This window comes from Ruegeria sp. YTSA135 (assembly GCF_059610165.1).
The window spans coordinates 1-54,186 of record NZ_JBXWNC010000017.1 but is presented as its reverse complement, the minus strand read 5'-3'; the positions used below and the strand labels follow the sequence as shown (position 1 = coordinate 54,186).

At 56.8% G+C, this 54,186-nt stretch carries 67 protein-coding genes, 1 tRNA gene and 1 pseudogene (1 of these 69 only partly in view); 14 read left to right on the top strand and 55 right to left on the bottom strand.

From position 1 onward, the window contains the following. From AC2FIT_RS18955 to AC2FIT_RS18940, 4 genes are all read right to left on the bottom strand, one after another. Positions 1 to 379 carry the start of a cellulase family glycosylhydrolase gene (locus tag AC2FIT_RS18955; RefSeq protein ID WP_496831554.1) on the bottom strand. Its footprint begins 725 nt before the window's first position, so the window shows 379 of its 1,104 coding nt (coding positions 1–379); its start codon is at positions 377 to 379; its stop codon lies off the left edge, out of view. A 61-nt stretch (positions 380 to 440) separates the two neighbouring features. Continuing rightward, positions 441 to 1,715 (bottom strand): extracellular solute-binding protein, encoded by a 1,275-nt coding sequence (locus AC2FIT_RS18950; protein WP_496831553.1) that lies wholly within the window; start codon positions 1,713 to 1,715, stop codon positions 441 to 443. 22 nt (positions 1,716 to 1,737) lie between these two features. Next, the gene (locus AC2FIT_RS18945) at positions 1,738 to 2,571 is read right to left on the bottom strand and encodes a carbohydrate ABC transporter permease (RefSeq protein WP_496831552.1); all 834 of its coding nucleotides are present in this window, start codon (positions 2,569 to 2,571) and stop codon (positions 1,738 to 1,740) included. Further along, positions 2,571 to 3,653: a carbohydrate ABC transporter permease gene (locus AC2FIT_RS18940; RefSeq protein WP_496831551.1), complete on the bottom strand. Its 1,083-nt coding sequence runs from the start codon at positions 3,651 to 3,653 to the stop codon at positions 2,571 to 2,573. Before AC2FIT_RS18940 ends, AC2FIT_RS18945 begins: the two co-directional genes overlap by 1 nt. A gap of 87 nt (positions 3,654 to 3,740) precedes the next feature. Here AC2FIT_RS18940 and AC2FIT_RS18935 point away from each other — a divergent pair, with 87 nt between their 5' ends. Beyond that, a complete protein-coding gene (locus tag AC2FIT_RS18935) occupies positions 3,741 to 4,766 on the top strand; it encodes a LacI family DNA-binding transcriptional regulator (RefSeq protein ID WP_496831550.1) in 1,026 nt (341 codons plus the stop codon). A gap of 199 nt (positions 4,767 to 4,965) precedes the next feature. Here AC2FIT_RS18935 and AC2FIT_RS18930 read toward each other — a convergent pair whose 3' ends face one another. The 6 genes from AC2FIT_RS18930 to AC2FIT_RS18905 all read right to left on the bottom strand — a co-directional run bounded on the left by AC2FIT_RS18930 (position 4,966) and on the right by AC2FIT_RS18905 (position 10,573). Beyond that, positions 4,966 to 5,322 carry a hypothetical protein gene (locus AC2FIT_RS18930; RefSeq protein WP_496831549.1) on the bottom strand — a complete coding sequence of 119 codons (357 nt, stop codon included), beginning with the start codon at positions 5,320 to 5,322 and terminating at the stop codon, positions 4,966 to 4,968. Positions 5,323 to 5,910: 588 nt separating this feature from the next. Beyond that, a complete protein-coding gene (locus AC2FIT_RS18925) occupies positions 5,911 to 6,447 on the bottom strand; it encodes a hypothetical protein (RefSeq protein WP_496831548.1) in 537 nt (178 codons plus the stop codon). A 429-nt stretch (positions 6,448 to 6,876) separates the two neighbouring features. Then, positions 6,877 to 6,953, bottom strand: a tRNA-Arg gene (locus AC2FIT_RS18920). A gap of 64 nt (positions 6,954 to 7,017) precedes the next feature. After that, on the bottom strand, positions 7,018 to 8,400 hold the full coding sequence (locus tag AC2FIT_RS18915; RefSeq protein WP_496831547.1) for a sensor histidine kinase: 1,383 nt from the start codon (positions 8,398 to 8,400) through the stop codon (positions 7,018 to 7,020). 18 nt (positions 8,401 to 8,418) lie between these two features. After that, positions 8,419 to 9,837: a dihydrolipoyl dehydrogenase family protein gene (locus AC2FIT_RS18910; RefSeq protein WP_496831546.1), complete on the bottom strand. Its 1,419-nt coding sequence runs from the start codon at positions 9,835 to 9,837 to the stop codon at positions 8,419 to 8,421. A gap of 4 nt (positions 9,838 to 9,841) precedes the next feature. Then, positions 9,842 to 10,573: a TVP38/TMEM64 family protein gene (locus AC2FIT_RS18905; RefSeq protein WP_496831545.1), complete on the bottom strand. Its 732-nt coding sequence runs from the start codon at positions 10,571 to 10,573 to the stop codon at positions 9,842 to 9,844. 295 nt (positions 10,574 to 10,868) lie between these two features. On the opposite strand from AC2FIT_RS18905, the gene rpmH reads away from it, so the two are divergent. From rpmH to AC2FIT_RS18845, 12 genes are all read left to right on the top strand, one after another. Further along, positions 10,869 to 11,003 (top strand): 50S ribosomal protein L34, encoded by a 135-nt coding sequence (gene rpmH / locus AC2FIT_RS18900; protein ID WP_005980833.1) that lies wholly within the window; start codon positions 10,869 to 10,871, stop codon positions 11,001 to 11,003. Positions 11,004 to 11,028: 25 nt separating this feature from the next. Beyond that, positions 11,029 to 11,454 (top strand): ribonuclease P protein component, encoded by a 426-nt coding sequence (gene rnpA, locus AC2FIT_RS18895; protein WP_496831544.1) that lies wholly within the window; start codon positions 11,029 to 11,031, stop codon positions 11,452 to 11,454. Further along, a complete protein-coding gene (yidD, locus tag AC2FIT_RS18890; protein ID WP_496831543.1) occupies positions 11,451 to 11,690 on the top strand; it encodes a membrane protein insertion efficiency factor YidD in 240 nt (79 codons plus the stop codon). The genes rnpA and yidD overlap by 4 nt, the downstream gene beginning before the upstream one ends. Before the next feature lie 67 nt (positions 11,691 to 11,757). Further along, positions 11,758 to 13,374 (top strand): acyl-CoA dehydrogenase family protein, encoded by a 1,617-nt coding sequence (locus tag AC2FIT_RS18885; RefSeq protein WP_496831542.1) that lies wholly within the window; start codon positions 11,758 to 11,760, stop codon positions 13,372 to 13,374. 43 nt (positions 13,375 to 13,417) lie between these two features. Next, positions 13,418 to 14,311: a tRNA 2-thiocytidine(32) synthetase TtcA gene (ttcA, locus tag AC2FIT_RS18880; RefSeq protein WP_496831541.1), complete on the top strand. Its 894-nt coding sequence runs from the start codon at positions 13,418 to 13,420 to the stop codon at positions 14,309 to 14,311. Positions 14,312 to 14,382: 71 nt separating this feature from the next. Then, a complete protein-coding gene (locus AC2FIT_RS18875; RefSeq protein WP_496831540.1) occupies positions 14,383 to 15,927 on the top strand; it encodes a putative bifunctional diguanylate cyclase/phosphodiesterase in 1,545 nt (514 codons plus the stop codon). Positions 15,928 to 16,050: 123 nt separating this feature from the next. Then, positions 16,051 to 17,880 carry a membrane protein insertase YidC gene (gene yidC / locus AC2FIT_RS18870; protein ID WP_496831539.1) on the top strand — a complete coding sequence of 610 codons (1,830 nt, stop codon included), beginning with the start codon at positions 16,051 to 16,053 and terminating at the stop codon, positions 17,878 to 17,880. Next, on the top strand, positions 17,877 to 18,614 hold the full coding sequence (locus AC2FIT_RS18865) for an MOSC domain-containing protein (protein WP_496831538.1): 738 nt from the start codon (positions 17,877 to 17,879) through the stop codon (positions 18,612 to 18,614). The genes yidC and AC2FIT_RS18865 overlap by 4 nt, the downstream gene beginning before the upstream one ends. Beyond that, the gene (gene yihA, locus AC2FIT_RS18860) at positions 18,611 to 19,264 is read left to right on the top strand and encodes a ribosome biogenesis GTP-binding protein YihA/YsxC (RefSeq protein WP_496831537.1); all 654 of its coding nucleotides are present in this window, start codon (positions 18,611 to 18,613) and stop codon (positions 19,262 to 19,264) included. Before AC2FIT_RS18865 ends, yihA begins: the two co-directional genes overlap by 4 nt. A gap of 247 nt (positions 19,265 to 19,511) precedes the next feature. Then, positions 19,512 to 20,375: an acetylglutamate kinase gene (argB, locus tag AC2FIT_RS18855; protein WP_496831536.1), complete on the top strand. Its 864-nt coding sequence runs from the start codon at positions 19,512 to 19,514 to the stop codon at positions 20,373 to 20,375. A 19-nt stretch (positions 20,376 to 20,394) separates the two neighbouring features. After that, positions 20,395 to 21,072 carry a ferredoxin gene (locus AC2FIT_RS18850; RefSeq protein ID WP_496831535.1) on the top strand — a complete coding sequence of 226 codons (678 nt, stop codon included), beginning with the start codon at positions 20,395 to 20,397 and terminating at the stop codon, positions 21,070 to 21,072. After that, positions 21,069 to 21,566, top strand: coding sequence for a SixA phosphatase family protein (locus AC2FIT_RS18845; protein ID WP_496831534.1), 498 nt, complete (start codon positions 21,069 to 21,071; stop codon positions 21,564 to 21,566). The genes AC2FIT_RS18850 and AC2FIT_RS18845 overlap by 4 nt, the downstream gene beginning before the upstream one ends. A 46-nt stretch (positions 21,567 to 21,612) precedes the next feature. On the opposite strand, the gene AC2FIT_RS18840 is transcribed toward AC2FIT_RS18845, so the two are convergent. From AC2FIT_RS18840 to rpsJ, 44 genes and pseudogenes are all read right to left on the bottom strand, one after another. Further along, a complete protein-coding gene (locus tag AC2FIT_RS18840) occupies positions 21,613 to 22,404 on the bottom strand; it encodes an amino acid ABC transporter ATP-binding protein (protein WP_068340703.1) in 792 nt (263 codons plus the stop codon). Between the two features lie 12 nt (positions 22,405 to 22,416). Continuing rightward, positions 22,417 to 23,715, bottom strand: a complete 1,299-nt coding sequence (locus AC2FIT_RS18835; protein ID WP_475190043.1) for an amino acid ABC transporter permease — start codon at positions 23,713 to 23,715, stop codon at positions 22,417 to 22,419. A gap of 3 nt (positions 23,716 to 23,718) precedes the next feature. Further along, positions 23,719 to 24,951 carry an amino acid ABC transporter permease gene (locus AC2FIT_RS18830; RefSeq protein WP_496831533.1) on the bottom strand — a complete coding sequence of 411 codons (1,233 nt, stop codon included), beginning with the start codon at positions 24,949 to 24,951 and terminating at the stop codon, positions 23,719 to 23,721. Between the two features lie 124 nt (positions 24,952 to 25,075). Then, on the bottom strand, positions 25,076 to 26,092 hold the full coding sequence (locus AC2FIT_RS18825; protein WP_496831532.1) for an amino acid ABC transporter substrate-binding protein: 1,017 nt from the start codon (positions 26,090 to 26,092) through the stop codon (positions 25,076 to 25,078). Between the two features lie 208 nt (positions 26,093 to 26,300). Beyond that, entirely contained in the window at positions 26,301 to 27,008 is a 708-nt protein-coding gene (locus AC2FIT_RS18820; RefSeq protein ID WP_496831531.1) for an ATP12 family chaperone protein, read from the bottom strand. A 4-nt stretch (positions 27,009 to 27,012) separates the two neighbouring features. After that, positions 27,013 to 27,684, bottom strand: coding sequence for an HAD-IA family hydrolase (locus AC2FIT_RS18815; protein ID WP_496831530.1), 672 nt, complete (start codon positions 27,682 to 27,684; stop codon positions 27,013 to 27,015). Beyond that, entirely contained in the window at positions 27,681 to 28,724 is a 1,044-nt protein-coding gene (locus tag AC2FIT_RS18810) for an RluA family pseudouridine synthase (protein WP_496831529.1), read from the bottom strand. The genes AC2FIT_RS18815 and AC2FIT_RS18810 overlap by 4 nt, the downstream gene beginning before the upstream one ends. Before the next feature lie 106 nt (positions 28,725 to 28,830). Beyond that, complete coding sequence (locus AC2FIT_RS18805; protein ID WP_496831528.1) at positions 28,831 to 29,637, bottom strand: crotonase/enoyl-CoA hydratase family protein; 807 nt, start codon at positions 29,635 to 29,637, stop codon at positions 28,831 to 28,833. Between the two features lie 75 nt (positions 29,638 to 29,712). Next, entirely contained in the window at positions 29,713 to 31,023 is a 1,311-nt protein-coding gene (locus AC2FIT_RS18800; RefSeq protein WP_496831527.1) for a replication-associated recombination protein A, read from the bottom strand. Between the two features lie 4 nt (positions 31,024 to 31,027). After that, positions 31,028 to 32,413: a trypsin-like peptidase domain-containing protein gene (locus AC2FIT_RS18795; protein ID WP_496831526.1), complete on the bottom strand. Its 1,386-nt coding sequence runs from the start codon at positions 32,411 to 32,413 to the stop codon at positions 31,028 to 31,030. 298 nt (positions 32,414 to 32,711) lie between these two features. Beyond that, complete coding sequence (gene rplQ / locus AC2FIT_RS18790; RefSeq protein WP_039538314.1) at positions 32,712 to 33,134, bottom strand: 50S ribosomal protein L17; 423 nt, start codon at positions 33,132 to 33,134, stop codon at positions 32,712 to 32,714. Between the two features lie 118 nt (positions 33,135 to 33,252). Beyond that, positions 33,253 to 34,269: a DNA-directed RNA polymerase subunit alpha gene (locus AC2FIT_RS18785; RefSeq protein ID WP_068340717.1), complete on the bottom strand. Its 1,017-nt coding sequence runs from the start codon at positions 34,267 to 34,269 to the stop codon at positions 33,253 to 33,255. Positions 34,270 to 34,383: 114 nt separating this feature from the next. Next, complete coding sequence (gene rpsK, locus AC2FIT_RS18780) at positions 34,384 to 34,773, bottom strand: 30S ribosomal protein S11 (RefSeq protein WP_496831525.1); 390 nt, start codon at positions 34,771 to 34,773, stop codon at positions 34,384 to 34,386. 15 nt (positions 34,774 to 34,788) lie between these two features. After that, positions 34,789 to 35,157, bottom strand: a complete 369-nt coding sequence (gene rpsM / locus AC2FIT_RS18775; protein ID WP_008757392.1) for a 30S ribosomal protein S13 — start codon at positions 35,155 to 35,157, stop codon at positions 34,789 to 34,791. 201 nt (positions 35,158 to 35,358) lie between these two features. After that, complete coding sequence (locus AC2FIT_RS18770) at positions 35,359 to 36,003, bottom strand: adenylate kinase (protein WP_496831524.1); 645 nt, start codon at positions 36,001 to 36,003, stop codon at positions 35,359 to 35,361. Then, the gene (gene secY / locus AC2FIT_RS18765; protein WP_496831523.1) at positions 36,000 to 37,364 is read right to left on the bottom strand and encodes a preprotein translocase subunit SecY; all 1,365 of its coding nucleotides are present in this window, start codon (positions 37,362 to 37,364) and stop codon (positions 36,000 to 36,002) included. The genes AC2FIT_RS18770 and secY overlap by 4 nt, the downstream gene beginning before the upstream one ends. Before the next feature lie 109 nt (positions 37,365 to 37,473). Beyond that, positions 37,474 to 37,947, bottom strand: a complete 474-nt coding sequence (gene rplO / locus AC2FIT_RS18760) for a 50S ribosomal protein L15 (protein WP_496831522.1) — start codon at positions 37,945 to 37,947, stop codon at positions 37,474 to 37,476. 145 nt (positions 37,948 to 38,092) lie between these two features. Then, positions 38,093 to 38,953, bottom strand: coding sequence for a hypothetical protein (locus tag AC2FIT_RS18755; RefSeq protein WP_496831521.1), 861 nt, complete (start codon positions 38,951 to 38,953; stop codon positions 38,093 to 38,095). Positions 38,954 to 39,124: 171 nt separating this feature from the next. Next, positions 39,125 to 39,340, bottom strand: coding sequence for a DUF1127 domain-containing protein (locus AC2FIT_RS18750; RefSeq protein ID WP_068340734.1), 216 nt, complete (start codon positions 39,338 to 39,340; stop codon positions 39,125 to 39,127). Between the two features lie 303 nt (positions 39,341 to 39,643). Further along, on the bottom strand, positions 39,644 to 39,832 hold the full coding sequence (gene rpmD / locus AC2FIT_RS18745) for a 50S ribosomal protein L30 (protein ID WP_496831520.1): 189 nt from the start codon (positions 39,830 to 39,832) through the stop codon (positions 39,644 to 39,646). A gap of 12 nt (positions 39,833 to 39,844) precedes the next feature. After that, a complete protein-coding gene (gene rpsE / locus AC2FIT_RS18740) occupies positions 39,845 to 40,423 on the bottom strand; it encodes a 30S ribosomal protein S5 (protein ID WP_496831519.1) in 579 nt (192 codons plus the stop codon). 115 nt (positions 40,424 to 40,538) lie between these two features. After that, positions 40,539 to 40,898 (bottom strand): 50S ribosomal protein L18, encoded by a 360-nt coding sequence (gene rplR / locus AC2FIT_RS18735; protein WP_068340737.1) that lies wholly within the window; start codon positions 40,896 to 40,898, stop codon positions 40,539 to 40,541. An 11-nt stretch (positions 40,899 to 40,909) separates the two neighbouring features. Beyond that, positions 40,910 to 41,443, bottom strand: a complete 534-nt coding sequence (gene rplF, locus AC2FIT_RS18730; RefSeq protein ID WP_068340739.1) for a 50S ribosomal protein L6 — start codon at positions 41,441 to 41,443, stop codon at positions 40,910 to 40,912. Between the two features lie 11 nt (positions 41,444 to 41,454). Continuing rightward, positions 41,455 to 41,847, bottom strand: coding sequence for a 30S ribosomal protein S8 (gene rpsH / locus AC2FIT_RS18725; RefSeq protein WP_068340741.1), 393 nt, complete (start codon positions 41,845 to 41,847; stop codon positions 41,455 to 41,457). 13 nt (positions 41,848 to 41,860) lie between these two features. After that, a complete protein-coding gene (gene rpsN / locus AC2FIT_RS18720; RefSeq protein WP_068340744.1) occupies positions 41,861 to 42,166 on the bottom strand; it encodes a 30S ribosomal protein S14 in 306 nt (101 codons plus the stop codon). 19 nt (positions 42,167 to 42,185) lie between these two features. Beyond that, positions 42,186 to 42,746: a 50S ribosomal protein L5 gene (gene rplE / locus AC2FIT_RS18715; RefSeq protein WP_224892099.1), complete on the bottom strand. Its 561-nt coding sequence runs from the start codon at positions 42,744 to 42,746 to the stop codon at positions 42,186 to 42,188. Next, positions 42,739 to 43,050, bottom strand: a complete 312-nt coding sequence (gene rplX / locus AC2FIT_RS18710; protein ID WP_496831518.1) for a 50S ribosomal protein L24 — start codon at positions 43,048 to 43,050, stop codon at positions 42,739 to 42,741. Before rplX ends, rplE begins: the two co-directional genes overlap by 8 nt. A 2-nt stretch (positions 43,051 to 43,052) precedes the next feature. Next, positions 43,053 to 43,421: a 50S ribosomal protein L14 gene (rplN, locus tag AC2FIT_RS18705; RefSeq protein WP_068340767.1), complete on the bottom strand. Its 369-nt coding sequence runs from the start codon at positions 43,419 to 43,421 to the stop codon at positions 43,053 to 43,055. 75 nt (positions 43,422 to 43,496) lie between these two features. Next, on the bottom strand, positions 43,497 to 43,727 hold the full coding sequence (rpsQ, locus tag AC2FIT_RS18700; RefSeq protein WP_068340771.1) for a 30S ribosomal protein S17: 231 nt from the start codon (positions 43,725 to 43,727) through the stop codon (positions 43,497 to 43,499). A gap of 4 nt (positions 43,728 to 43,731) precedes the next feature. After that, positions 43,732 to 43,938 carry a 50S ribosomal protein L29 gene (rpmC, locus tag AC2FIT_RS18695; RefSeq protein WP_010437082.1) on the bottom strand — a complete coding sequence of 69 codons (207 nt, stop codon included), beginning with the start codon at positions 43,936 to 43,938 and terminating at the stop codon, positions 43,732 to 43,734. A gap of 225 nt (positions 43,939 to 44,163) precedes the next feature. Next, positions 44,164 to 44,556 carry a hypothetical protein gene (locus AC2FIT_RS18690; RefSeq protein ID WP_496831517.1) on the bottom strand — a complete coding sequence of 131 codons (393 nt, stop codon included), beginning with the start codon at positions 44,554 to 44,556 and terminating at the stop codon, positions 44,164 to 44,166. Between the two features lie 65 nt (positions 44,557 to 44,621). Then, positions 44,622 to 45,242 carry a 2OG-Fe(II) oxygenase family protein gene (locus AC2FIT_RS18685; RefSeq protein WP_496831516.1) on the bottom strand — a complete coding sequence of 207 codons (621 nt, stop codon included), beginning with the start codon at positions 45,240 to 45,242 and terminating at the stop codon, positions 44,622 to 44,624. Between the two features lie 236 nt (positions 45,243 to 45,478). Then, on the bottom strand, positions 45,479 to 45,892 hold the full coding sequence (rplP, locus tag AC2FIT_RS18680; RefSeq protein WP_058283513.1) for a 50S ribosomal protein L16: 414 nt from the start codon (positions 45,890 to 45,892) through the stop codon (positions 45,479 to 45,481). 12 nt (positions 45,893 to 45,904) lie between these two features. Next, on the bottom strand, positions 45,905 to 46,615 hold the full coding sequence (gene rpsC, locus AC2FIT_RS18675) for a 30S ribosomal protein S3 (protein ID WP_008758042.1): 711 nt from the start codon (positions 46,613 to 46,615) through the stop codon (positions 45,905 to 45,907). Next, complete coding sequence (gene rplV, locus AC2FIT_RS18670; RefSeq protein WP_496831515.1) at positions 46,615 to 46,995, bottom strand: 50S ribosomal protein L22; 381 nt, start codon at positions 46,993 to 46,995, stop codon at positions 46,615 to 46,617. Before rplV ends, rpsC begins: the two co-directional genes overlap by 1 nt. A gap of 3 nt (positions 46,996 to 46,998) precedes the next feature. After that, positions 46,999 to 47,277, bottom strand: coding sequence for a 30S ribosomal protein S19 (gene rpsS, locus AC2FIT_RS18665; protein WP_005980699.1), 279 nt, complete (start codon positions 47,275 to 47,277; stop codon positions 46,999 to 47,001). 3 nt (positions 47,278 to 47,280) lie between these two features. Continuing rightward, positions 47,281 to 48,123 carry a 50S ribosomal protein L2 gene (gene rplB / locus AC2FIT_RS18660; RefSeq protein WP_008757664.1) on the bottom strand — a complete coding sequence of 281 codons (843 nt, stop codon included), beginning with the start codon at positions 48,121 to 48,123 and terminating at the stop codon, positions 47,281 to 47,283. A 223-nt stretch (positions 48,124 to 48,346) separates the two neighbouring features. Continuing rightward, the gene (locus AC2FIT_RS18655) at positions 48,347 to 50,077 is read right to left on the bottom strand and encodes an ATP-dependent nuclease (protein WP_496831514.1); all 1,731 of its coding nucleotides are present in this window, start codon (positions 50,075 to 50,077) and stop codon (positions 48,347 to 48,349) included. A gap of 105 nt (positions 50,078 to 50,182) precedes the next feature. Next, positions 50,183 to 50,269: pseudogene (locus AC2FIT_RS18650) on the bottom strand (50S ribosomal protein L23); the annotation flags it as partial. A 2-nt stretch (positions 50,270 to 50,271) separates the two neighbouring features. After that, entirely contained in the window at positions 50,272 to 50,904 is a 633-nt protein-coding gene (locus tag AC2FIT_RS18645; protein WP_496831513.1) for a hypothetical protein, read from the bottom strand. Then, positions 50,901 to 51,197 (bottom strand): 50S ribosomal protein L23, encoded by a 297-nt coding sequence (locus AC2FIT_RS18640; protein ID WP_496831512.1) that lies wholly within the window; start codon positions 51,195 to 51,197, stop codon positions 50,901 to 50,903. Before AC2FIT_RS18640 ends, AC2FIT_RS18645 begins: the two co-directional genes overlap by 4 nt. Next, a complete protein-coding gene (gene rplD / locus AC2FIT_RS18635) occupies positions 51,194 to 51,811 on the bottom strand; it encodes a 50S ribosomal protein L4 (protein ID WP_170694153.1) in 618 nt (205 codons plus the stop codon). The genes AC2FIT_RS18640 and rplD overlap by 4 nt, the downstream gene beginning before the upstream one ends. Next, entirely contained in the window at positions 51,808 to 52,542 is a 735-nt protein-coding gene (rplC, locus tag AC2FIT_RS18630) for a 50S ribosomal protein L3 (protein WP_068340789.1), read from the bottom strand. Before rplC ends, rplD begins: the two co-directional genes overlap by 4 nt. A gap of 18 nt (positions 52,543 to 52,560) precedes the next feature. Further along, the gene (gene rpsJ / locus AC2FIT_RS18625) at positions 52,561 to 52,875 is read right to left on the bottom strand and encodes a 30S ribosomal protein S10 (protein ID WP_008756422.1); all 315 of its coding nucleotides are present in this window, start codon (positions 52,873 to 52,875) and stop codon (positions 52,561 to 52,563) included. 291 nt (positions 52,876 to 53,166) lie between these two features. Here rpsJ and AC2FIT_RS18620 point away from each other — a divergent pair, with 291 nt between their 5' ends. Continuing rightward, positions 53,167 to 53,844, top strand: coding sequence for a DUF3800 domain-containing protein (locus AC2FIT_RS18620; protein ID WP_496831511.1), 678 nt, complete (start codon positions 53,167 to 53,169; stop codon positions 53,842 to 53,844). Positions 53,845 to 54,100: 256 nt separating this feature from the next. Here the strand turns inward: AC2FIT_RS18620 and AC2FIT_RS18615 are convergent. After that, a partial coding sequence (locus AC2FIT_RS18615) for an EF-Tu C-terminal domain-related protein (protein ID WP_496831580.1) occupies positions 54,101 to 54,186 on the bottom strand: 86 nt, incomplete at its 5' end.

Genomic DNA, 54,186 nt, shown 5'->3' with positions numbered 1-54,186 from the left:
CGCGGCTGTTATGAACCCCCGGAACTGGGTCCGGCTGTGGCCCCCAGACGGGTTCCTCTCCGCCAAAGCCGCAATCGTCGAACAGGCAGGGAATGGTATCAATGCCAAGGTCATGGGCCACCTGCATCACCTGATCAAGCCGGTTCAACAGCCCCTCGGCGTCATGCACCCAGCCGAGGTAGGGCAGATTGATGCGGATGGCGTTAAAGCCAATATCCGCAGCCCAGCCCAATTCCCGCGAGATCGTGGGCATGTCGAAGGTGTCCGGATGCCACATTTCAATAAAGTTGACAGCCGTTGAGGGGAGAAAGTTGAAGCCACAGACCCAAGGGCGACCTTGCCACCAGTCTTTGGCATGTTTGTTTGTCCAACGGTCCATGCTTGCACCCGATACGTAAGTTAGGGGCCGCCCCGCCGAAATCAGCGGGGCGGCAGGTTTCTTAGCGGTCCAGAAGGTCCTGAACTTCGATCTCGGCATCGCCCAGGGCGGCCTCGACGGTCTTGCCGGTCAGCCAGATTGCCTGCAGTTCACGGTTCAGCACATCCTGGATCGCGCCGTAACGCTCGGACGGTGGGGTGTCCTTGGCGATAGCGGCGGTGCCGGTGTATTCATCGCGGTGCGGCAAGCCCTGATACTCAGCGCTTTCGATCACAGAGGTGCGCACAGACATGTGGCCGGTGCGGGCCCAGTCGATGTTGTGGTCGTTGATGAAGGCCAGAACCTTCAATGCTGCGGCACGCTGTTCACCTTCCAGCGAAGCGGGGACCGTCCACATGTGGCTGTCGGCCCATGTTGCGCCGGTTTCGAACAGAGTCGGGAAGTCCGCGACATAGTAGTTATCGAGGCCGACTTCTTCTTTCGCCGCTTCAGCGGTGTAGAAGTCCACAACCCAGGTGCCATTGACCAGAATGCCGGCCTCACCGTTGAGGAACGCCTGCTGGCTGTCTGCGTAGTTCAGCTGTGGGTTGGACAGCTCGGCATCAAAGAGCTGCGTGATAGCTGTCACCGCATTTGCAGCCTCGGGCGTATTGATTGTCGCTGTGCCGTCATCGGTGAAGATGTTGGCGTTTTGCTGCCACAGAAGGGCCAGAACCGTCCGCACGCCCAGGGGGAACTGTGCGAAATCAGCGGCGAGGTAGTTTTGCCCGGTCGCGTCCTTGAACTGCTGTGCATGGGCCAGCAATTCCTCGGGCGAGGATGGCAGCATTGGCTTGCCGTCTTCGACCAGACCGGCCTGCGCCATCAGGTCCATGTTGACGTGCCAAAGGTTGGCGTGGAAGTCCATCGGAACACCGTAGATGCCGCCGTTGAAGCTGACCGCGTCGAGTGCCGCAGGCGACCAGTCGGAGGCGTCGATGCCTGCGGCTTCCAGCTCACCGGAAATCTCGGCGATTGCGCCAAGGCCTGCAAACTCGGGTACGCGGTGGCGGTGCATGACATGCACATCCGGCGGCGTGCCGCCCGCATAGGCCGCTTTGACCTGATCGTAATAGTTGCCCCAATCTGTTGGCAGCGTGGTGATGCTGATCCCGTCAAGCTCGGCATCCGCCGCATTGATGATCGACTGGATGATGCACGCCTCTCCTGCGGACGTTGTGGTGTCCGTGCCTGCGTCTTCACATGCGCCGAAGAACCGGCCCAGTGTGATCTCTTGTGCGGGAGCCGTTGTGGCAATCCCTGCGGCCATCGCCGCTGTCAGAAGCACATATTTCATAAGTTTCCTCCCTTAATGTGCGTTAGCCCTTTGATCCGCCCAAGGTCATGGCTTGCACCACGTACCGCTGGAAAATCAGGAACAAGATGACAACCGGAAGGGAGGCGATAACGCCCGAGGCCATGACACGGCCAAGTCCTTCGGATTGCGCAAAGTTCGATTGGATGGACGCGAGGCCCAAGGTGATGGTGAAGTATTCCCTTTGCTGGGCGCTGACGAGCGGCCAGAGATAATCGTTCCAGGCGTAAAGGAACGTCAGGATTGCCAGCGTCATCATCGCAGGGCGCGCCAGCGGCAGCATGACGTGCCAGAAGATCTTAAGCCATGTGACACCATCCAGTCGCGCGGCTTCTTCGATATCCTTTGGGATCGCCTTGAAGAACTGCATCATCAGGAACACGCCAATCGGCACAGCCATACGCGGCAGGATCAGCGCGTGATAGCTGTTGTGCCAGCCAAAGTCGGCGAACATCGTGTATAGCGGAATGAACACAGCTTGTTCAGGCACCATGAGGCCGATCAGGCAGATCACCATGATCGTGCGCTTGAAGGGAAATTCCATCCGCGCCAGCACATAGCCCGCAGTTGTTGAGACAAAAAGAACGCCCAATGTCATGCCAACGGCCACGATGATCGAGTTCATGAACCACCACGGCGTTTGCCCGAATGAAAACAGCGCCGCATAGTTTTCCGCTGTAAAGGGAAGCGGGATCAGGCCGAAGAACGTCGAAGACGTCGTGCGGGCTAGAACTTCGTTTGGCTGAAATGAAAGCGAGACCATCCAAAGCGTTGGCACCAGCCACAAGAACGCGGGGATCGAAAGCCCTAGGACAAGCCAGTAGTAACTGCGAGACATCAGTCTTTCTCCCGTCCGACAATGAATTGAATGATCGAAAACGACCCCATGATGATGAACAGGAACACCGCCATGGCGCTTGCGCGGCCCAGTTCACTGTCCCGGAAGCCGGTTTGGTAGATATACCGCACGAGCACTTGCGTTGAATCGTTCGGACCGCCCTGGGTCATGAGGTGCGGTTGGCCAAAGACCTGAAAGTGCAGGATGATTTGCAGGATCACGACAACCGAAATCGTTCGTGTCAGGTTGGGCAGAGTGATGAACCAGAACGCTTTCCAGCCGCGGGCATTGTCGAGCGCCGCCGCCTCGTAGATGTCTTTCGAGATATCCTGAAGCCCCGCCAGAAAAAGGATCATTGCGATGCCAAGCGACCACCAGACGGTCGCAATCACGATGGCTGCCATGGCGAATTGCTGATCCGTCAGCCAGTTGATCGGCGTGCCGCCGAATGTCTCGGTGATGTTGGCAATCAGGCCCTGACGCGGCGAGAACATGATCTGCCATATCAGCGTCACAACCGTGACCGAAAGGACCTGGCTGAGGAAAAACAGCGTGCGCAGAATGCCCATGGCCCGCGTTTCGCAGTTGAGTGCCGCTGCCAGCAAAAGCGCAGAGATCGTCACGCCTGGCACCGCAAAGCCGACAAACACCAGCGTGTTGCCCACCGTGGGCCAGAACCGCCGGTCATACCACCGTCCCCCCTCTCCCGGATGAAAGCCGGGGAGGACAACCAAGAGCACGGACACGACGCCAAGGGCGATCGCGTTAAAGCGGCTCAAACGGCCCATCCGGGAAAGGAAGATCGAAAGAACGACGCCTATCAGGCCAAGCATCTGCAAGATCGGGGCGTTAAGGACCGACCAAGTGATGTTCTTGCCCCACATCACGCGTTCGTAGTTGCGCATCCCGATGAATTCTTTTGCGTCCGGGTTGAATGCCACCGCCAGCAGGTTCCAGTCATGGAACGATATCCAGACACCGCGAAAGAACGGATAAATCAGGAACAACGCGTAGGTGACAAGGAACGGCGCGAGCAAAATCCAGGCTGTTTGCGTCTGCGAAAGTTTTGACCGTGAAGCCATCGGACGCCTCCTCCCAAAGTGCGTTGATTCTTCTTGTAATAATATTATTAGCAATATTTATTAGCGCACAGCAAGGGATTTGAAGATTTGGCCAGAAAACCCAATGAAAAGCGCGCATCACGCGTCACGATGAAAGATGTCGCCTCGCATGCAGGCGTGTCTCAATCCACTGTATCCTTTGTGCTGAATGGTCTTGAGGACATGCGCATCAGCCGCGAGACCCGCAAACGCGTGAAGGACTCTGTTGACGCTTTGGGCTATCGGCCGCGCGGTGCGGGCCGCCCGCCGAAATCGGCTGGCCTGCGCGTTATCGGTCTGATGCTTGATGAAATCGCAACCAGCCCTTTTGCGGCCATTTCGATCGAAGGCGCACAGGAAGAGGCCTGGAAAAACGACATCCTCGTCGAGGTTGTGATGACGGGGGGCGACGCGCAATACGAGGCCAACGTTCTTAAAAAATGGGCGCAGGATGGCGTTGTCGGAGTGATCTATGGCTCAATTCTAACCCGCGAAGTGACCCCGCCCGATGGTTTGGCGCGTCACCGGACAGCACTGCTCAATTGTTATGACGCGAGCGGGCAACTGACATCCATCGTTCCGGCCGAACGGCGTGGCGGCGAAGAGGCGACAAAGGCCCTTATCGCTACCGGGCATCGCCGCATCGCGTTTATTTCCGGGGAAAGCTGGATGGAAGCATCGGACCAGCGCATGGAAGGATACGAACGCGCCCTTCGCGCGGCCCGGATCCCCGTCGATCCGACCCTCATCGCCGAAGGAAATTTCCTGCCCAGCGGGGGTCGTAACGCAACGCTGAAGCTGATGTCCGGCGAGACCCGCCCCGACGCCATCTTTTGCGCCAACGATCTTATGGCCGTCGGATGTTACGAGGCTCTCAAGGAACTGGGCGAGACCATTGGCAAGACAATCGCCGTCATGGGATACGACGATCAGGAAATCGCGCAACATCTTTCACCCGGTCTGAGCACGGTCTTGCTGCCGCATCGCGAAATGGGCCAGTGGTGCGTCAAGGAACTCCTCAAGTCAAATTTGGAACCAAAAATCGATCGGTTGGAGTGCCCAGTCGTCATTCGAGAGTCTCATAAATCGAGCTAGAAATGGCCCTGTCTTGAATTGATGTGGTTCCAAAGCGGCCCTTGGTGAAACCGCAGCGAATTCGCGCAAAGTCCGCATTGCGATCTTCGTCGATCCGGATCTCGAATGGCAAGTTTCGCGACCACCGCATGAATTGCAGCGTCATTACAAACCACGAACGTCGCTGTATGGGTGTTATGTGAAGCGATCTCTGGTTGTATCATCGCCCATCTGAGTTCTCATCACTCCAGTGTCCCAATTCATAAATACCCTGTTTTTTCATACGACGTATAAAAGCAAGGTAGCCTATCACCTGATCGACCTCATCCATGTCTCTGGTGGCATAGGCGACTGCAATCATCTTGAACTGAGCCTCAGGATCCTCCGCTACTTTTTCGTCACACCGATCCGGAGTATTTTCAGTCCCCAATGAAGCGGTCCGTGCTTTTTCTACTTCGCCCCTCATCTCATTGAGATAGGCCTTCATACTGAGTTCGGGGGCGTTCTCGCCCAAATTAACAGCGGCCTCCCAAATTGGTTTGAGCTGTTCAAAAAGGTCATTTCGACCATCATTCATGTCTCTTCACCTCGCAGTTTAACAATTGCTTGTAGTTGGCCTTTAGGAAAAACTGACAGCGGCCTACGCTCATTAAATACTTGTAACGATCCGTTGCCTGGAGACTGCCCTAGCTAAAGGGCCTCTCCGGTTGCCAGAGCCGATGCACAAATTCTTATGAAAGCCGTCCTATTTCCTTCGATTGATTTTTGAGACCCAATCCGATATCCAGTCCGGCTGCGTGTTCAGTGTCAAAGCAGAGCCCAGCCCAAGACCAGAAAACCAAACGATGGAGGGTGCCATGTAGTTCTGAAACTGCATGAAAGGCCGCAGACATGGCCCACTACAAACGCAAACGTCCCCGCACCGTGCCTGGGAACGGGTACTCGCGCCTGGGTCTGAGCCAACGCCTCGGAAAAGACCCGGATGATGTCCGGTGGCTCGGCAATTGCCGCGCGGTCACGACATCATCTTTCACACACGTCCAACAAGACGCAAATCCAAGGCCCTTGCGCTTGGCATCCTGAGAGGCGCTGATCCTGATGACATTGCTTGACCGGATAGCCGCAAACCCCATCACTACTACTGGTGAGTATGCACGGCGGAGCATCAGCTTGGCTCCGCCACTTGCTTTTCTTGGTTCAGACAGTCGTTGGTATTTTCGGGTTGGCCTGACGTGTTACCCCTCATCATCAATTCCCGAACAATATCTCGTATCTCTTTCGGATACGCGCGAACAAACCCGGCGTCACAGGGGATCGTCTCAATTTCTCTCCGGTCTAACGTCCGAGCCAGATGGATCGCGGCAAATTCAAACTGCTCAGCCATTTGACCCAGTGTTACATAACGCGCCTCAAACGCTTGCAGGCTTTGGGCCGTGATATAGCACCGGTTGTGCTGCGTATCCGGGTTCCGCGCCGTGACCTGACTCAGAAAGTCACCATCCCGCAACCGTCGGATCGATATCACATTCATTTTCAAGCGTGCCGCCGCATCCAAGAGCGGCAGGTCGCCAGAAAATGCATGCTCCTGCTTTTCTAAGGCTTCAGCTTGATCGATCAGCATACCCGCCAACCCTTCGACTTCTGGACCCCGCGACACGCCGGTCAATCGACCTGCCGTCCAATCGGCGACAACGCGTGCCAAAGGAACCCGGCTCTTTCGGCTGAACTCCTTGAGTGGCACCCCTGGCCGTCAGGGTGAGGGCGCAGCCCTCCCCCTCGGGCAACCCCATTAGACAGGGCCGTGTCCTCGGCTGTGCCTGCGGGCCGCACCACCCCTGTCGAATAGCATTGCCTCGCCCCCTCCCGCGTTCGCCACGTGGCAGATCAGCAGGAACAGGCAGCTTCTCTGTCTGATCTGCAAATCAGCCCTGATTTTCCAAAAGGGAAGCCAGGTCAAACAAAGTCTTTGCGGGAGTATCAAAATGGGGATTCTGGATCAATTTAAGACGCAAAGGTCAAATTCAACTGATGGCCAACATCGGGGGGTGCCTTCCGATGTCGAACGCTCACCCGTTTCTGGTCCAACTGTGACGGTTGGGTCAGGTTCGTGTGACGTTCAACAGATACCAAGTGGCGGACCGAGGAGGATTCGAACCCCCGACCCCTTGATTCGTAGTCAAGTACTCTATCCAGCTGAGCTATCGGTCCGCGTTGGTGAGGCGGTGTTTAGACCCAGCTCTGGGGAGGTGCAAGGCGATTCTTCAAAAAAAGTCTAAAAAGTCACGTCACCCCGAGGCAGCCGAAATTCAAATGTGGTTCCCTCAGGGCCTGTCTCTTTCAAAACCAGATCGCCGCCATGTCCGCGCACCAGCTCTTGCGAGATGGCAAGACCAAGACCCGATCCTCCTTTGCGCACCCCACCCTGAAATGGTGTAAACAGGTTTTCACGCGCTTTGGGTGGCAAGCCGGGGCCATTATCCTTGATTTCGATGCACCAGTCATTTTCACCCGCATAGCCGGTAATCGTGATTTTTCCCGGTTTTCCAGACGCAGCCAGCGCTTGAAAGGCGTTTCTCACCAAATTCATCATGACGCGGAAAATCTGCTCCGGGTCCGCACGCGCCACAAGGTCCTTTGGCACGTCGTTGACAATCTCGACGCAGGCATCGCCGATGGCGAGCTTTTCGCTGGACACCACGTCTTCGGCCACATCGCGCAGAGGCACCATTGTCAGGGTGGGTGCGGGTTCTTCGGCGCGGCCAAAGGCCAGCGTACTTTCGCACAGGGACACAGCCCGCGTGATCGAGTTCACCAGTTTCGGTGCCATTCGCCGCACCAAGGGGTCGTCACTGGTTTCGATCCGATCAGTGAACAACTGTGCCGAGGTCAGGATATTGCGCAGATCATGGCTGACCTTCGCTACCGCGCCACCCAACTGCGCCAGACGTTCACGCTGTTTCAGGGCTTGGGTCAGCTCTGTCTGAAGTTTCTGCAGAGCCTCTTCAGCCTCACGCAGTTCGGTCACCTTTGAATTGGGCGAGATGATACCGCGCGCGTCCTCAGGCGCGCCCGCGTATCGCTGCATATAGCCCACGACGCTTTTGATTGGTTTCACCAAAACCACGCGGACGGCAAGAAACAGGAAAAACGCAGTGATAATCGAGATGACAAAGGACAGGCCCAGAATGCGTAGCCCATAGTCGGTCATCGCGGCACGCAGCGGCATGCTGTCTATGGTGACCTCAATCAACAGACCTGCATCTTTTACCGGCTCCCCAATAACCCGAATGACTTCGTTTTCCGGGGTGAACAAGCGCGACAGAGCATCCTTGATCAGAATCCACGGCCCGGCATCGCGCAGGTCGTAGGTATGGGCGATTGGCTCGGGAATGGGTGAGGACAGCATCAGCTGACGCACCTCGTCGCGCCGCAACACGACATTGTAGACACCGGCATTGGCCAAAAGCTCAGCCTCAAGGTCTTGTGCCAGCATGTCGTCGGCCAGCAAGGCCAATGAAGCGATCTGGGCGCGCTCAAGCCGATTGAGCAGGAAATCTTCGCGAAACCGCGCAATTGAGGGTACAAAAATCAGGACTTCGGCCAACATTACGAAGACCGTGGTCAGGATCAGAAATCGGCCCGACAGCGAGTTCAAATTGCGCCCCCTTTCCGATCAGGGTATCCAGCGTTGGATAAACCCGACCACTCGTTTAACTGTCTGATTCTCAAACAGCCTTGGCGTGAAATAGGCTCCCGCGACGCGTTTGTTAAGCTCTCCGATCGTGGGATAGGGCGAAACCATTGCGGCGATCTGCCCCATTTTGAGGTTATTTGCCAAAGCCAACGACCACAAGTTGATCAACTCTCCGGCCTGATGGCCGACAATCGTGGCACCTACCGGGCGGCCCTTTACAACCATGACCTTGATGAAGCCTTTAGTCTTCCGCTCCGAGATCGCCCGGTCGTTGTGGTGATAGTCAAAGCGCGCAATCTCGACCTTGTCGCCATATTGGTCACGGGCCTGCGCTTCGGTCAGCCCGACCTGCGCCAGTTCCGGGTCGGTATAGGTGGCCCATGGAATATGCGCCGTTTTGACCTTTGACGGTAAACCAAACAGGGCCGAACGGATGATGACCCCGGCGTGATAGCCAGCTACATGGGTAAATTGCATCCCACCAGCGACATCTCCGATAGCATAGACGTTACGGTTCGTGGTGCGCAGAGACGCATCCACCTTTATCCCGGTGTGGGTCGGCTCGATCCCTGCGACCTCAAGATTCAAGCTGTCGGTATTGGCCTTGCGCCCTGCAGCCAGCAACAAATGTGAACCCGAGAATACTTCTCCGTTCTCGGTCACAACTTCAATCACGCCCTTATTTTCGCGGATCTGTGCGACCGTCGCATTTTCATGAATGGCCACGCCCTCGGCACGAAGCGTATCCAGCACAACAGCCGCCGCCTCGGGGTCGTCCTTGCCCAGCGGTTGCTGGCCTTCAATCACCGTCACGTCACATCCAAGACGGATATGAGCCTGCGCCATTTCCATACCGATTGGACCACCACCGATTATCAGAAGGTGCTCAGGCCTCTCTCGCAGATCGAAGATCGTCTCATTGGTAAAGTATGGAACCTGTTCCAGCCCCGGAATCGGCGGCACCAAAGGCGACGAGCCCGTGGCAATGACAATCCTGCGCGCCGTAATCAGCTGATCACCAGCCTGTACCTGGGCCCGAGAGACGAAGCTGCCATATTCACGGATCACCGTGACACCGAACCCCTCAAACCGTTCCTGGCTGTCCATTGGCTCGATCTGGGCGATCACGTCATGAACGTGATCCTTAGCGGCCGCGTAATCCACCTGCGGGACAACATCTGCAACGCCAAGTGCAGAGGCGTTTGCCTGACCATGGGCCGCTTTGCCACTGGCGATCAATGCCTTGGACGGCACACAGCCGAAATTCAAACAATCGCCGCCCATTTTGTGACCTTCCAGCAGGACGACCTTCGCGCCCATCTGGCTGGCACCTGCGGCCACGGACAAACCGCCCGACCCAGCCCCGATCACCAGGATATCCGTTTTCAGGTCTTTCATGAAATCAGACGCCCTTTTTGCCGCGCAGAGCTTTGATGACAATCGGTAACGCGGCCAGCGCGCACAGACCCAGAATGGGGCCAATTACAAACGGCTCCCACAACAGCGAGACATCCGGTGTTTCACCCCGGTCGAACACGCCACCCAACCCCACACCGATCCAGGTGTAGACGATGCCACCAGGAATAATGCCCAGCGCCGTAGTGATCAGAAAGTTGCGGAACTTCACGCCAACCAGCGCCGGCACAAGGTTGGCTACGAAAAACGGCACAACGGGAACAAGGCGCAACAGGAACAGAACCGGAATTTCGTTCTCACGCAGGCCGTCCTTGAGTTTCTTGATCGTACCTTCCGAGGATTCCAGACGGGCTGTCAGAGCCTCACCCAAGCCCCAACGCGCCGCCAAAAAGATTGCAGACGCACCTATCGTGGCGGCGAAAACGTTGAAGATGGTCCCCGAAAACAAGCCGAACAGGAACCCGCCGGTCATCGAGGCCACGGCCGCGCCTGGCAGCGAAAAGGCGACAATCAGGATGTAAACAGAGACGAAACCAGCGGCCAGCAACCAGAAATGCGTATCACGCCAAACCAACAGCGCCTCGCGGTTGTCGCGCAGCGTCTCAAAGGTCAGGTAATCGCCAAGCGTGAAAAAGCCCACCGTGGCAACGGTGAGAATCACCAGCAAAGGAATGTGTCGCGCAAGCCCGCTGCGTCGGGCCTGGGTAATATCGCTCATGGAACTGTCCGGTTTCTTGCGTTTCATTAGAACACAACATGCGACGTTCGTGGGCCAAGCAACAGGGGCTTCACGCCGCCTTGATGTCTGCGACCCTTAAAGTGACGGTATTGGGCCCTAAACCCCACGTTTTGAAACCTTTTGCGGGGTGTGGTTACAGAATTGTTGCAAAAGGCGTCAAAACCCCCACCTAGGGGTTTGACTTAGCCCCCGCTACCCAGTAGAGGACGGACTTCGAACACCCCGGGCAGGCGAATCCGCGCCGCACCCGACCGCATAGATTGGAGACGGAGCGATGAAACGCACCTATCAGCCTTCGAACCTGGTTCGCAAACGCCGCCACGGTTTCCGTGCACGCATGGCCACCAAGGCCGGCCGCAAAATCCTGAACGCACGCCGCGCCCGCGGTCGTAAATCGCTGAGCGCGTAAACCGCTCACCGATCAGGTTATGAACATGACGCCGCCGGAGGCCCCTGTGGATGGTAAGAACCACCCCGGGGATATGCCCCCGGCGGCCTCCGTTTGCACGCCCGAAACCTTGACTGTGCTCAGGAAACGGTCTGATTTCCTGAAAGCCGCGCGCGCGAAAAGACAGGGCACATCCTCGATGATGGTACAGGCCTGCAAACGTGCGCCCGATGAGGCGAACGGAATTCGCGTTGGCTTTACCTGCTCCAAAAAGGTTGGAAATGCAGTCGCCCGCAACCGCGCTAAGCGCAGGCTGCGCGAGGCGGCGCGGGCAGTTCTGCCCGTCAACGGCCAGGACGGGTGGGATTACGTACTGATTGGCCGAGCTGAGGTGACTGCCGCTCGTCCGTTCGACCTGATGCTTGCAGATTTGCGATATGCCCTGCGTAAAATCCACGGGGCCGGGACATGACTCTGCTTGCACGTGTTTTTGCCCTGCCGGTGCGGGCTTATCGGTTGGTGTTCAGCCCTTGGGTCGGCTTCAATTGCCGGTATCAGCCCACATGCTCAGCCTATGCACTGGAAGCGTTGGAGAAGCACGGCGCCATAAAAGGCGCGTGGCTGGCCGCCCGGCGGATCGGGCGCTGCCATCCTTGGGGTGGTGATGGGTACGATCCGGTTCCCGACCGCAAAGACGATCCTGCGTGACCCCTAGTCAGGCTTGACCGGCGGCACCCTCCGCTGAACACTTGGACCCGAACTGCCCGAGGTCCTGATGACATCTGACGCGCGCCACTCTCTGCCCACCCATGACGTTCTGAACCAACCACCTGCACGCGGGGATCAGGACCTGTGGGCGACAGACCCGGTGCTGCAAGCGAATGTTGGATTGACCGGGGGACGCACCGACCCGCTGATTTCATACGCACAAACCATTGGCCAAGCTGAGGTGCGAGAGCTTGGCCGCGAAGCCAACCGCCATCCGCCAGAGCTGAAACAATTCGATCCCGGTGGACGGCGATTGGACGAGGTGCGGTTTCACCCCGCCTATCATCGCCTGATGCGCCTGTCCCGATCTGCGGGCTACGTCACTCTGCCGTGGGACGGAGAGCCGGGCGGCCATGCGACCCACGCGGCCATGGTCTATATGGCCAGCCAAATCGAACCCGGCCATTGTTGCCCGCTAACCATGACCTACGCCGCGATCCCGACAATTTCTGCCCATGGTGACATAGCTTCGGTTTGGCGCACCAAGCTGATGTTCCCCCAATATGACCCCGCGACAAAGCCTATTGCCAAAAAGACCAGTGCTACGCTGGGCATGGCAATGACCGAGAAACAGGGCGGGTCGGACGTGCGCGCGAACACAACGCTCGCCCTACGGGACGGCGATCACTGGAGGTTGCGCGGGCATAAGTGGTTCTGTTCGGCCCCGATGTCGGACGGCTTCCTGACATTGGCGCAGGCTCCGGGGGGATTGACCTGTTTCCTCGTCCCCCGGTGGTTGGAGGGTGAGCGCAACGCGATCCATCTGATGCGCCTGAAAGACAAGCTGGGCAATAAATCCAACGCTTCGGCGGAAATCGAATATCACGACGCATTGGCTTACCAAATGGGCGAGGAAGGCTCCGGGGTCCGTACCATCCTAGAAATGGTGCATCACACACGGCTTGACACGGCAATGGCCCCGGCTGGCTTGATGCGCGCCGCTCTGTCCGAGGCGTATCACTGGGTGATGCATCGGACCGCCTTCCAACGTCGGTTGCTGGACCAGCCCCTTATGCGTGCGGTTCTGGCTGACTTGGTGCTGGATTGGGAGGGTGCCCTGACGCTGGGGATGCGCGTGGCGCGGTCTTTCGATGGTCATACCGCCGAAGACCGAGCTTTCGCCCGGATCAGTGTTGCGCTGGCTAAGTTCCTGAACACAAAACGCTGCCCCGTGGTTGTAGCAGAAGCTTTGGAGGTTTTGGGCGGCATGGGGTATGTCGAGGACACGCCCCTACCCCTCCTATACCGAGAGGCTCCGCTAAACGGCATTTGGGAAGGGTCAGGCAACGTGATCTGCCTTGATATCCTTCGAACCCTGTCGCGCGAGCCTTTGGCCGCGGAAGTGCTGGGGGCCGAGCTGGATGCCGCAAAGGGCGCAGTTCGCGCATATGACGCCGCGCTGAGGGCGCATCGTGAGCGCTGGCCTGCCCTTCCGGCTGAGGCCGAGGCGCGCTGGTTCGCTGAACGCACTGCTTTGTTGCTGACCGCCTCTCAACTTTTGCAAAACGGCCCTGACGCGGTAGCAGATAGTTTCATCGCCACCCGCCTTTCAGGCCACAGCGGGCGAGTTCCCGGATCGGTTGCCGGGCTGGACACGGACGCTCTGCTAGGGCGGTTGGGCTAACGCCGCACTTGCCCGGTCGCACCAACTGCTGTAGGGGCTGCGCATGTTTGACGACGCTGACGATATCCACCCGCTTTTTGCTGGCGCGCCCTCGACCACCGAGTTCAAGAAGCTGCGCAAACGCATCATACGCCAGGCTCGCGAAGCCATCGAGCATTACGGCATGGTGGACCCGTCCGCCCACGAAAAAGATGGCAAACCGCCCCGCTGGCTGGTTTGCCTGTCAGGTGGCAAAGACAGCTATACCCTGCTTGCGGTTCTCTACGAACTGAAGTGGCGCGGACTGCTGCCTGTTGACCTGCTGGCCTGCAATCTGGATCAGGGCCAGCCCGGATTTCCGGCAACCGTCCTGCCCGAGTTCCTGGAACGCATGGGAGTGCCGCACCGGATCGAATACCAGGACACCTATTCCGTAGTCGTTGACAAGGTTCCGCAGGGCCGCACCTATTGCGCGCTGTGCTCACGTCTGCGCCGAGGCAATCTGTACCGTGTCGCACGAGAAGAGGGGTGCTCGGCCGTGGTACTTGGTCATCATCGGGATGACATCCTAGAGACCTTTTTCATGAACCTGTTCCATGGCGGGCGTCTGGCAACGATGCCGCCAAAACTGGTGAACGAAGAAGGCGATCTGTTCGTGTTCCGCCCACTGGCCCATGTAGCCGAGGCCGATTGCGAGAAATTCGCCACCTCGATGAATTATCCGATCATCCCTTGCGATCTTTGCGGCAGCCAGGATGGGCTGCAACGCCAGCAGGTCAAACAGATACTGGATCAGTGGGAAAAGAACAGCCCCGGTCGGCGGCAGGTGATGTTCCGGGCGCTCACCAACGCCCGACCCTCGCACCTGCTGGATCCGAAACTGTTCGACTTTGCCAATCTGGCGCTAAACCCGTGCAAAAGAGACGAAAATTCGGGCGAAATTCCACAGCTGCGTTAACGTCTCGCTCAGATTGGTTTTCTACGGTGGCTACAGACGTGCTATGCCCAACGTAAAGGCCCGGAAAACCGATGTGGAAACATATCAAGCTCGAACGCTATATCACTGCGCTTGCTTCCATGCTTAACAGCCCCGCCGCGCTGGCGTTTCTGCCCGCCATAAGCCTTGCGGCGTTTTGGCTGGGGGGCGAACGGGCGCTGGTGGTCGTTGCGCTTGGCCTACCACTGATTTGTATTGGTGCCGCTGCGTTTGACTCTAGGACCAGCAAGCAGAAAAAGCGCCCCCGCCTTCTGGGTGGATTGTTGGCCATCGACAGTTTTGCCGCCGAGTTGGAAGTTTTTTTTGATACCGCAACGTCCAGCGGATCAGAGTCAGCCTGCGTCCTTGTTGCGCTGGACGATTATTCTGACTTTCTGGACCACCACGGAAATTCAGCGGCAAATCACCTGGCCGATCAATTCAGTAGCCGCATTCTTACCGTTATCCGCTCGCAAGACGTAGCAACCAGGTTGGAGCCCAACAAGATTGCAATCGGTTTGCACCCCTCTCACAGCTTGGACCTTGAAGCCTGCATCCAGATGGCGGGGCGCATTCAGGCCGTTGTGGAAGAGCCCTTTGCGCTAAACGGCGCTGGAGTTTACGCATCTTGTTCGATCGGATTTTGCCTTGTGTCCAGCGTGGCCGGGGACCGGTACGAAGAATGGATCGACGCTGCCTCAGCCGCTTTAAGCGAGGCACAACGCAACGGGCCTTCGACCATTCGTGCGTTTTCAAGCGAAACGCAGCGTAGGTCGCGTCTGCGGGCCAATCTGCGCAGAGAGTTTGAGGCGGCACTGGACAATGGTGAAATCCGTCCCTGGTTTCAACCTCAGGTCTCAACCGATACCGGGCAAGTCTCGGGGTTTGAGGCGCTGGCCCGCTGGGAACACCCGCAAAAGGGAATTTTAGGGCCTCAGGTTTTCCTGCCTTTTGCTGAGCAGGCCGAACTTATGGGGAAATTCGGCCAGACGATGCGGCGCCATGCCTTTGCCGCCATGCGCGATTGGGACCGTGCCGGGGTTGCAATACCAAGAATTGGCGTGAATTTTTCATCAGACGAATTGCGCGATCCTGCGCTGATGGATCGTCTGAAATGGGAATTGGACCAGAATGACCTAACGCCGGACCGGCTGGCTGCTGAGATCTTGGAAACCGTTTTTTCCCGCAGGCCAGACGATGTAATTACGCGTAATGTGACTGGTATGGCCAAGCTTGGGTGCTGCATTGATCTGGACGACTTTGGCACAGGGCATGCGTCGATCGCGTCGATCAAGCGCTTTGACGTTAGGCGCATCAAAATTGACCGATCCTTTGTCGCAAAAGCAGATCGCGACGCAAGCCAGCAACAACTTGTCAGCGCGATCCTGACGATGGCTGAGCGATTAAACGTAGAAACGCTGGCCGAAGGGGTCGAGACCCGCGGTGAGCACGCCTTGATGGCGCAATTGGGCTGCAACCATGTCCAGGGCTTCGGTATTGGCAAGCCAATGCCGTTCGAGAACACATTTGGCTGGATTGCGGAGTATCAAAGCAAGATCACCGCAATGCCAAGGATTGAGCGAAAGACTGGCCATTAATCGTGAATTTAAGGCATAGAAACGCAAACCGTGACGAAATGTCGGGCGAATTCGCTTGACCTTTGGGCCTGCACTCTGTTGAACCCACCGAGTGTGTTTCACTGCTTAAGGTGGCTGTCCCCGATGGACGATCAGAACAAGAATCTTATCCTTGCAACCGCGCTCAGCTTTCTCGTGATCCTTGTTTGGTTCGTGCTGTTCCCTCCTCCGGAACCAACACCCACACCCAACGAGACCGAGATTGCCACTGTTGAGGGCAATGAGGTTCAAACACCCAGCGCCGCGGGCACTGGCACCGTTGGTGAGGCGACGACTGCCACCGAAGAGACCCTGCCCGATGAGCAGGCCCCGCGCGTTGAGATCGACACCCCCCGTCTGAAGGGCAGCCTGTCGCTGTCGGGCGGCCGGATAGATGAGCTGTTCCTGAAAGACTACAAGGTTTCCATCGACGATGGTGCACCAATTGTTGAGTTGCTGTATCCGGTCGGTTCAGAATCGGCTTATTACGCCCTTTACGGTTGGGCTCCTGGTGCTGGTGTTGGTGGCGCGGATGTACCCGGCCCAAACACGCTGTGGACCGTGGAAGAGGGTGAAGCGCTGAGCGTCGACACACCAATCACTCTCAAATGGGACAACGAAAACGGTTTGACCTTCCGCCGCATGATCTCGGTAGATGAAGACTATATGTTTACGGTCACTCAATCGGTCGAAAACAACTTGGCGACCGAGGTCGGCATGGCACCTTACGGCATCCTCGCCCGTCACGGCATCGGTGAGGATGGGGACCTGCCCGGTCTGAAAAACTTCTTCATTCTGCATGAAGGCGTGATCGGCATGGCGGATGGCACCTTGACCGAGATCGACTATGGCGATGTACGAGATTTCGATATCGACCCGAATGAACGTGCGCAGGCCGAGGTGTTCCAGATCAAAGAGGATGGGTGGATCGGTTTCACCGACCACTTCTGGATGACCACGCTGATCCCCGAGCCGGGAACCGCATTCAAGGCAGCCGCAAAGTTTGACCCGCGTCGGAATATCTATCAGACCGAAACCGTTCTGCCGACCCTGACCGTCGCCCCTGGTGCCACGGAAGAGGTCACTACGCAGCTTTTCGCCGGTGCCAAGGAATGGCAAACCATCCGCGAATATCAGGCACAAGGTGTGTACAAGTTCATCGACAGCATCGACTGGGGCTGGTTCTTCTTCCTGACCAAGCCGATCTTCTGGCTGCTGCACAACATCAATGTTCTGATCGGCAATATGGGGTGGTCCATCATCGGCCTGACACTGATCATCAAGGCGATCCTGTTCCCGCTGGCGTTCAAATCCTACGTTTCGATGGCAAAGATGAAAGAGCTCCAGCCACAGATGGAAGCCCTGAAAGAGGCCGCTGGCGATGATCGTCAGAAGATGCAACAGGGCATGATGGAACTGTACAAGAAAGAAAAGGTGAACCCCGCTGCGGGTTGCCTTCCGATCCTGATGCAGATTCCGATCTTCTTCTCACTGTACAAGGTGATCTTTGTTACTATCGAACTGCGTCAGGCGCCGTGGTTCGGGCCATTCCAGGACCTGAGCGCACCTGACCCGACCTCGATCATGAATTTCTTTGGGCTGCTACCTTGGGCTGGTCCGCAACCTGAAAGCCTGATGGCGCTGATCTTCATTGGTATCCTGCCACTGTTGCTGGGCATTTCGATGTGGCTTCAGCAAAAGCTGAACCCGGCACCAACCGACGCGACGCAGGCAATGATCTTTGCGTGGATGCCATGGGTGTTCATGTTCATGCTGGGCGGCTTTGCCAGCGGACTGGTGGTGTACTGGATCGCGAACAACACAATAACGTTCACCCAGCAATACCTGATCATGCGCAGCCAGGGCTACAAGCCGGACGTGTTTGGCAACATCAAGTCCAGCTTCAAGCGGTCGTCAAAAGCGGATGATAAATGACGGGTGAGGTAACCCAGATTTGGCGGCACCCGATTAAAAGCCATGGTCGCGAGGCCGTGAAAACCGTAAACATGATTTCCGGGCAAACGATGCCCGGAGATCGTGTTTGGGCCGTCGCGCATGAGGCATCCACGGCAGACGATTCGGACTGGGCCCCGTGCGCCAATTTCAGTCGTTGCGCGAAGGCACCGCAGTTGATGGCGATTTCTGCAAGCGTGGAAGGAGAACTAGTGACATTGTCTCACCCGGATCGTCCGGATTTGACGTTTGCCCCTGACAGTCAGCCACAAGTTTTTTTGGAGTGGGTCAGACCCTTGATGCCGACAGACCGGGCAGCCTCGGCCCGGATTATCCGGGTGCCGGGACGCGGGATGACGGACAGCGATTTCCCTTCGATCAGCCTATGCAATATGGCGTCTCACCGGGCGGTTGGACAAAAACTGGAACAGGACCTATCGATCCATCGCTGGCGCGGCAATATCTGGATTGACGGAATGCCCCTGTGGGAAGAGTTCGACTGGCTAGGGCGCGACATTCGGATCGGAAAGGCAGTATTCCGAGTGCGCGAACGCATCACCCGCTGCCTTGCAACAACAGCCAACCCGGATACCGGCCAGCGCGATGCCGACACCTTGGGCGCTCTTGAAACGTGGGGGCATCAGGATTTCGGCGTCTATGCCGAAGTTGTCGAAGGCGGTGAAATTTCGGTTGGTGACAAGGTACAGATTATATGAGCACCCTACCCTTCCCGCTGGCATCTGAGCCCGACGACATCGCGTTGGAACGCGGGCGCAAATTGTTTGCGGGCCCGTCCGAGTTCATCAAAGGCGTGGTCGCAATGGACGGCCTGCCTGCGCCAGACAGATTAGAGGTGTGTTTTGCAGGCCGGTCAAACGTGGGTAAATCCAGCCTGATCAACGCACTGACGGGCACAAAGGGGTTGGCGCGTGCCTCGAACACACCGGGCCGCACGCAGGAGATCAACTTTTTCACCCAAGGCCCCGAGCTCTATCTGGTTGACCTGCCCGGCTATGGTTATGCCAATGCGCCGGTGAAGGTGGTGGAGAAATGGCAGCGGTTGCTGAAACAGTACCTGAGCGGCCGTCAGACCTTGCGCCGGGCTTTTGTCCTGATCGACTCGCGCCACGGGGTTAAGCCGGTCGATGCCGAAATCATGAAACTACTGGATACCAGCGCTGTTACTTTCCAATGCGTGATGACCAAGGCCGACAAGGTCAAGGCCAAGGAGCGTGAAAAGGTACTAGACCAGGTGCGTGGTGCGCTGTCGAAACACCCCGCCGCTTTTCCGGAAATCGTGCTTACCTCATCCGAAAAAGGTGACGGAATACCGATCCTTCGTTCGATCATCGCACATCTGGAATAACCCTGCCGTTTTACCTATTGCCCCTGTTAGCGTTGCGGGCCTGCCCGCTGGTAGGTTTGATCTTGCTGGCGGAAGGGGTGATTGACCTAATACCGCTCAGCGATATCCCGGTCGTGAAACGCACGAAAAGCTGACCGAGCCCCGGCTGCGCCAGCAAAGCGGCCCGTTCTCTGCCGTTGTTTCCGCTATCCGGTCTTGGCACGACCCCGCAAAGGCCCTAACACGGGAAGCCAAAGGGACAGCAGCCATGAAGACAAGAGAAATGCACCGGGACTGGATCGCCACCGCCGCTACCTTGAACAGCGCATTACCGTATCTCCAACGCTATGATGGGGCGATTGTCGTCATCAAGCTGGGCGGTCACGCCATGGGCAGCGACGAAGCGATGGAAAGCTTTGCTCGTGACGTCGTTCTGATGCGCCAGGTGGGCGTCAACCCGGTGATCGTGCATGGCGGCGGACCGATGATCAACGCGATGCTGAGCCAGTTGAATATCCAGTCCGAATTTGTAAACGGTAAACGTGTCACCGACAGGGCCACTGTCGAAGTGGTTGAGATGGTGCTGTCCGGCCTTGTCAACAAACGCATCGTTCAGGCAATCAACAGGCAGGGCGGCACGGCTGTGGGCCTGTCGGGCAAGGACGCCAACCTGATCACCTGCGATCAGGCTGATCCGTCCCTGGGATTTGTCGGCGCACCGTCCGAGATGAACCCGAAGATTCTGCAAGATCTGTTCGCGCATGATGTGATCCCGGTAATCGCCCCCCTCGGCGCAGGTAAGAATGGTGAGACCTTCAACATCAACGGCGATACCGCTGCTGGTGCCATCGCGTCCGCGCTCAAAGCAGACCGGCTGCTTTTGCTGACGGACGTTTCGGGCGTGAAGAACGCAGGTGGCGAGGTCGTGACCGAGCTCAAAGCGGGTCAGATTCGTGAAATGACGATGGACGGCACGATCGCAGGTGGCATGATCCCAAAGACGGAAACGGCACTGGACGCGCTGCACAGCGGCGTTCGCGCTGTGGTCATTCTGGACGGGCGCGCACCAAACGCCGTACTGTTAGAGCTGTTTACCGAACACGGCGCCGGTTCGCTGATCCGGCCAGACTGAGTAGCGCAGCGGAGGAGACATGACCGGACATAACACAACCTCCTCTACCACCACCTACGACCGTGTGGAACAGGCCGCACAGAAGGTTGGCCTAATCGTTATGGGCGCGCTGCATCCGCGCCTGACAGGGGCAAAACAACTGCAAGACGGAACCTTGATTCTGCTGGGTGCGGGGCGGGCGTTTTGGCCAAAGCTGAAATCCGCGCCTGAGTGGTTGAGCGAACACCCTGTAGACAGCTGGTCGTCGCGTATCATCGGCGAATTGGCGCGTGATCTCGGGGCTGAGGCGCATTTTCCGTTCGGCGGCCCACCCTACGCCCCGTTTATCGATTGGGCGCTGAAATCTGGCCGTACATTTAGTAGCCCCGTAGGCGCATTGGTGCACGACACGGTAGGTATGATGATTTCCTTCCGGGGCGCGCTGCATTTTGCCGAGGAGCTTTCAATTCCCCAAGTGACCGGTATTTCTCCGTGTGTGACCTGCGCGGCTCCATGCGCCCAAGCCTGTCCGGTGGGCGCACTGAACAACCACAGTTTTTATGACGTCGACGTTTGCCACAGTCATTTGAGCACGATCGAAGGCCAGACCTGCATGACCGGCGGTTGCCTGGCGCGGCTGTCCTGCCCGCTAAGCAAGAATGCAGGGCGCGATCCGGAACAATCCGCCCACCACATGAGAGCTTTCCACTCGTCATGACCCGCGTGCTGATCCTGACCCGTCACGCAAAATCCAGCTGGGGTGATCTGTCTCTGGACGATCACGACCGCCCGCTGAACAAACGGGGGCGCAAGTCGGCCCCGGCGATTGCCGCGTGGCTGCGTGAAAACAACTGGTTGCCGGACGAGGTGCTCAGCTCGACTTCGGCCCGCACACGCGAAACTTGGGATCTGATGCAACTGCGGGCGGAAAAGTTAAGCTTTCACCGCACACTCTATCACGCCGATCCCGAAGACATTTTACACGAGCTGTCCGGTGCCACAGGGCGAACCGTGCTTTTGCTCGGGCATAATCCGGGTATCGGTGCCTTTGCAAACCGTATCGTCCGGCAAGCGCCTGATCATCCCCGGTTTCTTGACTACCCGACTTGCGCAACAACCGTGATCCAATTCGACACAACCGACTGGGCCCAAGTGCGCTGGCACAGCGGCACCGTGCAGGGATTCGTCATTCCGCGCGAGCTTTTGGGATGAAAAAAGGCGGGGTAAAACCCCGCCTTCTTTTCTAATTTTACCGGGATTAGTGGCCCAAAATCTGGCTCAGGAACAGCTTGGTCCGTTCGCTTTGCGGGTTGTTGAAGAACTCTTCCGGTTCATTCTGCTCTACGATCTGGCCCGCGTCCATGAAGATCACGCGGTTGGCGACCTGACGGGCAAAACCCATCTCATGCGTCACACAGAGCATGGTCATGCCTTCCTCGGCCAGCTCGATCATAGTGTCGAGCACCTCTTTGATCATCTCTGGGTCAAGCGCCGATGTGGGTTCATCGAACAGCATGATCCGCGGCATCATGCAGAGCGAGCGGGCAATCGCCACACGTTGCTGCTGACCGCCCGAAAGCTGGCCGGGATATTTGTCCGCCTGTTCAGGGATTTTTACCTTTTCCAGGAAATGCATCGCACGCTCTTCCGCCTCCTTCTTGGGCGTCTTACGCACCCAAATCGGGGCCAGCGTGCAGTTCTCCAGAATGGTCAGGTGCGGGAAGAGGTTGAAGTGCTGGAATACCATGCCAACCTCGGACCGGATCTTGTCGATGTTTTTCAGGTCATTCGACAACTCGGTCCCATCCACAACGATTCTACCCTGCTGGTGTTCCTCCAGCGCGTTTAAGCAGCGGATCAGGGTGGATTTGCCCGAACCCGACGGCCCGGCAATAACAATCCGCTCGCCTTGGTTCACGGTCAGATTGATGTCGCGCAGCACGTGGAAAGACCCGTACCACTTGTTCATGCCGTTGATTTCGATGGCGACCTCGTCGCTCACCTGCATCTTCGAGCGGTCGATTTCGCGGTCAATTGCAAGTTCAGACATGTGTTGAACTCCTTAACGATGATCTGTGGCAAGGCGACGCTCGAGCCACTGAGAATATTGAGAGATGCCGTAGCAGACGACGAAGAACAGAAGCGCGGCAAAGCCCAGAAGCTCCCAATAGACGCCGTTCCATTGGGTCGATGCCAGGATCGGCCCGCGGATCATACCCACGAGGTCAAACATCGAGATAACCGAAACCAGCGTGGTGTCCTTAAACAGGCCCACGGCCACGTTCACGATACCGGGGATCGAAATCTTCAACGCCTGCGGCAGAATGATCAGTTGCATAGCCTGCGGGTAATCAAGACCCAGACTGTCTGCTGCCTCGTACTGCCCGCGCGGGAGGGCTGCCAAACCGCCACGGATCACCTCGGCGATATAGGCGGCCGAGAACATTGTGATCATGATCACAACCCGCAGGAACAGGTCGACCGTACTGTCAGGCGGGAAGAAATACGCCAGCATCACCGAGGCCACGAACAACAACGTGATAAGAGGCACGCCACGTATAAACTCGATGAAGATGACGCAGACCCACTTGATCAGCGGCATGTTTGATTGGCGACCCAAAGCAAGGGCGATCCCAAGCGGCACCGACAACGATACACAGGTCACACCAAGCATCATGTTCAGCATGAAACCGCCAAGATCGCGGCTGGGAACCGCCGTGAGCCAGGCGTTGTCCGACGCACCTTCCGGTATCAGGGCTCCGCCGACGTTCCAGATGACCAGCGCAGTCACGATAGCCCCAAAAAACCCGGCGGCAAAGCTGTTGCTGCCCAGTTTCCGGAAAACCAACGAGGCCCCCACACAGCCGATCAGCGCGACCAGCGGCACAAGAATGGTGCCACCCCATATCAGCCAGAAAGCCAAGAAGGGATAGACTGCCGTGAACAGAAGCATCTTACGCGGCAGATCAAAGAAAAGCACCGGCGCAAATGCCACCAACATCAGCACAAAAGCCAGATTTGGCCGCCAGTAGGCCTCCTCGGGGTATTTGAACCCGTAGATCAGTTGCGGCCACCGCTCGGTCAGAACCGCAAAACACGCACCAGTCTTACCGGCGAGAATCTCGCGGCATTCGGACAGAGAGTTTGCTTGCCACACACCGTTGAAAATCCATGGCATTGTGTTCTTTACGAGCACATAGATCAGCAGCAGAGACAAAACCGTCAGAACAGTATTGGTAACGCCCGAGAACAGATTCTCGCGCAACCACTTGACGATACCCGTTTCATTTGCAGGCGGTGGCGCTGGTGGGATGGTACCCTCGGCCACGAAAGCGATTGGGTTGGTTGTTTGGTCACTCATGGCTCAGCGCTCCTTCAACTTAACGGAGGCATTGTAGATGTTCATACCCATCGAAATCAGCAGCGACGCCGTAAGGTAGAACAACATCAACAACAGAACGCATTCGATCGCGCGGCCCGTCTGGTTCAGCGTGATACCGCCCAACGTTGCGGTGATATCGGCATATCCAACGGCAATCGCCAGCGACGAATTCTTGGTAATGTTCAGGTACTGCGAGATCAGCGGTGGGATGATCACCCGCAAGGCTTGGGGCAGGATCACAAGGTTCATGATGCGTCCCTGACGCAAGCCCAGCGCGGCCGCAGCTTCGGTTTGTCCCTTGCTGATTGCCTGAATACCGGCCCGAACGTTTTCGGCGATGAAAGCACCGGTATAGATCGACAAAGCGAACCAAAGCGCAATCAGCGGACCACCGACCTTGATACCGCCGCTGAAGTTGAAGCCTTTCAGTTCGGGAACATTCCAAGTCAGGCCCATCAGAAACATCAGGATGCCAAACGGCGCTAGCCAAACCGCAAGCTTCACGAGCATGGTCTTGGGCCGTTCACCGGTTACTTCCTGTGTTTTCGTCGCACGCTTCTCGATCTCTCGGGACACAAACCACGAACCGGCCAAAACCACCAGAACCAAAAGCCAGTTCAGGAAGGTTACGCCGAACAGTCCGCTGGTGAACTCCGGACGCGGAATGTACACGCCGCGGTTGGTGAACGCGAACAAATCCAGCACCATGCTGGACGCCGGATCCTCGCCCCGAAAGGCGCGCGGGCTGGGCAAAACGGCCGTCATGATGAAGAAGATGATGAGGATCCAGATCAACACCGGGATGTTCCGGAAAATCTCGACATAGATCGCCATCAATTTGGATACGAGCCAGTTGTTCGACAGGCGCAGAACACCCGCGATAACACCGAAAATCGTGGCTGTGATACAGGCAAGAAACGCAACCAAAAGCGTATTTAGCAAACCGACGATAGCAGCGCGCGCGTGCGAGGACTGGCTGTCGTATTCGACCAGACGCTGGTTGATGTCATACCCGGCTGAATCGCCAAGAAATTCGTAAGAGATGTTGAGCCCGGCGGCCCGAAGGTTCTGGATCAGGTTGTTCCCAAGATACCAGATGGAAAGCGCGATAACGATTGCTGCGATCACTTGAAAGGTAAGAGACCGATAGCGGGTATCGTTTATAAGCATCGACAACCGAAAATCGGCTTTCGGCGGGTCAGTCATGGTCGACATATTGTGGAATCCCCGTGCATTTCGGGTGCTTTATGTCCGGCGAGGTTTTCCCCGCTCTTGCGACACCCGTAGCATTCTGATTTGAAAAAGGGCGCAGGTTACCCAGCGCCCTTTTCCGTGGATTTTAGCGGAACGGTGGCGAGTACAGCAGGCCGCCGTCAGTCCACTGAGCGTTCAGGCCGCGTGCCAGACCGATCGGAGTTTCCTCACCGATGTTCTTGGCAAACACCTCACCGTAGTTACCACCGGCTTTGATCGCGCGCTGCGCCCATGTTGCGTCCAGTCCCAGCATCTCACCCAGGGTGCCTTCGGAACCCAGCAGGCGGTTTACTTCGGGGTTGTCAGTGCCGGTTGCCATCTCGTCGATATTCGCCGAGGTCACGCCCAGCTCTTCCGCTGCGATCAGTGCGTTCAAGGTCCAGCGAACCACATCGCCCCACTCGTTGTCGCCGTGACGGACCAGCGGGCCCAGCGGCTCTTTCGAGATGATTTCAGGCAGAATTACGTGATCACCCGCGTTTTCAAAGGTTGCACGCGTGGCCGCAAGGCCGGATGCGTCGGTCGTGTAAACGTCACAGGCACCAGCCAGATACTGCTGCTGCGCTTCAGCGTTGGTTTCGATCGGAACCGGTTCGTAGCTCATGTTGTTGATGCGGAAGAAATCCGCCAGGTTGAGCTCGGTCGTGGTGCCGGTCTGGATGCAGACGGTCGCACCGTCCAGTTCCTTGGCCGAGCTTACGCCCAGTGCTTTGGGAACCATGAAACCCTGACCATCATAGTAGTTGATGCCGACGAATTCGAATTTCAGATCGACGTCACGGCTGAAAGTCCAGGTGGTGTTACGGGCCAGCATGTCAATCTCACCCGAAGCCAGCGCGGTAAAGCGTGTTTTACCGGTGGTTGGAATGAACTCAACAGCCATCGGATCGTCCAGAACGGCGGCTGCGACTGCGCGGCAGACAGCCACGTCAAAGCCTTGCCACTCGCCGTTGGCATCAGGGCTGGCAAAGCCGGGTACACCGGTTGCAACGCCGCAGTTCAACTTGCCGCGTGCTTTGACATCGTCGGCGGTCCCTGCCGCAGCTGCGCCAGCAGCCAAGCCGGCGATCGTTGCCACGCCCAAGATTACGGATTTTTTCATTTTTACCTCTTCCTGATTTGCCGTCCCGGTCCAGGGACGGTTCTGTCCAGCACCTTTGGCGCCGGAAAGGTTTCCCCAAAGGTGTCTCCCCTTTAGTGGGCATGAGTTTGGGCGTAATCATAAACAAACGTCAAGGGCCGGATCAGGGAAAACGATGAGTCATCTCAAAGATGACTCGCCCGACGTTGGAAAATTGTGCTTTGTGGGATCAAACCGAGATGTCAAAGAACTTTTTGGCGTGCAAAAACGCAGTCCTTTTTGTTTCTGAAACAGCGCGTGCCTCGTCATCATGGCCCCATTGTTCAATCTGCCAAAGCTCGTCGAGCCGGGAAATTTGCCAGATTTCTTCCGCGGTACGCCAGTTTTGGGCCGCAGCGAACCCAAGGATCAGCGACCCCGATAGGCTGACAAGATCGTGAAAGGCAGCCAGCTGGAAATCGTTAAGTTCATGAACACGCTGCCTTAGCGGGGTCAGCGCCGTTTTGGATTGCGGCTGATGCAGCACACCGTTCACCGGCTGCAACCGTGCCGAAAGTATGTCAGCGGCCCAGTCAAGGACCGGGCCCCACTGTTCGGCCTGACGCTCTTGCAACTCTTGCGGGTGCGTTGCGCGGTAGCACAGCAAATCCGAATCGCCATAGTCGGCAAGCATATCCGCAACTTCGGCGTGTTGGTGGCGCACCTTGTCGATCGCGGCATTCGCCGACCGTGTGAACGGCATCGCTGTCGGGTCAATCACATCTTGCTGAGCGTCCCATTCCGCAGCGACCTCTTCCGCCATGGAACGCGTCGGCAGGATCAAGGCAGCCTTGGCCGGGGTTTTGACACGGCGACCGTCCAGCTCAACGGTGTAGCCTCCTTCGGCGTCGACCACCGCACTCTCGGTCCAAAATCGTTTCGGCTTCCAGTCGCTCATGTCTTCAGGTCCAAATTGCTTCCAGCGTCCCTTGCAGCTGGTCAAAAGTTTCAATTAAGCAGGTTGCCCCGTCCAGCGCTGACCTGTCGTGGTAGCCCCAGGTCACGCCGACGCTCGGGACACCCGCCGCGCGCGCCATGTCCATGTCGAACCGGGTGTCGCCGACCATCACCGTATTGGACGCGCTCACCCCGGTTTCGCCGCGCGCCGTCTCGATCATCGAAGGATGCGGCTTGGACGGATGGTGGTCCGCAACCTGCCGGGTCACGAAATAGCGTTCCAAGCCATGCGCTTCAATCAGGGCATCCAGCCCGCGCTGCGATTTTCCAGTCGCCACACCCAACAGAATTTCGGGCACGGCATGCAATGCCTCAATGGTATCGCGCGCACCGGGGTAGAGCGGTGAACTGGCGGTGCCCTGTTCAAGCCGCTGCGCGTGATAGGCCTGTTTATAACCCTCTACAAGCCGCCGCCGATCGGCATCCGTACACTCGGGCACCAAGCGCGCCATGGCGTTGGGCAAGGACAGTCCCACGATGGACAAAATCGCCTCTCGTTCAGGGACCGGCAGCGACAGGGCATCAAAACTGGCCGTCATCGCCGCCACGATACTGCCCTGACTATCAACCAGCGTGCCATCGACATCGAACAGAACCAAACGCAAAGGTGCGCTCATTGCAGATCCTCAAACGGATCGTCGGCCGCTAGATCCTCAGTCCATCCGAAGGTGTCCCAGCTTTGTTTCATATGGTCCGGCAGCGGTGCCGTGACGGTGATGGTCTTGCAGGTAACCGGATGCTGGAACGACACTTGCCGGGCGTGCAGATGCAGCTTTTTGCTGATGATCCCGCCAAGTTGCGCGCCCCAGCCATCGCCCAGGTTCTCTTGCCCCGATCCACCGTATTTCCCATCACCGATGATCGGATGTCCGATCGCTGCCATATGCGCCCGCAACTGATGAGTACGGCCCGTGATCGGCTCCATCGCCACCCATGAGGCGCGCCCTGCCACCCGATACAGTGTTGCATAGAGTGTATGCGCCCGTTTCGCGCCCGGCGTGTCGTTGATTTCGTTCAGATGCACGGCGATCATCTTTTCGCCCTCACCCTGCTTGCCGTGACCCGAGGCCTTGACCAACCCGGTCTTGATCTCACCCAGATATGGGGTCGGCACCCCTGCCACCAGCGCCCAGTAGATCTTGCGCGTGTCGCGGTGGCGGAAAGCTGCAGTCAGCCCCTTGGCGGCATCGCGCGTACGCGCCATCAGCAGAACGCCCGAGGTGTCCTTATCCAGCCGATGCACGAGGCGGGGATTCTCGTCATATCCAAAGCGCAGAGCCTCGGACAGGCTGTCCACATGGCGCGTCTGACCACTTCCGCCCTGCACCGGCAGACCATGCGGTTTATTCAGCGCCAACACATGATCATCGCGGTAGATCACGCAGGACTGGATCATTTTGGCATCGGCCTCTGACACAGCCTTTTTGACCTCGGCAGGCGTGTGATCGGCGTCAGGCAATGGCGGTACGCGTACGACCTGACCAGCCTCAAGCCGGGTCGAAGCCTTGACGCGACTACCTTCAACCCGCAACTCGCCCTTGCGGCACATCTTTTCGATGCGACCCTGACTGACATGGGGAAACAGACGGCGCAGCCAGCGGTCAACCCGCTGGTCGCCATCACCTTCTTCCACGGTGATCATCTGTACGCCGCTCATGCCGATAACTCCTGCGTCGCGCGGATCATCCGCACGACAAACCAGTCTGTAAGTGCCCTAGAAAACATGCGCGTCTGTGGCGCGCAAAGGGCTGAGAGTCAAGCAGTCAGATGTTTGTGAAATTCCCGTGCCGACCAGCCCCGTCGCGGAAACGACCCGCCCCGGCCGTGCCTTCGCGGCGGATCGCCTCAAGACCATTGGCCCATTCGACCTTGAGCGCATCCCGCACCGGCATACCGCGTGTCTCAATGATTGAACGGCGATCGGCCCGTACAGCCGCTTGCGGGAAACGGGCAATTTCACGGGCCATAGACTCGGCAACCGCCCGAGCCTCGCCATGCGGTACAACCTTTTCAGCCAGACCGATCCGATAGCATTCCTCTGCCTCGACCTTGCGCCCGGTCAGGGCAATCTCAAGCGCTTTGCCTTGCCCGACAAGCCGCGGCAGGCGGACCGTGCCACCATCCATCAGCGTAATCCCCCGGCGGCGGCAATAAACGCCCAGATACGCCGTTGCCGCCATCACATGGATATCACACCACAGGGCAAGCTCCATACCGCCCGCCACAGCGGCACCTTCAATTGCCCCGATCACCGGTTTGGACAACTCCAAACGAGACGGTCCCATGGGGCCAAGCGTCGAGGGCGCAGACCCAATCGGGAAGGCATGTTTTTCAAAATAGGCCTCGCCCAGCTCTCTGTCTGCAAGAGTGGCCGCCAGTTTCAAGTCCCAACCGGCGCAAAAATTACCACCCTTGCCCCAGAATACGGCAACCTTGGCCGGGCTATGTTCAAACTCCAGAAATGCGGCGACCAGTGCTTTGGCGTGTTCTGTGTCTACAGCGTTGCGGGCTTGCGGACGGTCATGGATGATGGTCCAGACATCTTCGGTTTTTTCGATTGAGACAGTCATGCGGTTCCTCCCTCGGACCTCAGGCCCCAAAGGAAACGCGTTTTGCCTCACCTGTCGCCCCTTACGCGGCGGAACTTAGTTGCTACGCTGCGCGCGCAGCTTGGCAAAGTAGTCCAGTCGTTTTTTCAACTCACGCTCAAATCCGCGTTCGACCGGTTGGTAGAGCTCGGGCCGCTCCATCCCGTCCGGAAAATAGTTCTGACCCGAAAACCCATCTTCGGCATCATGATCATACGCGTAGCCCGCGCCATATCCCTGATCCTTCATCAACGAGGTCGGAGCATTCAGTATATGCTTTGGCGGCGGCTCGCTGCCCGACTGCTTAGCCAGCCGCATTGCTGCCTTGTACCCCACGTACCCACCGTTCGATTTTGGGGCTAGCGCCAGATAAACAAGCGCCTGCGCCAGAGCAAGCTCACCTTCGGGGCTGCCAAGCCGCTCATAGGTTTGCCAGGACTGCAAGCAGATCGCCTGTGCTTGGGGATCGGCCAGACCTATATCCTCAACCGCCATCCGGGTGATACGGCGCGCCAAATACCTTGGGTCCTCGCCCCCCGTTAGCATTCTTGCAAACCAGTACAGGGCTGCATCCGGATCGGACCCCCGCACTGATTTGTGAAGGGCTGAGATAAGGTTATAATGCTCATCGCCTGATTTGTCGTATTTCGCCGCCCTACGCATCAGTCGTGTCGACAGCGCGTCCGGGTCGAGGGCCGCATCGACCTTCCAGGCCGCGATCTGTTCAATCAGGTTCAAAAGCGCCCGCCCGTCGCCATCCGCCATTTCCTGCAGTGCCTCGCGCGCGGGGCCAGTCAATGGCAATGCGCGATCGAGTTCTTTCTCTGCCCGCTGCGTCAGACGTTCCAGATCAGCAAGGCTAAGACGTTCCAGCACCAGAACCTGCGCCCGGCTGAGCAGCGCGGCGTTCAGTTCAAAAGACGGGTTTTCCGTCGTTGCCCCAACCAGCAGGATCGTCCCATCCTCCATATGCGGCAAGAACCCATCCTGCTGAGCTTTGTTGAAGCGGTGGATTTCATCCACGAACAACAGCGTGCCCTGCCCGTTCTGCCGCCGGATCCTGGCCGCCTCGAACACTTTCTTCAGGTCGGGTACACCAGTGAAAATGGCGCTGATCTGGACGAAATGCAGATCGGTTTCCTGCGCCAGCAGCCGCGCGATAGTTGTTTTGCCCACGCCTGGCGGCCCCCAGAACACCAAGCTGGACAAACTGCCCGAAGCCAGCATCACCCCCAGCGGCGCGTCTGGCCCCAATACCTGCTCTTGTCCGATTACCTCGGACAGCGACTGGGGTCGCAACCGATCCGCCAGCGGGCGATGGGCGGAAGATGTAGGCTCGGTTGCCCCGGTATCGAACAGATCGCCCAAGGTCCTACAGCCGGAACCGCAGGGAAACGGAACGGCCCCCGCGTAGAAGATCAAAGACCAACCGACGACCGGGGTTGGTCAGCGCATCCACCACATCACTGGTGCTTTCGACTTGAACACCGTTAATACCGTTGATCACATCACCCACACGCAGACCCGACCGGCCGCCATAGCGGCCAGCATCCACCACAACAACGCCGGTCTGCGACAAAAGCAGCCCCATCTGGGCAATCACCGCCGGGTTGATGCGCGCGACCGTCAGGCCCGGCATTACTGTCCGATCATCCAGCGCGGTTTCCTCAGCTGGTGGAGTCTCAGGTGCTTTGATCAAGGCAACTTCAACATCGGCTTGTTCATCACCGCGCAGACGGGTCACGACCGAGGTGCCACCAACCCCTGCCACGGACATTCGAAACTTCATCTCGGCGGGCGAGTTCACCTCATCCCCGTCTACATGGGTCACTACGTCACCCACTTGTAGACCCGCGTCAGCCAAAGGGCTAAGCGGATGAAGGTCGGAAATCACCACGCCCTGCGGCATAACCAGACCTAATGATTCCGCGATATCGGCACTCATGTGCTGGCCGGCCATCCCAGCCCATGGGCTGACGAAACTGTCATTGCCCTGCTGTGCTTGTCGTAGAAACTCTGCCACCAGGTTGGCCGGAATGGCAAAACCGATCCCGTTAGAGCCACCGGACCGGGTCAGGATAGCGGTGTTGATTCCAATCAGGTCGCCGTTCACGTCGATCAAGGCCCCGCCGGAGTTTCCCGGGTTAATGGCCGCATCAGTCTGAATAAAGTAGCCGCGCGCATTCCCCGTGGCTGCGCCTGTTCGGGCAAGTCCTGAAATTATACCTGACGATACAGTCTGCCCAACTCCGAACGGGTTGCCAATGGCCAGCGCCAGTTCACCCACCTCAACATGGTCCGAGTCGCGCAAGTCCAGGAATGGCAGGTCTTTGGCCCCGTCCAACCGAAGAATGGCGATATCGCTTTCTTTATCTCCCAGCACCACTTGCGCCGAATACTCTCTGCGATCTGTCGTCACCACGCGAATCTCGGTGGCCGATCCTACCACGTGGTAATTGGACACCACGTAGCCATCGGCGGACAGGATCACACCCGATCCAAGCGAGTTTTGAACCCGCGGGCGCGGCTCGCCAAACCCCCCGCCAAAGAAATCTTCAAAAAACGGGTCCGAGAAGAAGGGGTTCGCCCGGCCCCTCCTCACAATCTTGGCATAGATGTTGACGACCGCCGGCGATGCCTGTTTGACCACCGGCGCAAATCCTATGCTGATTTCGGCCTGCGATCGCGGAACGCGGGTGTCAGCGGACGCCATAGAAGCGCAGGCAAACAAGAAAGCAATAAGTGTCGCGCGGAACATAGTGACCTCAACCTACAGAGTTGTGATGGATATGCGCGCCCGCGAAAGGTAATGCAAGCATGGGGAGGGGGTTCGACACAGCGACAATGCTGGCCGCAAGTGTTTTTTTTCAGCATCGCCAGACAATCACGTTTGATGGCGTCAGGAGTCCGGTCGACATATCATTTGAAAGACGACGCTAGTCCACAACACAATCACTTACGATGGGATGCAGCGATCAAATATAAATCTTTGTCCGTGGAAAAGAAAAAGCCCCGCGTTGGGAACGCGGGGCCTGATCTGGAAAGCTTGAGCTTTCTTATTCTTCGTCTGCGGCCTCTTCGGCGGCAACGCGGGCTTTGTCAGCCGCGCCTTTGGCGTCGACGTCACGATCAACAAATTCGATGATCGCCATCGGAGCCATGTCGCCATAGCGGAAGCCAGCCTTCAGGATGCGGACGTAACCACCCTGACGCTCGGCATAGCGAGGACCCAGAACTTCGAACAGCTTGGCGACGTCTTTGTCTTCCTTAAGCTGTGCTGCGGCCTGACGGCGGGCGTGCAGGTCGCCGCGCTTGCCAAGAGTGACCAGCTTTTCGATGATCGGGCGCAGTTCTTTTGCCTTGGGCAGAGTTGTTTTGATTTGCTCATGCTCGATGAGCGAGCCAGCCATGTTCGCAAACAGAGCCTTGCGATGCTCATGAGTACGGTTCAGGCGGCGATAACCACGTGCGTGACGCATTTTCTAATTCCTTCTTTCGCGTTTTGCTTTGTCTGGCCGGCGATGCGTGTCACCGGCTCTCCTTGGGGCGGAAGTGCCCATACAGTCCCCGGAGGCCCGGGCATTGGGGAAGACGCCCTTAAAACGCGTCTTCGAATTTCTTCGCCAGATCTTCGATGTTGTCGGGCGGCCAATCCTCGACATCCATGCCAAGGTGCAGACCCATGCCGGACAGCACTTCTTTGATCTCGTTCAGCGACTTGCGGCCAAAGTTCGGGGTGCGCAGCATCTCGGCTTCGGTCTTCTGGATCAGGTCGCCGATGTAGACGATGTTGTCGTTCTTCAGGCAGTTTGCCGAACGGACCGACAGTTCCAGTTCGTCCACTTTCTTCAGCAGCAGCGGGTTGAATTCCAGACCATCGTCTTCGTCCTGGCGACCAGCCGATTCCGGTTCGTCGAAGTTGACGAAAATCGACAGCTGGTCCTGCAGGATGCGAGCGGCAAACGCCAGCGCGTCCTCAGGCGTGATCGACCCATCGGTATCAATCTTCAAGGTCAGCTTGTCATAGTCCAGAACCTGACCTTCACGGGTCGGCTGAACGTCATAAGCAACCTTTTTGACCGGCGAATAGATCGCGTCGATCGGGATCAGGCCGATGGGCGCATCTTCGGGCTTGTTCTTCTCGGCCGAGACATAACCCTTGCCAGTATTGACGGTCAGCTCCATGAACAGATCAGCGCCATCGTCCAGATGGCAGATGACGTGATCGCGGTTCAGAACCTCGATACCGGCGCTTTCGCTGATGTCGCCCGCGGTGACAACTGCGGGACCCTTGGCATTGATCGACAGGCGCTTGGGGCCTTCGACTTCCATGCGCAGCGCAACCTGCTTGAGGTTCAGGATGATGTCGGTGACGTCTTCACGAACGCCTGCGACCGACGAGAACTCGTGCAATACGTTATCGATCTGAACGCTGGTGATGGCCGCACCCTGCAGCGAGCTCATCAGAACACGGCGCAGCGCGTTGCCCAGAGTCAGACCAAAGCCACGCTCCAGCGGTTCGGCAACCAAGGTTGCCTGGCGCGCAGGATCGTTGCCCGGCTTGCCTTCCAGCTGGGTCGGCTTGATCAATTCTGCCCAATTCTTGTGGATCATGTAATCCCTCCATTCCTGTCCGCGCCCCATGACCAACAAGGTGCAGACGCCCGAGGTTTAAAATGACGTGCTGGGGCCGTGCAAAAACACAGCCCCAACTCAATTCAAAATTCCTTACACGCGGCGGCGCTTAGGCGGACGGCAGCCGTTGTGGGCCATCGGCGTCACGTCGCGGATCGACGTGATGTTGAAGCCTACTGCAGCCAGCGCGCGCAGCGCCGATTCACGACCCGAACCGGGGCCCTGAACTTCGACTTCCAGCGTCTTGACGCCATGTTCCTGCGCTTTTTTGCCTGCGTCTTCAGCAGCCATCTGAGCGGCGTAGGGTGTTGATTTCCGCGATCCCTTGAAACCCATGGTACCGGCAGACGACCATGCGATGGCGTTGCCCTGTACGTCCGAGATCAGGATCTTGGTGTTGTTGAAGGTCGAGTTCACATGGGCAACGCCCGATGCGATGTTCTTACGCTCTTTGCGCTTAACGCGAGTCTTGTCACGTGCCATCGGTCAGACCCTCCCTTATTTCTTCTTACCGGCAATGGCCTTTGCGGGGCCTTTGCGGGTACGAGCATTGGTGTGGGTACGCTGACCGCGAACCGGCAGGTTGCGGCGGTGACGCAGACCGCGATAGCAGCCCAGGTCCATCAGGCGCTTAACGTTCATCTGAACTTCACGACGCAGGTCACCTTCAACGGTGAAGTTCGCATCGATGTGTTCGCGGATGGCCAGAACTTCGGCGTCGGACAGTTCGTTGACGCGACGGTGCGCTTCAATGCCTACGGCTTCGCAAATCGCTTTGGCCGAGGTGTTGCCGATACCTGTGATATATGTGAGGGCGATTGGTACCCGTTTGGCAGTCGGGATGTTTACGCCGGCAATACGTGCCACGTGTCACTTTCCTTTTTGTTGCGGTTCCGTAGCTCCAGAACCTTTTTTCACAACACTTGACCGTGGCAGTGAGGCCAGAGGGTCCAGCATTTGTACGAGGTCGTTAAAGCGCGCCGGACGAATCCCGCACGCAAACATGATTCCCATAGGGATGTGGGTCGATATGTACTTTTGAAGGGGCCGTCAAGCCCCAACACGCAGTCAGCCCAAAATCGCCTCGATTGAGGCGGTGACTTCTTCGATGCCGGCCAGTCCATTTACCGGACGCAGGTCGCCTTTGGCATAGTAATACCCAATCAACGGCGAGGTCTTTTTGTAATATTCCATCAAACGTGTACGCAGGCTGTCTTCGTTGTCGTCTGCGCGACGCCGGAAGTCATTTTCCTTACCGCAATTGGTACATTTACCATCAGCCGGAATTGGCTTGGTGATGTCGTTGTAGACTTCACCACATCCGCCACAGGTCGAGCGCGCCGTGATACGCTTAACCAGCGCCTCATCGTCAACACGGATCTCGATCACGGTATGCAGCGACTGACCCACTTTCGCCAACAACGCCGCCAGCGCGTCAGCTTGTGCCAACGTGCGCGGGAAGCCATCAAAGATAAAGCCAGCGCCGGTTTCCGAGGTCAGCTTCTCTTCGATCAGGCCAATCACGATTTCATCGGTGACAAGCTTGCCTGCGTCCATGATCGCCGCAACCTTCTGGCCCATCTCGGTGCCCGAGGTCTTGGCTTCGCGCAACATATCTCCGGTGCTCAACTGTACCATGCCGCGTGTTTCAACGAGGTGGCGCGCTTGCGTCCCTTTACCGGCGCCCGGGGGGCCAAGGAGAATAATATTCATCGACGAGCGGGTCCCTTCCTGCCGCGTTTCTTACCCTTGCCGCGCAGTTGAGACTTTTCAATCAGCCCTTCGTATTGATGCGCCAGAAGGTGGCTCTGAACCTGTTGGATCGTATCCATGGTCACAGAGACGATAATCAGAACAGAGGTGCCGCCGAAATAGAACGGGATGGCAAACTGGTTCCGAAGGATTTCCGGCAACAGACAAACAGCTGCCAGGTAGGCCGACCCCAAAACCAGCACGCGGTTCACGACGTATTCCAGATACTCGGCGGTCTTCTTGCCCGGACGAATGCCCGGTACAAAGCCATTCTGTTTTTTCAGGTTATCCGCCACATCGTCCGGCTTGAACGACACGTTGAACGTGTAGAAGTAGGCGAAGAAAACGATCATTGCGGCAAAGAACAACAGATACAGCGGCTGTCCGGGGCCAAAGTTCGCCAACAGCCACGACATCACCGGCCCGCTGGTTGCTCCGGATGAGAAGGTTGAGATCGTAACCGGCAACAGCAGTAGCGAACTTGCAAATATCGCCGGGATCACGCCTGCCGGGTTCACTTTGACCGGTAGATGGCTTGAGCCGCCTTCATATACCTTCATACCGGCTTGTCGGCGCGGATACTGTATGTGAATCTTTCGCAATGCCCGTTCCATGAACACCACAAAAGTGATGACGGCAATGACCATCAAGATCACGCCAACGATCACGGCGGGGCTGATCGCACCAGACCGACCAGACGCAAAGAACTGCGCCAAAGCAGCTGGAACTTCCGCAATGATGCCGACAAAAATGATCAGAGAGATACCGTTACCGATGCCGCGTGCGGTGATCTGCTCACCCAGCCACATCAGGAACATCGTGCCTCCGACCAGAGTGATCATGGTCGACATCCGGAAAAACAGGCCCGGATCTGTCGCAAGATCACCCGATTCCAACGAAACGGCCAGACCATAAGACTGCACAGTCGCCAACGCCACTGTACCAAAACGGGTGTATTGGTTGATTTTCTTGCGGCCCTGCTCGCCCTCTTTCTTGAGTTGTTCGAGCGCGGGAACCATCGAGGTCAGCAGTTGCACGATGATCGAGGCAGAAATGTAGGGCATGATGCCGAGGGCAAAAATACCCATCCGCCCCAGCGCCCCGCCGGTGAACATCGAAACCATGCCGCCGATGCCCTGCCCCGCCTGCTCCATGAACTCACGCAGTGCCTGACCATCAATCCCCGGCACCGGAATAAAGGTGCCCAGGCGATAGACGATCAACAAACCCAGTGTGAACAGGATGCGGTTGCGCAGATCGGTGGCTTTTCCCAGGGCAGACCAGCTTGTATTGGCTGCCATTTGTTCTGCTGCTGATACCATGAATCGGTCTCTCTTATGGAAACGCCGCCCGAAACCGTTTTCCGGCTCGGGCGGCGTTTGGGAAAACTCTGACGTCTATGTAAGCGGGTCTTGCCCCGCTCACAAGCGCTTACTCTGCCGCAGCGGCTTTTGTGACCGTCAGTGAACCGCCCGCTTTCTCAACCGCCTCAACGGCAGCTTTCGAAGCACCTGTCACTTCCAGGTTCAGTTTTGCACTGATTTCACCCTTAGCCAGAACGCGGACACCATCCAGTTTGCGGCGAACCAGACCAGACGCAACCAACGCATCTTCAGTGATCGCAGCGGACGCATCCAGTTTGCCGGCGTCGACGAATTTCTGGATCAGGCCAAGGTTGATAACGGCGAATGCCTTGCGGTTGGGCTTGTTGAAGCCACGCTTGGGCAGACGCTGATACAGCGGCATCTGGCCGCCTTCATAGCCGTTGATAGCCACACCCGAACGGGATTTCTGGCCTTTGATACCACGGCCACCCATTTTACCTTTGCCCGAGCCGGGACCACGGCCGACGCGTGTCCGTTTCGGTGCGGCGCCGGGATTCTCGCGCAATTCATGCAGTTTCATATCGCTTCTCCTAAGCCGGATATGACCCCGAAGCGTAATGGGTCAACCGCGGCATTTCTTGATTTCGATTCTCGTGGCCACAAAGCCACCGGAGGCGTATAGAACTGTTGAGATCGCTTGGCAAGCGTATCGACACGTTCAAGCCTTAGTCGTCATCCTGTTCGGTCGTATCGGTCTCAGGTTTTGGCAGAACCGGGGCAGCCCTAGGATCGATACCATGCTTCTCAACCAACGCTCCCAAAAAACTGTCGGGATGAGGAATGCCACCAAACTTATTCCTTACGAACGAGCGCATGCGTCGTCCGTAAAAGTGGATCGACATGGTCTCATCCGTGACAAATCGCGCAGCGTTGGCGCCGGGCCGTCCCAAAACCCTGCGATGCGCATACGAAATTGGATAGAGGAATTGCTCAGGCAATGAGAAACGAGCCTCGCCGTTCTGCTCAAGTAACCAGGACAGCGCAATCGGCCCCCACACGCCCCAGGGCATTTCACCGGCATGACGCGGATTTCCATCCCGTGCGTCCTTAATCAAGTCGCGCCGATGTCTCTTGGCGAGCCATGGAGGGATTCTGTAGGGGTTGTCTGTGTAGTCGATCAGGTCAAACAGAGTCGGGCTATCGACCGGCAGTCTTAACACACCATTGTTCGTCTCATTGGGTGAGATTCTGCCGTGGAAATGGCCGTTATCCGTCGTGAACGGCTTAACGCAATACGCATCGGTATCGGCCCAAATCATATCTGGCTGCTGCGCAAGCATACGATACCGAAACTTGTCGGCATGAACTGCAGGACTGCCGGTTCTCTCATGCGTCAGGATGTTCTCATCAGATAAGACTTCCCGCGCATCACGACGCTCTGTACCGTCCGGTATGTTTGGTATCTCTCCGTAGGAATAGAGGCAGACATGCTGCCCGACATCCAGATAAGACTTGATGCAGACCTGTTCGAGAAAGCTCAGCGGTCCGTCGACCCACAGCATCCCGATCTGATATTCTCGCGCCATAAGAGTTTATTCCGTTGGATTGATGCACCTAAGCCGTTTCAATAGCATTTGCCTGATACGGCACGACGTCACAATCCCGCTGGTGAAAAAATCCGTCGCCGTGACACCAGGGGCGCTGAATCCAAAAGAGACGCCAAACGGCGCCTCTGGATAAACGGCCGAGTTCGCAATTTACGAACAGAACGTGTGATCGCGCGCGATGTCCTTTATGTCGCAGCGACGTACACCGATGTCGTTCAACTCGCGATCTGTCAGGCCTTGCAGCTCAGAGTATGTGCGGCTGTACTCCGCACGCAGCGCAAACGATTTCCTCACCTGCGCAACGAATTTGCTGAGACTGGCAGCCACGCTGAAACCGCGACCAGAGGATGTTGCTGTATATGCCATTAGAGAGTCCTTTCCTGACCGGAGCGTATTCTCCGGATTATTCCTGTTCCTTTATGGGGACAGCGGTCAGATAAGCGTGCCAGATACCGCCAACAACCGAAGTTTCGGTCTAGCCGCTATGCACTAAGGGAATGGCCAGCGTGAAATTTTCAAGCCGCAGAGATACACTTCGATTGGTCCGGGGCACCCGGTTGAAAGGGTGGCTTCCTCGGACCCTGAAGCGGCGCATCTACCAACCTGCTGCGACCAAAAAACGCCCCCGAATACATCGGAGGCGTTTCTTTTGCTTCGAAAGGTTGGCGCTTAGCCGCGCTCTTCGATGATCTCAACCAGATGCGGGATCTTGTCGACCATGCCGCGAACCGAAGGGGTATCTTCCAGCTCACGGGTCTTGTGCATCTTGTTCAAACCCAGACCGATCAGGGTCGCGCGCTGTTCAGCGGGGCGACGAATCGGCGAACCGATCTGCTTGACAACGATGGTTTTAGCCATGACTCGCTCTCCTTACGCTTCTTCGGCGACTTGCGCCGATGCCGCTGGTGCTTCGTCCCGCTTGGGCAGGATGTCTGCAACCTTTTTACCACGACGTGCCGCAACCGAACGCGGGCTCTGCTCTTTCTGCAGACCGTTGATGGTGGCGCGGATCATGTTGTACGGGTTCTGCGAGCCCAGCGACTTGGACACAACGTCCTTGACGCCCAGCATTTCGAACACAGCACGCATCGGACCACCGGCGATGATACCGGTACCTTCAGGCGCGGTGCGCATAACCACTTTACCGGCACCGTGACGGCCTGTCATGTCGTGGTGCAGGGTACGACCTTCGCGCAGTTGCACGCGGATCATCTGACGCTTGGCTTGTTCAGTTGCCTTGCGGATGGCTTCGGGTACTTCTTTCGCTTTACCCTTGCCAAAGCCGACGCGGCCCTTCTGATCGCCGACAACCACCAGAGCGGCGAAACCAAAGCGCTTACCACCTTTTACGGTTTTCGACACGCGGTTGATTGCAACCAGGCGATCTGCAAATTCCGGTGTTTCTTCACGGTCGCGGCCACGGCCCCGACGGTTTTCACGTTCTGCCATTTGGCATCCCTTTTCTCATATGGCGCTTCCGGCGCCGTTTCTTCAATCCAAGTGAGCCTCGACTGCTGCCGAGGCCCCCGGATCATCGGGGCGGACCAAAACCCGCCCGCAGGTTTTAGATCTTCAGACCACCGTCACGCGCAGCGTCGGCCAGAGCCTTCACCTTGCCGTGGAACAGGAAGCCGCCACGATCGAAATAGGCCTCTTCGACGCCTGCCTTCTTGGCCCGCTCGGCGATAGCCGCGCCCACTTTGGTGGCCGCTTCGATGTTGTTCTTGCCAACAACGCCCAAGTCCTTTTCCAGGCTCGAGGCCGAAGCCAGGGTCACGCCACGCACATCGTCGATCAATTGAACAGAGATGTTCTTGTTCGAGCGATGCACGGACAGACGCGGACGACCCGCGTTGACCTTGCGAAGTTTGTTCCGAACGCGCAGGCGGCGCTTCAGAAACAGGGTTCTTTTGCTGTTTGCCATTGTGTTCGTCCTTACTTCTTCTTGCCTTCCTTGCGGAAGATAAACTCGCCCTTATAGCGGATACCCTTGCCTTTGTACGGCTCGGGACGGCGCCAGTCGCGGATCTTGGCCGCAACTTCGCCAACCAGCTGCTGGTCGATACCTTCCACAACAACTTCGGTCTGCTTCGGTGCGGTGATGGTGACACCTTCCGGAGCAACGAAATCAACATCGTGGCTGTAGCCCAGGTTCAGCTTCAGGGTGTTGCCCTGCATCTGAGCCCGGTAACCAACACCCTGGATCTCCAACTCTTTCTTGAAGCCGTTGGTCACGCCTTCAATCAGATTAGCAACCATGGTGCGGCTCATGCCCCACTGCTGGCGCGCCCGCTTGGACATGCCACGAGGGTTGATCTGCACGACGTTGTCTTCAACCGACAGAGTTACGTCGTCGGTCGCGGTGAAGCTGCGGGTGCCTTTCGGACCTTTGACTTCGATGGTCTGGCCAGACACAGAGGCGGTAACGCCGCTGGGCAGCTCGACCGGTTTTTTACCAATACGAGACATTGCAGACCTCCTTAGAAGACGGTGCAGAGCACTTCGCCGCCAACATTGTTGGAGCGAGCGTTTGCGTCCGACATCACACCTTTCGGAGTGCTGACAATCGACACACCCAGACCCTGACGGACCTGCGGGATGTCATTGACGCCCATGTAAACGCGACGACCGGGTTTTGAGACCCGCTTCAGCTCACGAATAACAGGGGTGCCTTCGTAGTATTTCAGGCTGATTTCGATGGCCGGATGACCGTTTTCACCGGTCGTCTTTTCATAGCCACGGATGTAACCTTCGTCCGCCAGCACGTCCAGAACCCAACCGCGCAGCTTGGATGCCGGGGTGGAAACGGTGGACTTGCCGCGCATTTGCGCGTTGCGGATACGGGTGAGCATATCGCCGATAGGATCATTCATATCTATGTCTCCCTTACCAGCTCGATTTCACCATGCCAGGGATCTGACCAGCAGAACCCAGCTCGCGCAGCGCGATACGGCTGACCTTCAGCTTACGGTAGTAAGCGTGGGGACGACCGGTCAGCTGACAACGGTTGTGCAGACGGGTAGCCGAGCTGTTGCGCGGCAGTTTCGCCAGTTTCAGACGCGCCTTGAAACGCTCTTCCATCGGGCGGCTCTCGTCATTCGCGATTTCTTTCAGCTCGGCACGCTTTGCGGCATATTTGGCCACCAGGCGTTCGCGCTTTTTCTCGCGTTCGATCATTGCTTTTTTAGCCATGTCTCAATCCTCCCGGCGCTTATGCGTTGAACGGCATGTTGAATGCTTTCAACAGGCTTTTCGCTTCAGCGTCGGTTTTCGCTGTGGTGGCAATTACGATATCCAGGCCCCAGACCTCATCGACTTTGTCGAAGTCGATTTCCGGGAACACGATGTGCTCTTTCATGCCCATGGCAAAGTTGCCCTGACCATCAAAAGACGGTTTCACACCGCGGAAGTCACGAACGCGCGGCAGCGCGATGGTGATCAGACGATCCAGGAATTCATACATCCGGTCGCCGCGCAGGGTCACTTTCGCGCCCAGCGGCATATCTTCACGGACGCGGAAACCCGCGATCGACTTCTTCGCCTTGGTTGCAACGGCCTGTTGACCGGCAATCGCAGTCAGATCCTCGACAGCAGCTTTTGCTTTCTTCGAATCTTTGACGGCTTCGGCACCACACCCGATGTTCAGAACGATTTTCTCCAGCTTGGGCAGCTGCATGTCGTTCTTGTAGCCGAACTCTTCTTTCAGAGCGGCACGGATGGTTTCGGCGTACTGAGCTTTCAGACGCGGGGTATAGGTTGCGGTATCAAGCATCGATCACGTCCCCCGTGGTCTTGGCGAAACGAACCTTCTTGTCACCTTCCATGCGGAAGCCAACGCGGGTTGCTTTACCGTTTTTGTCCAGCAGAGCCAGGTTTGACAGGTCGATCGGGTTTGCCTGAGGCAGACGACCACCTTGCGACGTTTGCGACTGGCGGGTGTGGCGGATGGCAATGTTGATGCCTTCGACCACGGCTTTACCAGCTTTAGGATCGACCGAGGAAATGGTTCCCTCTTTGCCCTTATCCTTACCAGCCAGCACGACGACCTTGTCGCCTTTGCGGAGTTTAGCAGCCATGATTACAGCACCTCCGGAGCCAGCGAGATGATTTTCATGAAGTTCTTGCCGCGCAGTTCACGAACAACGGGGCCAAAGATACGGGTACCGATCGGCTCATTGTTGTTGTTCAGAATGACGGCGGCGTTGCGATCAAAGCGGATCGCGGTGCCGTCTTCACGGCGGACTTCCTTGGCGGTGCGCACGACGACGGCCTTACGGACGTCACCTTTCTTCACGCGGCCGCGCGGGATGGCTTCCTTCACCGAGACGACAATGACGTCGCCGACGGAGGCGTATTTACGCTTGGAACCACCCAGGACCTTGATGCACTGAACTCGGCGTGCGCCGGAGTTGTCAGCAACATCCAGATTGGTCTGCATCTGGATCATGTGGTTTCTCCCGACCTGTGGGGGCTGTTCTGTTTAGGTCCCCCAGGGTTTCGACAAATGGAATATTCTGGTGACTTACGCCTCCAGAACCTCCCAACGTTTCGTCTTCGATTTCGGTGCGCATTCGATGATGCGGACTGTGTCACCGACCTTGAAGGCGTTCTTTTCATCGTGAGCCCGGTATTTCTTGGACTTACGGATGGTTTTCTTCAGAACCGGATGCGTAAAGCGGCGCTCGACGGATACGGTTACTGTCTGTTCATTGGCGTCGCTGGTCACGGTGCCTTGCAGGATACGCTTGGGCATCTGATTACTCCTCGGATGCCGCAGCAGCGGCCTTTTCGTTCAGAATGGTTTTGACACGGGCAGCATTGCGGCGGGCCGCTTTGATGCCAGCAGTGTTTTCCAGCTGACCGGTTGCCTGTTGAAAGCGCAGGTTAAAGCTTTCTTTCTTCAGGTTGGCCAGTTCCTCGCGGAGCTGGTCCGGGGTCTTGTCACGCAGTTCTTGGGCGTTCATCGCCTTTTTCCTTTGCTCAAAACACCAGAAGGCCCCCTTGCAGGGTCACCTTGGACCTGGTGGATGAATGATAGACATACGAATCGCCCGACAACGCCGGGAGACCGCAGGATGCCGCCGTATAAGGGTTTAGGGGGTGGGTGGCAAGAGGAAGATTGGTGACTTGAACAATACCATCGTCCCAACCAGTGAGATATCAAGGCCGTTCATAAGTTTCGCACAATACTACTCTGATGTCTTTTTGATCGTTCGGCGAATGATGTCTTCAAAGTACCAGGCGTCCGGCAAGCGAGGAAGCCACAGCTTTAGACGCGCGCCGCGCAGCAAAAGAGCCGTTTTTGATCCTCGAAACTGCTCGATGACAGACAGGCGCATATCACACACCGCACCGCCGGAATCCAACACAATCACTCGCTGGGTGGTGATTACATAAAAGGTTCTTCGAAACAGGGAGTGTATTATCACCCACGGAATTATCATGAGTGTCGGCGCGAAAACTGCGACAAGTATTGCATCAGACAGCGATGGTAGTAACCGCGCTCGAACCGCATAAACGGGTTGTTCGTTGTCGCCCAAAATGAGCGGTTCAATTTCATTAAAAAGTACAGCCAATGTCACGACGGATACCTAGCATACAATGGGCAAATGCGCTTTTATTCGGATGGGCTCTACCCGTTCGCCCCTCAATCCCACTTATAGTTAAAACTCACCGAAATCCGCTCCTCTTCGGCCATGTTCATCGGCACTTCGTGGCGCAGCCAGCTTTCCCAGAGAAGGACATCCCCCACTTGCGGCTTCATATAGATGAACGGCTGCAGATCCCGTCGCCCGCCTTTGATCCGCGTCGGCGCGGCCATCATGCGGCCTGAACGCGGATCCTCCAGCTTCAACGCACTCGCCCCTTCGGGCATGGCAACATAGGTCGTGCCCGAGATCACGCTGTGCGGGTGCAAATGGCTGGAGTGCATTCCGCCCTCGGGCAGGATGTTGATCCACAGGTCCTCAAGCTTCAGTTTTCCCTCGCCCAGATCGAACTCCAAATCCTTGGCAAAAGCCGCCACGTGCTGGTCCAATGCCGCTACCAGATCGGCGAAGATCGGAAAACGCCAGGGGAGATCGGTCAGCGAGGCATAGCTGGTATAACCGGGATAGCCATTCTCCTCACACCATTCCTGTCCGGCCTCATCATCCTCGGCGATGACAAGACAAGAGCTTTCCAACTCTCCCGCGTCGATCTTCGGATCGAACTCGGACAAAGCTGCGCGATAAAGACGGGTAACGAAGAGTGATTCAATTTTTGGCATAGAGACCTATTAGACCAACCGCCCGGCGATTTCGATAGGGAGTTTAGCGAGGCTCTGCCTCGCGCTCCGGGATATTTTTAGCCAGATGAAGACGAATACCCCTGGTTCATCTGGCCCGAAATATCCCGGGGAGTCGCGGCTTGCCGCGGCGGGGGCAGAGCCCCCGAAAAGAAAACCCCGCCGGTTTCCCGACGGGGATCAATCTTGTCACGATCGAGGCCTAAGCCCCAATTCGCTTACCAGTCTTCGCGGACCACGACGCGGGTCTTGATCGGCAGCTTCATCGCGGCCAGGCGCAGGGCCTCGCGGGCGATGTCGTCATTGACGCCGTCGATCTCGAACATCACGCGGCCAGGCTTGACCTTGCATGCCCAGCGATCGACCGAACCCTTACCTTTACCCATACGAACTTCGATCGGCTTTGCAGTGACCGGAGTGTCGGGAAAGATGCGGATCCAGACACGACCCTGACGCTTCATGTGACGCGTCATGGCACGACGTGCAGCTTCGATCTGGCGTGCGGTTACACGCTCAGGCTCAAGAGCTTTCAGGCCGTAGGTGCCAAAGTTCAGATCAGAGCCGCCCTTGGCCAGGCCTTTGATCCGGCCTTTGTGCATCTTGCGGAATTTAGTACGCTTTGGTTGAAGCATATCTTTCCCTCCTTAGCGACGACCGCCACCAGCACCACGAGGTGCAGGGCCGTCCTGGAGTTCCTGTGCTTTACGGTCACGTGCCTGCGGATCGTGCTCCATGATCTCACCTTTGAAGATCCAGACCTTGATCCCGATGATCCCGTAGGGGGTCATCGCTTCGGCATGTGCGTAATCGATGTCGGCGCGCAGGGTGTGCAGAGGCACGCGGCCTTCGCGGTACCACTCGGTCCGTGCGATTTCAGCGCCGCCCAGACGACCAGCGACGTTCACCCGGATACCCAGGGCGCCCATGCGCATGGCGTTCTGAACCGAGCGCTTCATTGCGCGACGGAACGAAACACGACGTTCCAGCTGCTGAGCGATGGACTCGGCAACCAGCTGCGCGTCAAGCTCGGGCTTGCGCACTTCGACGATGTTCAGGTGCAGTTCGCTGTCGGTCATGCGAGCAAGCTTTTTGCGCAGAACTTCAATGTCTGCACCTTTCTTGCCGATGATGACACCGGGACGAGCCGTGTGGATCGTAACGCGGCACTTCTTGTGCGGACGTTCGATAATCACACGGGCAACACCGGCCTGCTTGCACTCTTTGTTGATGAACTCACGGATCTTGAGGTCTTCCAGCAGAAGATCACCGTAGTCCTTGGTGTCGGCGTACCAGCGGCTGTCCCAGGTGCGGTTGACCTGCAGGCGCATGCCGATCGGATTTACTTTATGACCCATTAGGCTTGCTCCTCAACTTGACGCACCTTGATGGTGATCTCCGAGAACGGCTTCATGATCTTGCCGAAACGGCCACGGGCACGCGGACGACCGCGCTTCATGACCAGGTTCTTGCCAATCCATGCTTCGGCGACGATCAGCTCGTCAACGTCCAGGTTGTGGTTGTTTTCGGCATTCGCGATTGCGGACTGCAGGCACTTCTTGACGTCCTGCGCGACACGCTTGTTCGAGAAAGTCAGGTCGGTCAGAGCCTTTTCAACTTTCTTGCCGCGGATCATTTGCGCAACCAGGTTCAGTTTCTGCGGGCTGGTGCGAAGCATGCGCGTTTTCGCCATTGCTTCGTTTTCAGCCACGCGGCGGGGGTTCTTTTCCTTGCCCATGACTTACTTCCGCTTCGCTTTTTTGTCTGCGGCGTGACCGTAATAGGTACGAGTTGGCGAGTATTCACCGAACTTCTGACCGATCATGTCTTCCGAGACGTTTACGGGGATATGCTTCTGGCCGTTGTACACACCAAAGGTCAGACCCACGAACTGGGGCAGAATGGTGGAACGACGCGACCAGATTTTGATGACTTCGTTGCGGCCCGACTCGCGCGCTGCTTCGGCTTTTTTCAGCACGTAAGCATCGACGAAAGGACCCTTCCAAACAGAGCGAGACATAGATTAACGTCCCTTCTTCTTGGCGTGCCGCGAGCGGATGATCAGCTTCTGGGACGCTTTGTTCTTGTTACGGGTACGCTTACCCTTGGTGTCCTTACCCCACGGTGTAACCGGTGTACGGCCACCCGAGGTACGACCTTCACCACCACCGTGCGGGTGATCGATCGGGTTCATTGCAACACCACGAACCGACGGACGAACGCCTTTGTGGCGCATACGACCGGCTTTACCGAGGTTCTGGTTCGAGTTGTCGGGGTTGGACACGGCACCAACGGTGGCCATGCATTCCTGACGGACCATGCGCAGCTCGCCCGAGCTCAGACGGATCTGAGCGTAGCCGCCATCGCGACCAACGAACTGAGCGTAAGTACCGGCCGCACGTGCGATCTGACCACCTTTGCCAGGCTTCATCTCGATGTTGTGGACGATGGTACCAATGGGCATGCCCGAGAACGGCATTGCGTTGCCCGGCTTGATGTCGGCCTTGGCGGATGCCACGACTTTATCACCTACAGCCAGACGCTGCGGAGCCAGGATATATGCCTGCTCGCCGTCTTCGTATTTTACCAGTGCAATGAATGCGGTCCGGTTCGGGTCATATTCGATCCGCTCGACGGTTGCCGCGACATCAAATTTGTTCCGTTTGAAGTCAACGATCCGGTAGAGACGCTTTGCGCCACCGCCGCGGCGGCGTGAAGTGATCCGTCCGGTGTTGTTCCGGCCGCCCGATTTGGTCAAACCCTCAGTGAGAGACTTGACCGGACGTCCTTTCCAAAGCTCCGAACGGTCGATCAGCACCAGCCCGCGCTGGCCCGGCGTCGTCGGCTTGTACGACTTAAGTGCCATGCTTTCTGTCTTCCGTTTAGCAAGTGCAGGGAGTTTCCCCGCTATGTGATAGGCCCCCGTAGGTGCCAAGGGTATAGGGCCCCGAAGGTCCCCGGTTTCAAATATCAGAGGCCCCGGAACGAATCCGAGGCCGCAAGATTGGGAGCGTTTAGCAGTGTTGGGGGTGGGTGTCTATAGGCGCACTAGGAAACTTGACAACAAAGTACGCCGAAGCTCATCAGCTTTAAACTCTCGGCAACTTTTCTTCAGCAGTCAAAATAAAACTTTCGATCGGACCTGAAATTTTGGGGTTTATTATCCTCTCGGAATTCTCAGCCGCGAACTCTGCTAGCCAGTGTTTTACTTCGAATTTTATAGCTTCATTCCAAGGCTTTCCTGCCTCCTTAAACAAACGCTCAATAGAGTAGGACCACTTTTGTTTGATCTTACCCTTCGGCTTCTTCTTGGGATCTACGCCAAATTCAGCCAGGAACGCGCTTGAATAGACAGACTTATCATAAAGATCTTCTAGCTCAGCTTCATCGAGATGTGGAACAGAACATAAATTTACATCTCGCAGCTTGAGCACTTTGTCATCAAGCGCTCTTTTAGTGGCAGATTGCCCGGCGCTGTCGTCATCCAAGAAGCACTGTACTAGGCAGGCGCCTGCACGGTAAAACGATGCCTTCTGGCGTAGTCCGCTCGCACTACCTAGATGATCGAAAGTCACCGTGCCGGCCTCTAAAGCCTTTTGCAAAATCGGGCTGCGGTTGAGAAGAACTTGTTTCAGAACCTTTGCATCGTCGGTACCTTCTACCAAAAGAACCAATCTTGCGTTTTCTAGATTGTCCGAGAATCGAACTCCAAGAGCGTCCCTTATCTCTCCAACGTGAGATGCGGGAGCCGCCTTGCTAGATTTTACAATAATCGTATTTCTGAGGTCGTGCGGATTAACAAATAGTGGAGAGTGACTAGTGAGAACCACTTGATTTTTTAGAGCGAGAGTTTCAATCACTGATCGAAGTTCGTGTACCGCTCTGGGATGCAAATGAGATTCTGGCTCCTCAATCGCAATTACGGTGCTCACATCCTCTTCGTTTTGCTCTGAACCATGACGCATCAAAGCAAGGGCTACCAAGCTTTGCACACCATCCCCCTTGCGGTGCAACTTGGTTAAATTGCCATCGTCGACAATGATTTCAACGTCACGTCGAAGTGATTGGAAACGAGACTCGCTTCTGCTTTTCAACTCGACAGATTTAACGCCCGGAAGAAAGTTCGAAACTGTTGTTTGAATTGTGTTTGCAAGCTCGTCGAAAACTGGCTGCTGCAACTCTTCAATTTTTCTCACAGCGCCTGCGTACTCAGGGTCGCTTTCCAATCGATAAAGCTCCCGCTCAACCAATCGAGAAATGACTTTGGTGGCAGATTGCGCCGTCCGTATTGCGGGAATGTACTCAAACCTGATCCGCTGGGATACAAAGTCCGCTATTCTTGTACTCTTTTTTGTGAGGGTAGCTTGACCTCGACCGGGTTTTCTGACGGACACGTCAAATGTGCGTTGACCAAAAGCGATCATTAGCGGAAGCGTTCCGTTAAGATTGCTCTTTATTTCCTCTTTGAACTCTGCCGTTTCAGCCTCATCGAGTTCAAATTCTAACGTAATGTTTGTGGTGCTTGCAGCAGTTGCTCGACCTTGCTTGCCAACCGGAAAGTCTGTCTCCCAATCATATCCAATCCGGCCGTGGCGCCGAATTACCGCTCCTGATGGGCTTTTTATCAGCCTTCCGTCGACGGTCCTCCTCACTTGTCGATGCCATTCCACCAGAGCGTTCATAGCAAGCGTTAGGGCATGAAGAATGTTGGACTTCCCTTCGTTATTCGCCCCAACCAAAAGAGAATAGTCTGAAAGAGGAATTTTTCGTGCCGTTGTAATAGAGCGATAATTTTCCACAGAAAACGAAACTAGCTTCACAAATTTCTTCCTTAGGTTGATTTAGCCAGACCCTAAATCAATGTCTAAAACAAAAAAACCCCCGCTTTCGCGGGGGCCTTTATCTCTCTCCAAAGACGGGTCCGATCAGAGACCGGTGCTCACGTCGATGGTGTAACCCTCTTCCAGGGTCACATATGCTTTCTTGACGTCTTTCCGACGGCCCAGTCGGCCGTTCACCCCAAAGATCGCCTGCGACACAGCGGCTCGGACTCCACCGCAACTCGCTGCTTGAGTTTGATATGGCCCAGCACCTCGCGAAAGGCGCGGTGTTTGGGTTTGCCTTCCAGATAATCCGCCAGTTTGAGCAGGTTGATCGGGTGCTTCGTAATCAGCGCCTCAATCCGCTGCACCGCGTCGTCCAGTTCATAGTGATCCACGAACTGACAGGCCACCTGCGTGGGCGTCAGGAGGCAGTAATCCTGCGGGCGTTTCTCAGTATAGCGCGCGATGTCGAAGGGCGACGCGCCGAGCGCGTGGAACTTGGGGATGTGCACGCGCATATCGGCTTCGGCGTGCTCCAACACCGTACCCGAGATCTGGCGGAACTCCAGCGAGCCAAGCTTGCCGACCACATGCTTGCGCATCGCCGGAGAGATCATATCCACATCCGCCCGGTCATATTTCAGATCGTCGAAAACCGACAACAGCCCCAGCTTTTCATCGGCAATCTGAAAATAGGGCTCGGCGCTGAACGTTCGCATTTGCTCCAGCACCTGCGCACGCACAGTTTCAGGGTCCGAAACGAAATCGGCCCCGGCGGGTTGAACCGCCGAGGCCGTAAATAGTCGCAGCAAGCGTCGGATCAAAGACCGGTGCTCACGTCGATTGTGTTACCCTCTTCCAGGGTCACATATGCTTTCTTGACGTCTTTCCGACGACCCAGCTGGCCGCGGAACCGCTTGACCTTGCCTTTGGTCACAGTGGTGTTCACCGCTTTGACCTTCACACCAAACAGCGCCTCAACGGCCTCTTTGATCTGCGGCTTGTTGCTGTCGATCGCCACTTCAAAGACAACCGCGCCGTTTTCGGACGCCATGGTCGACTTTTCGGTGATGATCGGCTTGCGGATCACATCGTAGTGTTCTGCCTTCGCGTTCATTTCAGACGAGCCTCCAGTGCTTCGACAGCCGCTTTGGTGAGCACCAGGGTGTCACGCTTGAGGATGTCATAGACGTTTGCGCCCATCGACGGCAGGATATCCAGACCTTCGATGTTCTTGGACGCTTTCAGGAAACCTTCGTTCACGGTCGCGCCGTCGATGACGAGCGCGCGTTTCCAGCCCAGGTTTGCAACCTGTTTGGCCAGAGCGGCGGTCTTGCCTTCAGCTTCGGCGTTCTCGATCACAACCAGTTCACCTGCCTTGGCTTTTGCCGACAGAGCGTGGCGCAGGCCAAGCTTACGGAACTTCTTCGGCAGGTCGTGGCCGTGCGAACGCGGGGTCGGGCCCTTGTAGATACCACCCTTGCGGAAGATCGGCGCGTTGCGGTCACCATGGCGTGCGCCACCGGTGCCCTTCTGGCGATAGATCTTCTTGGTCGAGTAGCTGGTTTCCGAGCGGGTCTTGACCTTGTGGGTGCCGGCCTGCGCGTTGTTGCGCTGCCAACGGACCACACGGTGCAGGATGTCCGCGCGCGGCTCAAGGCCGAACAGGTCTGCATCCAGCTCGATGTTGCCGGCCTTACCGCCGTCCAGTTTGATTACATCAAGTTTCATGCTTCACCACCTTCCGCGGGAGCTTCTTCCGCAGGAGCTTCGGTCGCTTCAGTTGCAGCCGATTTCACAGCAGCCGGGAAAGGCAGGCCTTCCGGTGCTTTCTTCTTGACGGCGTCCTTGACGGTAACCCAGCCCGATTTCGGTCCGGGAACGGCGCCTTTGATGAAGACCAGACCACGATCGGCGTCGGTTTTGACGACTTCCAGGTTCTGGGTGGTTACACGGGCAGCACCCATGTGACCGGCCATCTTCTTGCCTTTGAACACTTTGCCCGGGTCCTGACACTGACCGGTCGAACCGTGCGAACGGTGGCTGATCGAAACACCGTGCGAGGCGCGCAGACCACCAAAGTTCCAGCGCTTCATCGCACCAGCAAAGCCTTTACCGATCGAGGTACCCGAAACGTCAACTTTCTGACCTTCCAGGAAGTGTTCTGCCGAAATTTCGGCGCCCACATCAATCAAGCCATCTTCGGAGACGCGGAACTCGGCCAGCTTACGCTTGGGCTCGACCTTGGCGGCGGCGTAGTGGCCGCGCATGGCCTTCGAGGTGCGTTTTGCTTTGGCCGCACCGGCGCCCAGCTGAACGGCGGTGTAGCCGTCTTTGTCAGCGGTACGCTGTGCAACGACCTGCAGGTTGTCCAGGTGAAGAACGGTCACAGGAATCTGCTTGCCGTCTTCCATGAACAGGCGGGTCATGCCAACTTTTTTTGCGATAATACCAGAGCGCATAATCTATACCCTCCGATCTTACGACTGCAGCTTGATCTCGACGTCCACACCAGCAGCCAGGTCGAGCTTCATCAGCGCGTCAACGGTCTGGGGGGTCGGATCAACGATGTCGAGCAGACGCTTGTGCGTACGGATCTCGAACTGGTCGCGGGATTTCTTGTCAACGTGAGGGCCACGGAGAACCGTGAACTTCTCAATCTTGTTCGGCAGCGGGATCGGGCCGCGCACGTTCGCGCCGGTCCGCTTGGCAGTGTTGACGATCTCTTGCGTGCTGGCATCCAGAACGCGATAGTCAAATGCCTTCAGCCGAATACGGATGTTTTGGCTTTGCATATTAACAGCCTTTTATCAGGCGTTGGAGTTGAGAGGAGGACAAGCGCGCATCGCCAACCCTCATCGAACCCAAAAGGCGGGAATCACCCCGCCTTGATGTTCTTAGTGAGAACTCGCGCGTGATAGTGGGGTTGGTGCGGTTTGGCAAGGGGGAAGTTGTCTTGCTCATGCTTGGACAACAAGTTTCAGCCTAGTCTGCCAATCTCTCAGAAAAGAAGGCGTCCTGTTCTTTTCTCGACACAACCTATGAGGTACGTCTCAAGAAGCAAGAAATATCGTTAGGATTAAGCATTGGAAGACCTCTCAACACTGTACATTTTTCTCGACGAGGGTGGGAATTTCGATTTTTCCAAAAACGGAACCAAATTCTTCAGCATCACCTCAGTCAGTTTGAGGAGGCCGTTCCGGCTACACACAAGTTTGGATACTTACAAGTACGACTTAATCGAGCACAGAATCAGACCCCGTATTGAGCTTCAGCATTTTCATTGTGCTGACGACAATGCTCACGTAAGGCGTCGGGTTTTTGACATGTTGGCGGATGGATTAACTGAAAATTCGGTTGACGCCGTTTTGGTGGAGAAGTCAAAGACTGGCCCTGCACTGCAAGCACCGGAAAAGTTCTATCCTCGTATGCTTGGATATCTGCTGAGGTATGTTGTGGACAACACGCGGGAGGGAATTGGCGAAATAGTAGTCATAACCGACTCTATTCCTGTCGCACGCAAACGTAAGGCGATAGAAAAAGGTCTTAAGTCTATTCTCAAAGAAATGTTGCCTTCCGACACTCCTTATCGAATTATGCATCACGCTTCCAAGGCACACTACGGTCTCCAAGTCGCAGACTACCTAAATTGGGCGATTTATAGAAAGTGGGAACACGGAGACACCAGCACATATGACACGATCCGTCATTTGATTCAGAGCGAGTTTGATATTTTTCGAACCGGAAAGCGCCACTACTATTAGAGCAATTGACCCCCCCAACTACCATACGGAGAACCCCTTGGGTTCTTATCATCGGGGGGGAACCTTTAGCTCAAATATAGCGAACAAACTATAAAGTACAAGTTAATCGCATCGGAGCGCCATCGAGCAGGCTACTTGTGCCTTAATTGAAAAGGCCGCCCCTTTGTGGGACGGCCTTCATTAGTTCAACGGTGTGGGCTCTCATTGCTCCTGCGGAGCAACTGCCGCCCACCGCTAACAACGTCTTGCGACGTTGTTACTCAACAATCTTCGACACGACGCCGGCGCCGACGGTGCGGCCGCCTTCGCGGATGGCGAAGCGGAGGCCCTGCTCCATCGCGA

What these genes read in the sequence shown, in the direction of transcription:
- AC2FIT_RS18865 (WP_496831538.1), top strand. Translation starts at nt 17,877, where the DNA reads ATGACGGGTGAGGTAACCCAGATTTGGCGGCACCCGATTAAAAGCCAT.
- AC2FIT_RS18755 (WP_496831521.1), bottom strand. Translation starts at nt 38,953, where the DNA reads ATGGCGCGAGAATATCAGATCGGGATGCTGTGGGTCGACGGACCGCTG.
- rplP (WP_058283513.1), bottom strand. Translation starts at nt 45,892, where the DNA reads ATGCTTCAACCAAAGCGTACTAAATTCCGCAAGATGCACAAAGGCCGG.
- AC2FIT_RS18940 (WP_496831551.1), bottom strand. Translation starts at nt 3,653, where the DNA reads ATGGCTTCACGGTCAAAACTTTCGCAGACGCAAACAGCCTGGATTTTG.
- rplE (WP_224892099.1), bottom strand. Translation starts at nt 42,746, where the DNA reads ATGCTTGATACCGCAACCTATACCCCGCGTCTGAAAGCTCAGTACGCC.
- rpmD (WP_496831520.1), bottom strand. Translation starts at nt 39,832, where the DNA reads ATGGCTAAAACCATCGTTGTCAAGCAGATCGGTTCGCCGATTCGTCGC.
- AC2FIT_RS18850 (WP_496831535.1), top strand. Translation starts at nt 20,395, where the DNA reads ATGACCGGACATAACACAACCTCCTCTACCACCACCTACGACCGTGTG.
- rplB (WP_008757664.1), bottom strand. Translation starts at nt 48,123, where the DNA reads ATGGCACTTAAGTCGTACAAGCCGACGACGCCGGGCCAGCGCGGGCTG.
- rpsE (WP_496831519.1), bottom strand. Translation starts at nt 40,423, where the DNA reads ATGGCAGAACGTGAAAACCGTCGGGGCCGTGGCCGCGACCGTGAAGAA.
- rplO (WP_496831522.1), bottom strand. Translation starts at nt 37,947, where the DNA reads ATGAAACTGCATGAATTGCGCGAGAATCCCGGCGCCGCACCGAAACGG.
- AC2FIT_RS18905 (WP_496831545.1), bottom strand. Translation starts at nt 10,573, where the DNA reads ATGAGCGATATTACCCAGGCCCGACGCAGCGGGCTTGCGCGACACATT.
- rpsN (WP_068340744.1), bottom strand. Translation starts at nt 42,166, where the DNA reads ATGGCTAAAAAAGCAATGATCGAACGCGAGAAAAAGCGCGAACGCCTG.
- secY (WP_496831523.1), bottom strand. Translation starts at nt 37,364, where the DNA reads ATGGTATCAGCAGCAGAACAAATGGCAGCCAATACAAGCTGGTCTGCC.
- AC2FIT_RS18945 (WP_496831552.1), bottom strand. Translation starts at nt 2,571, where the DNA reads ATGTCTCGCAGTTACTACTGGCTTGTCCTAGGGCTTTCGATCCCCGCG.
- rplR (WP_068340737.1), bottom strand. Translation starts at nt 40,898, where the DNA reads ATGGCAAACAGCAAAAGAACCCTGTTTCTGAAGCGCCGCCTGCGCGTT.
- rpsQ (WP_068340771.1), bottom strand. Translation starts at nt 43,727, where the DNA reads ATGCCCAAGCGTATCCTGCAAGGCACCGTGACCAGCGACGCCAATGAA.
- AC2FIT_RS18910 (WP_496831546.1), bottom strand. Translation starts at nt 9,837, where the DNA reads ATGAAAGACCTGAAAACGGATATCCTGGTGATCGGGGCTGGGTCGGGC.
- rpsC (WP_008758042.1), bottom strand. Translation starts at nt 46,615, where the DNA reads ATGGGTCATAAAGTAAATCCGATCGGCATGCGCCTGCAGGTCAACCGC.
- AC2FIT_RS18885 (WP_496831542.1), top strand. Translation starts at nt 11,758, where the DNA reads ATGACATCTGACGCGCGCCACTCTCTGCCCACCCATGACGTTCTGAAC.
- rplC (WP_068340789.1), bottom strand. Translation starts at nt 52,542, where the DNA reads ATGCGCTCTGGTATTATCGCAAAAAAAGTTGGCATGACCCGCCTGTTC.
- ttcA (WP_496831541.1), top strand. Translation starts at nt 13,418, where the DNA reads ATGTTTGACGACGCTGACGATATCCACCCGCTTTTTGCTGGCGCGCCC.
- rpsK (WP_496831525.1), bottom strand. Translation starts at nt 34,773, where the DNA reads ATGGCACGTGACAAGACTCGCGTTAAGCGCAAAGAGCGTAAGAACATC.
- AC2FIT_RS18815 (WP_496831530.1), bottom strand. Translation starts at nt 27,684, where the DNA reads ATGAGCGCACCTTTGCGTTTGGTTCTGTTCGATGTCGATGGCACGCTG.
- AC2FIT_RS18820 (WP_496831531.1), bottom strand. Translation starts at nt 27,008, where the DNA reads ATGAGCGACTGGAAGCCGAAACGATTTTGGACCGAGAGTGCGGTGGTC.
- AC2FIT_RS18750 (WP_068340734.1), bottom strand. Translation starts at nt 39,340, where the DNA reads ATGGCATATACAGCAACATCCTCTGGTCGCGGTTTCAGCGTGGCTGCC.
- rplF (WP_068340739.1), bottom strand. Translation starts at nt 41,443, where the DNA reads ATGTCTCGTATTGGTAAAAAACCGGTCGAGCTGCCCAGCGGCGTTACC.
- rplX (WP_496831518.1), bottom strand. Translation starts at nt 43,050, where the DNA reads ATGGCTGCTAAACTCCGCAAAGGCGACAAGGTCGTCGTGCTGGCTGGT.
- yidC (WP_496831539.1), top strand. Translation starts at nt 16,051, where the DNA reads ATGGACGATCAGAACAAGAATCTTATCCTTGCAACCGCGCTCAGCTTT.
- AC2FIT_RS18875 (WP_496831540.1), top strand. Translation starts at nt 14,383, where the DNA reads ATGTGGAAACATATCAAGCTCGAACGCTATATCACTGCGCTTGCTTCC.
- rplD (WP_170694153.1), bottom strand. Translation starts at nt 51,811, where the DNA reads ATGAAACTTGATGTAATCAAACTGGACGGCGGTAAGGCCGGCAACATC.
- AC2FIT_RS18785 (WP_068340717.1), bottom strand. Translation starts at nt 34,269, where the DNA reads ATGATCCACAAGAATTGGGCAGAATTGATCAAGCCGACCCAGCTGGAA.
- rpmC (WP_010437082.1), bottom strand. Translation starts at nt 43,938, where the DNA reads ATGAACGCCCAAGAACTGCGTGACAAGACCCCGGACCAGCTCCGCGAG.
- rpsS (WP_005980699.1), bottom strand. Translation starts at nt 47,277, where the DNA reads ATGTCTCGCTCTGTTTGGAAGGGTCCTTTCGTCGATGCTTACGTGCTG.
- rpmH (WP_005980833.1), top strand. Translation starts at nt 10,869, where the DNA reads ATGAAACGCACCTATCAGCCTTCGAACCTGGTTCGCAAACGCCGCCAC.
- AC2FIT_RS18930 (WP_496831549.1), bottom strand. Translation starts at nt 5,322, where the DNA reads ATGAATGATGGTCGAAATGACCTTTTTGAACAGCTCAAACCAATTTGG.
- AC2FIT_RS18810 (WP_496831529.1), bottom strand. Translation starts at nt 28,724, where the DNA reads ATGAGCGGCGTACAGATGATCACCGTGGAAGAAGGTGATGGCGACCAG.
- rpsH (WP_068340741.1), bottom strand. Translation starts at nt 41,847, where the DNA reads ATGAATGATCCTATCGGCGATATGCTCACCCGTATCCGCAACGCGCAA.
- AC2FIT_RS18840 (WP_068340703.1), bottom strand. Translation starts at nt 22,404, where the DNA reads ATGTCTGAACTTGCAATTGACCGCGAAATCGACCGCTCGAAGATGCAG.
- AC2FIT_RS18830 (WP_496831533.1), bottom strand. Translation starts at nt 24,951, where the DNA reads ATGTCGACCATGACTGACCCGCCGAAAGCCGATTTTCGGTTGTCGATG.
- AC2FIT_RS18685 (WP_496831516.1), bottom strand. Translation starts at nt 45,242, where the DNA reads ATGCCAAAAATTGAATCACTCTTCGTTACCCGTCTTTATCGCGCAGCT.
- rpsJ (WP_008756422.1), bottom strand. Translation starts at nt 52,875, where the DNA reads ATGCAAAGCCAAAACATCCGTATTCGGCTGAAGGCATTTGACTATCGC.
- rplN (WP_068340767.1), bottom strand. Translation starts at nt 43,421, where the DNA reads ATGATCCAGATGCAGACCAATCTGGATGTTGCTGACAACTCCGGCGCA.
- AC2FIT_RS18825 (WP_496831532.1), bottom strand. Translation starts at nt 26,092, where the DNA reads ATGAAAAAATCCGTAATCTTGGGCGTGGCAACGATCGCCGGCTTGGCT.
- AC2FIT_RS18770 (WP_496831524.1), bottom strand. Translation starts at nt 36,003, where the DNA reads ATGAATATTATTCTCCTTGGCCCCCCGGGCGCCGGTAAAGGGACGCAA.
- argB (WP_496831536.1), top strand. Translation starts at nt 19,512, where the DNA reads ATGAAGACAAGAGAAATGCACCGGGACTGGATCGCCACCGCCGCTACC.
- AC2FIT_RS18845 (WP_496831534.1), top strand. Translation starts at nt 21,069, where the DNA reads ATGACCCGCGTGCTGATCCTGACCCGTCACGCAAAATCCAGCTGGGGT.
- AC2FIT_RS18805 (WP_496831528.1), bottom strand. Translation starts at nt 29,637, where the DNA reads ATGACTGTCTCAATCGAAAAAACCGAAGATGTCTGGACCATCATCCAT.
- yidD (WP_496831543.1), top strand. Translation starts at nt 11,451, where the DNA reads ATGACTCTGCTTGCACGTGTTTTTGCCCTGCCGGTGCGGGCTTATCGG.
- rplQ (WP_039538314.1), bottom strand. Translation starts at nt 33,134, where the DNA reads ATGCGTCACGCACGTGGTTATCGCCGCCTGAACCGTACTCATGAGCAT.
- AC2FIT_RS18640 (WP_496831512.1), bottom strand. Translation starts at nt 51,197, where the DNA reads ATGAACGCGAAGGCAGAACACTACGATGTGATCCGCAAGCCGATCATC.
- AC2FIT_RS18795 (WP_496831526.1), bottom strand. Translation starts at nt 32,413, where the DNA reads ATGTTCCGCGCGACACTTATTGCTTTCTTGTTTGCCTGCGCTTCTATG.
- yihA (WP_496831537.1), top strand. Translation starts at nt 18,611, where the DNA reads ATGAGCACCCTACCCTTCCCGCTGGCATCTGAGCCCGACGACATCGCG.
- rnpA (WP_496831544.1), top strand. Translation starts at nt 11,029, where the DNA reads ATGACGCCGCCGGAGGCCCCTGTGGATGGTAAGAACCACCCCGGGGAT.
- AC2FIT_RS18950 (WP_496831553.1), bottom strand. Translation starts at nt 1,715, where the DNA reads ATGAAATATGTGCTTCTGACAGCGGCGATGGCCGCAGGGATTGCCACA.
- rplV (WP_496831515.1), bottom strand. Translation starts at nt 46,995, where the DNA reads ATGGGCAAGGAAAAGAACCCCCGCCGCGTGGCTGAAAACGAAGCAATG.
- AC2FIT_RS18835 (WP_475190043.1), bottom strand. Translation starts at nt 23,715, where the DNA reads ATGAGTGACCAAACAACCAACCCAATCGCTTTCGTGGCCGAGGGTACC.